This window comes from Sulfurimonas sp. (assembly GCF_014859695.1).
GTDB lineage: Bacteria > Campylobacterota > Campylobacteria > Campylobacterales > Sulfurimonadaceae > Sulfurimonas.
The window spans coordinates 1-56,850 of record NZ_JACUTS010000001.1; the positions used below are offsets into that span (position 1 = coordinate 1).

Consider the following 56,850-nt stretch of genomic DNA (forward strand, 5'->3'; position numbering starts at 1 on the left):
AAAGATTTTTGGAGAAGATGGCACATCACGCTTAGTAGATTTCTAAGAGATTATGTTTACATTCCTCTTGGCGGAAACAGACATGGAGAGTATAGAACGCATGTAAACCTAATGGCAACATTCATTCTCGGTGGAATTTGGCACGGAGCAGGATGGACATTTGTCTTTTGGGGATTTTTACATGGATTGGCTTTAGTATTTCACAGAGTTTGGAGCAAATTTAATTTCCACATACCAAGAGTACTGGCATGGTTTATCACTTTTAACTTTATCAATATCACATGGGTCTTTTTTAGAGCTAAAGAGTGGGAGGATGCAGTGAAGGTTTTAGGTGGGATGGTTGGACTTGGCGGATTTACACTCCATCCAATTTTTGAAAGATTTGCGTTTTTACATCAATTTAACATCAAATTTCAACCTTATGATACGATAACTTTACCTTTGGCAGAAACACTCTGGTTTCCGTTTGCCTTTATCATTATTTTATTTTTTAAAAACTCAATGCAAAAAATAAAATCTTTCACTCCAAATAAAAAAGTAGCGATTTTTACTGCGTTTTTGCTCTCATTTGGCATCTTATCACTTACAAAAATAAGTGAATTTTTATATTTTAATTTTTAAGGTTTTTAATGAGTAGTAAAAAATTTATAGCTTTTGTTGGACTGTTTGCGTTTTTGATTGTTGGATTTGTTGGCGGTGTGAATTATGTGGTTGACCCATTTAACATTTTTCATACAAAGTTTTTAAAAGAACAATTTCAAAGGAATGAAAGATTTATGAAAATAGAATACCTAGAAGAAAATCATTCTAAATTTAATTCATACATGTTTGGTTCATCAAGAATTGGCACAACTCCACCAAGTGTAATTGATAGGTATGTAAAGGATGCAAAATTTTATAACTTTACAATTTCAAGCGCTAATTTATATGATTATTTAATGCATTTAAAATATTTTATAAAAAGAGGTTATCCTTTGCATAATTTATATATTCAAATAGATATTGATAATATGAATAACTTTGGAAGAATTGATACAGATTATTTAAGAAAATTTCATCCTTTTGTAAAAAATGAAAAACTATATAATTTTTATATTGCTTATTTAACTGGCTTTTTTCCTTTTAATATTAAAGGTAAAGTGCAAGTTAATATCAAACAAGACGATCTAGTTGGCTATTTTATTGAAACAGGCATATGGACGAGACCAAAGAAAGAAGAAAACATAAAAATAAATCCTCTAAATTTTATAAAAAATGAGCCATCCTTCAACACAAAGAATTTACGAAACGTTAAGAACACTCAAAGCAAAAATAATTTAGAAGCTTTGAAAGAAATTGCTAGTCTCTCTAAAAAGCATGGTGTAAACTTAATTATTTTTACTACACCACATAATAAAAATATGATGGATACATTTATTATTGATGACTATTTAGAATTTTTAAAAACAATTTCAAGGGTTGGTGAATTCTATGATTTTTCAGGATATAACTCAATTACAATAAATAATATGAACTATTATGAAAGTAGCCATTATAGGGAAAATGTTGGTAGACTAATCGCTGCTAAAATTTTCAACGACCAAACAGTTGATGTTCCAAAAGATTTCGGAGTCCTCGTCACCAAAGAGAACATCGAGGAGCATCTTCAAAACCTAAAAGAGCAAATCAAAGCTTACGACTTAAATTAACCCTTTCCTCATTCCCAACTTGTAGCTGGGAATGCATGCATGAAACTTGTAGCTGAAATATGCATTCCTACGCTGGAACGATAGGAACGAGAGCTTCCTAGCCCTTAATCCCGTCTGCTCTTGGAGCCGTCAAAAAACCAAAAAAGACCTTAGCGTAAAGCATAAAAGGTACACTCCATAAGATAGCCGAGTAGAGATAGAGTTCGCTTGAATACTCTGGATAGAAGGCTATCGCACTTCTCATAAGCGTTGCAACAACTATTAGTCCGACCATAAGATGCGTGTAGATGTTTGAGGTCAGATGGCGTCCTGTGTGAATCCAGCCGATGATTATCATGACCATAAGATAGGCAAGACCGTAGCCGCCGCTTGTTATGAAGTGTCTGAAATGAGTGATATTTTCAACTTCATTTGCAAGGATGCTATAGCCCATCATGGCGTAACCGAGCCCCAAAAGTACATATATAAGACTTAGATAGATAACGTAGGGTTGATTGAGAATAAACTTATCTTTTAGTTTATAGTCAGACGTTATGGCAAGAATCGCTGCACCGGCTGAGAGTCCAAGCCAGCCGAGTGCTGAGTTCTCAGGGTATAAAAACTCCACTACGCTAAAGAGTCCGATTGTAAATAGCGCCAAGTTGGTAAGAGGCGGGCGTGATACATAGACATCGTCTATGCCTTTGTCTTCCATAAGCTCATTTACCGCTTCCATATTGACGCGTCTAAGTGCTAGAAGTATCAAAATGACATGTGCGCCGAGTGCTAGTTTTAAGATATCCATCGGGTCTGTTTGCGCAAGTCCCGCCATGGAAGCAAAAAACCATGTTTCAAGGATGAAAATAGCTACCATTGTATAGCCTAAAGAGGCATGTCTTTGGAGTTTATCAAGCACGGCAGCTCTTGCAAACCAGATAAGGTAGCCAAGCATCGCAAGGTTAAAAAATGCAGCGATATATACGCCCGTAATATCAATAAACCAAAAACTAACTCTTCCTAAAATCCATAAAATGACGACGTTTCTTAGTTTTTTACCCACAAGCGGCACAAATCCGGGAAAGAGTTCGGGAAGTCCGGTCGATAAAAATGCCAAAATCCCCGCCGTAAGTATGCCAAAAAGCATTTCATAGACATGCCAGATAAGGATATTGTCCATAAACGGGATGTTTAAAACTCCGCTCCAAACAAATCCCCATAAAATCATCGAGATTACTAAGTAGGGTGCGAGAAGCAAAAAGATAGGTCTAAATCCGTATGCCAAATATGGAGGAACACCTTTTTCATCGGGGTAGTAAAGATAGTGGTTCGTTGCATGTAAAACTTGCGGTTTCTCTTCTTCGTGCTTCATTATTTTAGTTCCAATTCAAACGTACTTATAATCTCTTCGTCTTGTAGTATCTCCACGCTTTTAGAGAAAACATACCTATCTTCTCTTTGGTTTTGGATAAGGTCAAACCTGAATTTTTTTACAATATGCCCCAGATCGGCTTTTAGAAGCAGCATCTCATCGCTTAGGCGAATCGCCTCCATAAGGTCATGCGTGATGAAAAGTATGCTTATCTCTTTTTTGCTTATCATATCAATGAGCACGCTCTGAAGCTCTTTTTTAAGCCCTATGTCAAGTGCGGAAAATGGCTCATCCAAAAAAAGCAGGGAGGGTTTGAGAACAAGCGCTCTTGCAAAACTAACTCTCTGCTTCATTCCACCGCTTAAATCTTTTGGAAATTTCTCAAAATCATCCTCTTCAAGCCCGAAACGAAGCGCTATCTCTTGCGATTTTTTTATTGCGCTCTCTCTCTTTTCGCCCTTTGCCAAGAGTCCTAGAGAGATGTTATCTATAACGTTTTTCCATGGAAGAAGTCTTGCCTCCTGAAAAGCAAATGCGCTACTCTCAAAGGTGTTTGTAACGCTTCCTTCCTGAACATCAAGGAGGTCGGCGCAGAGATGCAGAAGTGTTGTTTTACCGCCGCCGCTTGGACCTACTATGGAGAGAACTTCCCCTTTGTCGAGCGTAAAGTTTATATCTTTTAAAATCTCTGTAAAACCGAAGTGATGGTTTAGTTTTTTAACCTCTAATCTCTCCATAACTCGACCTCTCTCTTAATTGGCTCTAATATTATGTACTCAATAAACATGAGCGAAGCTATCATGATGACAACGATTGAGAGAGCCGTAGGAGTATCTAGCTGACTTCTTGCAACAGCCAAAGATGCGCCGATACCGTTGCTTGTCGCCAAAAGTTCCGCCATGATTACTATCTTCCATGCCATGCCCAGACCGCTGACCCACGCAGGAAAAACGTAGGAGAAGATATGCGGAAAGTAGACATCAAAAAAGCGCATGTGCCATGGAAAGTTGAAACTCTCCGCCATCTCTTTTAGTTCACCATCAAGCGTACGAGTTCCTTGAAGCGCTCCGACAAAGATGATAGGAAACGAGGCGACAATAACCGTAAAAATTACGGTTTCATCACCCATACCGAACCAAATCATCGCCAAAACTATCCATGCAATCGGTGGCATACCCACTAAAATGGTAACAATAGGGCGGCTCATCATGGAAGCTGTTGCGAAAAATCCAGCCAAAAGCCCAAGAGCAGTTCCCAAAATAAGCGAGAAGCCAAAACCCATAGAAGCGCGGTAAAGCGTCGTCTCTATCTCTGCTATAACTGCATCGTCATGAAGCATCAAGCCCAGTGTTTTGAAGGTCTCAAGCGGAGAGGGAAGAACCAAATCGCCGTAAACCTGATTGCCTACATCCCAGAGCGCTACAAAAAGAAGTATGGAAGCAACTGCTCCCCATCCGCTCCACAAATATGCCGGAAAATCTTTGAGAATTTTTAAAGCAAATTTCATATATTAAAGTCCATAGTAAAAACTATCATCGGGGAGTCTGCCGCCGATGCTTTTAGGATCTTCATCTTTTAGGATGTTGAAGAAAAATTCCAAATCTTTTTTTGCTTCTACTGCACTTACGTTTTTAAATCTTATTTGCGAGATTGAATCGCTCACGCCCTCTTCACTTAACATCTCAATGTTTTTTGCAACCAGTTTGCCCGCTTCTTTTGGATTTGCTTTATACCACTCTAACGATTTTGCATACTCTTCTTGAAATCTTTTTATGAGATGTTCATCTTTGACATGCCCCATAACTGCAATACCCGCTTCGGGAAGATCGCCGTTTGTGTTAAAAACCTTACCCCACTCCTCCTGAAGATCTACGCTTCTGTATAAATCAGGTGCGACTATGCTGATAGGAAAAGATTTTGTTTTTCTAAGTGCCATAGAGATTGCGGGTTCAGCTAAAAGCGAGTGGTCTATTCTTCTCATGATAAGCATCTGCATAGCATCTATCGGACTTGCCACATAGACGAGTTCAAAATCTTTTTGCGGGTCCAGCCCCTCTTTTTTGAGCAGCTGTTTAAAGACGATATCGGGCATATCTGCGCGAAAGGGAACAGCTATCTTTTTGCCTTTAAAGTCTTTAAGGGTTTTTAGTGAATTATCACGGCTTATCATCCCTAAAATCCCCCAAACGGAGACATTGAGAAGTTTTATATCTACGCCTTTGTTGTTCAAAATCGCCGCGGTGTTTGTCGGAACAGCCACAAAATCTACATTGCCTCTAATTGTCATAGCTCGAAGCTCATCGGGATTTTTCCAGAGTTTAAACTCTATTTTATCCGCTACGTCGCTTAGAGCATTTGTCTCAATCATATGTAAAATAGGATGCGAGACGGATGCAAAAGGACCCGATACGACAATCTTTTGTAGTTTTTCAGCACCGAAAAGAGCGGTTGATGCAAGTGTCAGTGATAAAAAAGCAGTGATAAGACGTTTCATTTTTTAGCCTTTATAATTAATTTTTTGTATCATAGCAATAATGATATTTATTATCATTGATTAAAATCAATTTCAAAAGAGATAGCCGACTCTAAAGATAAATTTCTCTTTCTCAAGCGGCTGATACTCTTTTAAATCATAATGCGCCAAAAACGAGACTCCAAAACCAAAATGAATCTTCGGTTTACCAAAAGGCAAAAACTCGATTTGCGGCGTTATATAACCCGCACTTCCGCTAAATGCTTTAAATGGAAGCATGGCGCGAAGCTGTGCGTTTGTGTCATCTCCCATATTCGTTTTTGTATTATACTTAATGTTATACTCAATACCAATATTTAGTTTGTTTGTGACTGCTTTTGTCGTTGAGAGGTTCAGAGCAATCTCATCACCGAAATCGTAGTCGTTGTGCGCTTTTGGTCTGTACGTGTACATAGCGTGCGCATCCGCTTCCCAGCTCTCGCTTATCATCTTTGTCGCTCCAAGCCCGAGCATATACTCAAACTCTCCAGTTCCCATCTGTGTCGGCATTGGAGTATTTACGCCGTTTGCAACTGCCGGAGCAGTCTTAAATGAGCCGTTTGTTGCACCTGTCGGGAGTTTTATGCCTGCATCAAGAGAGAGCTGATAGTTCGCATCACTCATGGGCACCAAAATATGTCTTGCCGCCAAAACGATGTCACCCAAGCCTTTGTTATCTATGGCGACATCGTTTAAGCCGAGTCTTGCTGTTGCCTCGATATTTTTGTAAGGGATGATTGCGCTTACGGTCGTTTTGTTTGAGAGACCGTAGCTTAAAGCAACCATGGTTATGTTTGCCGTTGCATCAAGATTCTCTCTGTTTTGCACCTCGCTTGAGCCGTCAAACATGCTGTTTCTCTCAAAATTAATGTGCGTAATCCCCATCTTTAGCTTGCCTTCGGGTAGAACCAAAGCACCGCCTTTAGAGTTAATCGCAGGCATAACATCCGCACTTAAAAGCATAGGAGCTATTAAAAGCGATTTTATAAATAGATTTTTCATTGTTTGTTTTCCTTTTTATATAATGATATTCATTCTCAACTATAACTTTACAACAATATTTCTTAATTAAATATAAATATTGATAACTATTATCAAGTTAATTATTTTAAGAAGATTTTGATAAAATTTTGCCCATGAATAAAGAACAATATATAAAAGCGGTAGAGCTTCTTAATCTCTACTCATACCATTACTATGTACTTGATGACCCGATAACAACCGATGAGGTTTATGACAAGCTTTACCATGAAGTTTTGGAGTATGAAGAGCGCCATGTGGAGGATATTTTGCCCTCTTCACCCACGCAAAGAGTAGGCGACACAGTCTCGGAGGGATTTTCAAAAGCTCCTCATCTTAGCCGTATGTGGAGTTTGGAAGATGTTTTTGACAGTGATGGACTGCAAAAGTGGCTTATAAAAACTTACAAACTAGATAAAAACATAACATTTTACTGCGAACCGAAGTATGACGGAGCAAGTCTGAACCTTATCTATGAAGAGGGCAAACTTACTCAAGGCATAACCCGCGGAGACGGAAGTGTGGGCGAACTGATAACGCAAAACGTAAAAACCATCCGCTCAATCCCGCTAACCATAGAGCATAAAGAGCGCATCGAAATTCGCGGCGAGGTCGTGCTTTACAAAGATGAGTTTGAGCGCATCAACCAAGAGAGAGCCGCAAAGGGCGAGGCGGTTTTTGCAAACCCGAGAAATGCCGCAGCAGGAAGCCTAAGACAGCTTGATTCAAGCATTACCGCTTCAAGAAATCTTGTCTTTTTGACTTACGGTGTCGGAGAAAACAGACTGGAACACAAACTGTTGAGCCAAAGAATGGAGTATATCTACTCTTTGGGCTTTAAAAAACCGCCGCTTCGAGCTACATGTAAAGATTTTGACGAGATTCAAGCCGTATATGAAGAGATGAACAAAAACCGAGACAGCTATGCGATGATGCTTGATGGTATGGTTATAAAAGTAAACGAGATAGCCGCACAGATAGATATGGGTTATACGGTTAAAAACCCGCGTTTTTCGGTTGCCTATAAATTTCCCGCAGTTGAGAAGATAACGACTTTAAAAGAGATAGTGCTTCAGGTTGGACGCACGGGTGCGGTTACTCCCGTTGCCATTGTCGAGCCGACAAATATCGACGGCGTTATAGTCGAGCGGGCAACTCTGCACAATTTTGATGAGATAGATAGAAAAGATATCCGCATAAATGATAAGGTTATCATCCTTAGAAGCGGCGATGTTATACCAAAAATCATAAAAGTTTTAACTCATGATAGAGACGGAAGCGAGATGAAATATGAACGACCGACGACTTGCCCGGTTTGCGGCAGCGAGCTTTTGGATGAGGGCGTGCTTCTAAAGTGTCAAAACCTTACATGTGAGGCAAGAGTTATAAACTCCATCATCTATTTTGCCTCAAAACCGTGTCTAAATATCGACGGTTTGGGTTCTAAAATAGTAGAGGCACTTTTTGAATCAGGTTTGGTAAAGAGTGTTATTGATTTGTTTGATCTGACTTTGGAGAAGCTCTTAACATTAGATGGTTTCAAAGAGAAAAAGGCGCAAAATCTGCTTGATTCGCTTGAGGCCGCAAAGGGGTGTGACTACCGGCGGTTTGTAAACTCTTTGGGTATCGAGCACATAGGAGAGGTGGCATCTAAAACTATGAGTGCTCGTTTTGGAAGCTCATTTGTGGATGCTTCTAAAGATGAACTGGTCGCGCTTGACGGCTTTGGAGAAGAGATGGCGGAGTCCGTTTTGGAGTTTGTCAGAGTAAACAGAGAGACGATTTTAAAACTCCAAGAGATTTTGCGTCCGCTTGAACCGCTTCAAAGAGAAGAGCCAAAAGAGAACCCGTTTAAGAGCAAGAACGTTGTTCTTACCGGAAGCATGAGCGAGTCAAGAGACGTTATAAAAGAGATGCTGGAAGCTTTAGGTGCAAAGGTGGTGAGTTCCGTTTCCAAAAAGACGGACTTTGTCATCTACGGTGAAGATGCGGGAAGCAAATATGACAAAGCCGTTGATTTGGGCGTTGCTGTTCTTAGTGAGCAAGAGATGAGGGAAAAAATTGAGCAGGCTTGATAACTATCTGGTAGAAAATGGTCTGTGCGAGAGCAGAAACAAAGCGCAGACACTTATAAAAGAGGGATTTGTGAGCGTAAACGGCGAACAGATTATAAAGACATCGCATAAGCTAAAAGAGAGTGACAAAGTAGCGGTTAAAGAGCATAAAGAGTATGTCTCCCGCGCAGCTTTTAAACTGAGCGCTTTTTTAGATGAACTCTCTCTTGATGTAAAAGGGATGAGTGCGCTTGACATCGGCTCTTCAACCGGCGGTTTTACGCAGGTTTTGCTAGAGGGCGGAGCAAAAGAAGTAACGGCGGTAGATGTCGGGCGCGAACAACTACATGTAAGCTTGAAAAACGATGAGAGAGTTCACTCATACGAGGGTTGCGACATAAGAGAGTTTGAGAGCGACGAAAAGTTTGACATAGTTGTAAGCGATGTCGCTTTTATATCTCTGCTTTATATCTTGGATGCCGTCGATAGATTCGCAAAAGACAAAATCATCCTCCTTTTCAAGCCGCAGTTTGAAGTCGGGCGAGAGGCAAAAAGAGACAGAAACGGCGTCGTGACTGATGAAAAAGTTATACTCGGCGCCATGATAAAGTTTGAGGATGCTTGTGCTTTGCTGGGGTGGAAGTTGGTTTTAAAATCGCCTTCAAAACTCACGGGCAAAGAGGGCAATTTGGAGTATTGCTATTTTTTTGAGAAATAGATTTTAGATAAAATATAACAAATTGCAATATTTTTTGAGTTGGCTTATCACAAAAGCTATAATGTTTGAAATGATTATAAAAGGCAAAACTGATGAAACCGCATGAATCTATCAAACTTTTTGAAGAGAAAAAAGTAAGAACTCTCTGGGATGATGAGCAAGAGAAATGGTACATCTCTGTCGTTGATGTCGTAGAGATACTTACGGAAAGTGTAAATCCTAGAAAATATTGGAGCGTTTTAAAAACACGACTAAAAGCTGAGGGAAGTGAGTTGGCTACAAATTGTAGTCAACTGAAAATGAAATCACCTGATGGGAAATATTATAAAACGGATGTAGCCGATACTGAGCAGCTTTTTAGGCTTATTCAGTCTATCCCCTCACCAAAAGCAGAGCCTTTTAAGCTTTGGCTGGCTCGTGTCGGAAGTGAGCGTATTGATGAGATGAGTGACCCTGAACTTACCATAGATAGAGCATTGAAACAGTATTTGGAACTCGGATATAGCCAAAACTGGATAAATCAAAGGCTAAAAAGCATCGAAATACGAAAAGAGCTGACAGATGAGTGGAATAGAGTAGGAGTGCGAGAGGGAACAGGGTTCGCGACACTTACGGATATTATCACAAAAACTTGGGCAGATAAAACAACAAAAGAGTACAAAGTCTTAAAAGGTCTCAAAAAAGAGAACCTGCGCGACAATATGACAAATACGGAGCTGATTTTGAATATGTTGGCAGAAGCATCTACTAAAGATATCTCAGAAGCGATAAACCCTAAAAGCTTTGAAGAGAGCAAAGATGTAGCCAAACAAGGCGGCAACGTGGCAAAAGTCGCACGAGCCGAACTTGAAGCTAAAACAGGTAAAAAGGTAGTGACAAGCAAAAACGCAAAAAATCTACTTGAAGATAATGAAAAAAAGAAATGATAAAGAAACAGGATGCAGCATGATGCCTTTTAACAATCTAGGATTTGTCTTTAAACACTTCGGCTCCATTATATATTCCAAACCTATTTTAGAAGATCTATGTCTGTTTTTGCATGGCTTTACCGACAAAGAGAGCGTCTTGGATATCGGTGCCGGAACCGGAGTGATGAGCGAGTTCGCCTACAGATGCAACGAAAACTTGAAGTATGTGGCAGTTGACCCCGCAGAGGGGATGCTCAAATACGCTCTGCCGTATCTGGAAACTCACATAGGAGCAGCAGAGGCGCTGCCGTTTGAAGATAACAGTTTTGATGCCGTATTTATGGGGGAGTCGCTGCATCACTTTGAAGATATAGACGCCGCGTTTAGCGAGGTAGTGTGTGTGCTCAAAGATGGCGGAAGACTTTTTATATACGATTTTGATTTAGGCACGTTTTTGGGAAAAAGCATATACATGATGGAAAAACTATTCGGAGAACCCGCCAATTTTTATGAGCCGAGTGCACTAAAAGAGATACTTGAGAGTTACGGTTTTAGCGTAACTGTAATGAAACACGGATGGCGGTATACTGTAAGTGCTTCGCTCTAGCAACGTCAAGTTCTTTTCTTGTTTAAATGAACAATATCTAAATTAAATACAGAGAAGTAAGATAAAATTAGTGTATCATTAAAGAATTTCAATTTTAGGAGTAAAAAATATGAATCAAATAAAATATTATGTTATTACTTTTTTTATTTTTGCTTTAATTAGCCCAGTTGCAGCACTAGATATAAAAATAGGGGACAAGTTTCATATTACGGGTTGTGAAAATGGAACATTAGTAGTGCCAGTTGTTAATATGTGGAATAAGCCAGGCAATGCTGCTAATGTTATTGGTAGATTGTCTGGTGAGGGTAGAGAAGACCGAGGTTTAAAATGTCAAGGCGCAAGAGTAAAACTTTTGGAAGTTAAAAATGTAAATGGTAGAATTTTTTTAAAAATTAAATCATTGGTTAATTTAAAAGAGGGCTGGATAACAGATAGTTTTGTTGGTAAAAAAATACAGTAAAATAAAAATATAAGTGTTTGGCTATTCAATTTCTTTTTACTCTTTAGATGCAAGTGAGCTAACAAACAAACCACGGAGAGAATAAATGAACAGTTTCACAGTAGATGTCGTCGGTATCGTAGGTGTGGCAATGGTTCTGGCAACATATTTTTTACTCCAAAGTGAAAAGATAGACGCCAAAGGTTTTTTATACTCGTTTCTTAACTTCTTAGGGGCGCTACTTATTGTCTATTCACTCTTGTATAACTGGAATCTTGCCTCTTTTATCATAGAGATTGTTTGGGTTTTGATAAGTCTTTACGGGCTTAAAAAGTGGTATAGAAATAAAAAGCAAAACGCTTTTAATGATAATATATAGACCATTTAGATAAAATTTCGCATAAAAAAAAGAAGCTATTTTAGTAAAGAGGAAAAAGATTTGAGAAACAGTACATCCATCGCAATTGGCGGCTTTGACGGGATGCACATCGGACATCAGCAGCTTTTTGGAGCGTTGGATGAGAATAGCACTATTGTCGTTATCGAGACTGGTTATGCAAACCTTACTCCAAAAAAGGAGCGCGAGCACTTTTCGCACTTTCCTTTTCTCTATCTTAAACTTGATGATATCCGTCATCTTAGCGGGGAAGAGTTTATAGCTTTTTTAAAAGAGAAGTTCCCAAAACTCCAAAAGATAGTAGTCGGGTATGATTTTCACTTTGGAAAAAACAGAAAATACTCCTTTAATGACCTGAAAACTCTATTTGATGGAGAGGTAGATGTGATTGAGGAGGTCTCGCTTCACGGCGATTCCGTGCACTCCCACAAGATAAGAGCAAAGCTTCAAATCGGAGATATAGAGGGAGCTAACGCTTTTTTAGGGCATAATTACACTATCAAAGGGCATGTCGTCTCAGGTCAGGGCATAGGCAAAAAAGAGCTGGTCGCTACTATAAACGTAGAGGCAAAAGAGTTTTTGATGCCAAAAGAGGGTGTTTACGTTACGCTTACGCGCATTGATGATGAGGAACATTTTCATCCATCGGTCTCTTTTGTCGGGCACAGAGTAACAACAGATGGAAGTTTCGCGCTAGAGAGCCATATACTTGATGGAGAAGTGTCATGCAAAGAGAGCGCAAGCATTAGTTTTGTCAACTTTATCAGAGAAAACAAAAAATTTGACTCGCTAGATGAGTTAAGAAAAGCTATAAAAAAAGATATAGCAATCGCTTCAAAGGAGCTAAAATTTCTACAATTATAAAAGAGCTGGACAGAGAGTATCTACACAGCATACAGGATATTGATCTAAAATTTTACCAAAATGAAAAAGATTTCGTGGTCGATGAAATTCCTATGGAAGAGTTTTTAGGCAGAGGAAATTACCTCATTTTAAAAGTGCAAAAAGTTGAACTTACAACTTGGGACATGATTGCCATCTTTGCGGAATACTTGGCTATTCCCGCTCAAAAGATAGGTTACGCCGGGCTTAAAGACAAACATGCAACGACTACGCAGTACCTCTCTGTGGAGACAAAACATGAGTATATGCTTAAAAAATTTCAACATAAACAGATTAAAATCTTAAGTACGACAAGACATTCGCACTCCATTAGAATGGGAGATTTGGCAGGAAACAGATTTAGCATAAATCTTTACGAGCTTGATGCAATAGACGCAGGCAAAATAGAAAAAGTTGCTAGAAAAATAGCAAAAAACGGGCTTCCAAACTACTTCGGTTACCAAAGATTCGGGCGCGATGCAGACAGTATTGAGCAATCTAGAGAGATGATAAAGGGCGAACTCTTTATTGAAGACGCGAAACTTAAAAGCTTTTTGATCTCTGTTTATCAGAGCTACTACTTTAACGAGTGGCTAAGAGAGAGGATAATGCTTTCCAAGGAGAGCGGCTCTTTGGAATTTACGCTTCTTAGCGGCGATGTTTACATGTCAAAAGATGGCAAACTCTCAACTCTAAAGCTGATACCCTCAAAAGAGTTTGCGGCTAAAAAATTGGTACCGACCGGACTTCTTTGCGGTCGAGATGTCTTTCGTGCAAAATATGATGCGGCGGAGATAGAAGCAAAGTACGATGATGAGTTTTTGCAGGAGAAGGGTCAAAGACGTGAAGCCCTAGTTTATCCTACCGATATTGACTGTAAATACGTTAAAAAAGAGACAATGCTAAATATCTCTTTTACGATGCCAAAAGGCGCTTACGCAACTGTTTTTCTAGAGAGTATTGCGGGGAAAAATTACAGCGCAAAAGATGTAAAAAGAGACAAAAGTAAAAAAAAGAGATAAATTTTTTCTCGTATTATAAAAGTTTAATTAAATTTTTACTATAATCACAAAATATTTATGAGACAGGGAGTACACCATATGGGTGAATTGTTCACATTTTTCGGTCTGATTTCTCACGATAAGACTTTTATCTACATGACGCACATGCTGCTTTCAGCCGGCATTGCTTTGATGCTTGTTAAAATGGCTATGTCAAACTTAAAAATGGTTCCAACCGGAACTCAAAACGTAATGGAAGCGTACATCTCAGGCGTTCTTAAAATGGGAACGGATGTAATGGGTCAAGAGAATGCTCGTCGTTATCTTCCGCTTGTTGCGACTATCGGACTGTTTGTAGGTATTGCTAATATAGTCGGTGTCATTCCAGGTTTTGAGGCTCCAACCGGATTTTTGGAGATGCCTCTTACTTTGGCACTTGCCGTATTTGTTTACTACAACTATGAAGGTATCCGCCGTCAAGGTGTTATCAAATACTTCAAGCACTTCCTTGGACCTGTTTGGTGGTTATACTGGTTGATGTTCCCAATCGAGATAGTTTCTCACATCTCTCGTTTGGTATCTCTTAGTTTCCGTCTTTTCGGTAACGTTAAGGGTGACGATATGTTCTTAATGGTAATCTTGATGCTTGCTCCATGGGTTCTTCCGTTGATCCCTTTTGCTCTTCTTACATTTATGGCATTCTTGCAGGCGTTCATCTTTATGATGCTTACGTATGTTTACCTTGGTGGAGCTATAGCTGTTGACGAACACTAACGGCTAAACACTATGCAAAAAGAGAAATTCGATAGAATTATTAGCTTTTTGCTTGGAGCATCGTGGGCAATCGTCATCTTCGGTGCTCTTATAACTTTTCAGATCTTCTCTTTTTTAGGCTTTTCACTCGCTCTTTTTACTACTATAACTTTTATAGTTATCTCTTTCTTCCTGATTTTAGCGCTTGACGCTTTTGTTATAAACAGACTAAGGCTTGAAGAGGCAAAAAAACATACACAACTCTTAGAAAAAATCTACTCAAAACATACCAAGTAAATCCACAATTATTTGCGCTTTATGAAACATAAAAGCATTAATTGGGTAAAATCCAACACAATATTATAATTTTTTATCAAGGAAAACTATGTTTGAAATAGTTATCGGTCTAGAAGTCCACGTTCAGCTAAACACAAAAACTAAACTTTTTTGCTCATGTCCTACGAGCTTTAACCACAAACAAAATACAAACACATGCCCGACCTGTCTGGCACTTCCTGGAGCTCTTCCAGTACTGAACAAAGAGGTGCTTCATAAGTCTGTAATGCTTGGAACAGCAATAGATGCAACTATAAATAAAACATCATATTTTGATAGAAAGAGTTACTTTTATCCTGATAGCCCATCCGCTTATCAGATTACGCAGCTCTATACTCCAGTAGTTGAACATGGAAAACTGCGTATTGATTTTGAGAACGGAACCCATAAGATTATTCGTATAAATCGTGCACATATTGAAGCTGATGCGGGAAAAAACATACATGACGGTGCTATTTCAAAAGTTGATTTAAACCGTGCCGGAACACCGCTTTTAGAGATAGTGAGCGAGCCTGACATGAGAAGTGCCGAAGAGGTTACTCTTTATCTTAAAAAACTCCACTCGATTATTCGCTACTTAGATATCGGCGATGCAAACATGCAAGAGGGTTCATTTCGTGTGGATGTAAACGTCTCTATTCGCCCAAAAGGTGACGAGAAACTCTATACGCGTGTTGAGATAAAAAACATAAACAGCTTTAGGTTTATCCAAAGAGCCATAGAGCTTGAAGTTGCTCGCCAGAGTGAAGCTTGGGAAGATGGTGTTTATGATAAAGAGATTCTTCAGGAGACAAGACTTTTTGATCAGGTAAAACAAGAGACCCGTTCAATGCGCGGTAAAGAGGAAGCGGCTGACTATCGTTACTTTCCAGAGCCTGACTTGCTAAAAGTGGTTGTAACCGATGATATGATGGAGGAATTTAGCAAAATTCCTGAACTTCCAGATGAGAAGATGGAGCGTTTCGTAAAAGATTACGGCATGAGCGAGTATAACGCTATGGTTGTTACATCTTCGCTTGAGATGGCGCACTTCTTTGAGAGAATGATGGAGGAGGGCATAAGCGCTAAAAATGCTCTTACATGGCTGACTGTTGAGCTTCAGGGCAGATTCAAAGGAGAGGTTAATATCTCAAACTCTCCTATTGATGCTAATAAACTCGGTTTTTTGGTAAAGAGAATAGAAGATGGCACCATAAGCGGAAAAGCTGCTAAAGAGGTTCTTGACTATCTTTTAGAAAAAGGCGGCGAGGTAGATGCGGCTATAGATGCACTTGGACTAAAACAGGTAAGCGATACGGGTGCGATAGAAGCTATTTGTGATGCTATTATAAATGCGAACCAAGACAAAGTAGCAGAGTATCAAGGCGGTAAAGAGAAGCTTTTTGGCTTCTTTGTCGGGCAGGTTATGAAAGAGTCCAAAGGAAGCGCAAATCCGCAGAGCGTAAACGAGATATTAAAAGCAAAGTTGGGATAATATTTTGTTAAAACGTTTGATAGTAGACGGCGCCTATGCGATTAGTACGTCAAAACGTTATGCCAAGATAAAGCATTTTTTTTACAATTTTTTAGAAAACGACTCCAACAAATACAAAAAGATATTTGACCTCTTTATGATAGCGCTTATCTTCTCAAGTGTTGCCATACTCATTAGAGAGGTAAAGTCTCATGTAGACGACTCCCTTCTTTTTTTTAACAACTACATCATCTCAATCATTTTTCTTATAGAGTATCTGCTTAGGTTTTGGGTAACCAGCAGTGTAAGCGAGATAATCATCAAGCATAGTGAATATGACGTTATGCTAAAGAGAGAGTTTAGTCTTCTAAAAGCTTTTAGAGAGATTATTGCTATAAAGATGCGGTATGTTTTTTCTATAAAGGCTATTATAGACCTCTTTGCCATACTTCCATTTTTCCATGAGTTAAGACTTCTGAGGCTTTTTGTACTATTTAGGGTATTTAAACTCTTTAGATACGCCAAAAGCATACAGACATTCGGCTCAGTTATAGCAACAAAGAAGTTTGAGTTTTTAACGCTCTTTATTTTTGCATCTATAGTTATTTTTGTCTCATCCGTTCTTATATACGTTATGGAGGCAAATAATCCGACTTCGCCTGTAAACACTCTGTTTGAAGCTATATACTGGGCAGTCGTGACAATCTCTACGGTTGGCTACGGCGATATTGCTCCTGTGACCGAAGAGGGGAGGATTGTGGCTATGTTTGTTATCGTAGCCGGAATTGCGGTCTTCTCATTTACAACCTCTTTGATAGTGACCGCATTTACGGAGAAGCTCGATGAGATAAAAGATGATAAGTTAATCAACGACATAGCTAAGATGAAAAGCTTTTACCTTATATGCGGCTATGAGGGGATATCGAAAGAGGTTGCAAAAAAATTATCCCACAACAGCGATATTATTGTTTTGGAGGAGAATGACAAAAAAGCCAGACAAGCAAAAAAAGATGGTTTTTTCGCTCTTAATTATGACCCGGGAAGTATAGATAGCTACAGAAAACTTCGCATAAATATACAAGACCAGGTAAAAGCGATACTCTGCCTTGGGCACAGCGATGTTGAGAATGTTTATACCGCTTTGACCGTTCGCTCTTTTAACAAAGATGTATATATACTCTCTATTTTAAAAAATAAAATGAATAAAAATAAGCTGATGTTTGCAGGCGTAAATGAGGTTTTTTACGAAAAAGAGCTTGTAGGAATGATTGCAAAGGGTCTAGCAGGACAAAAAATCGCATTTGAGGCTATTCATGCTCTTCGTTCTAGCTATAACGGTGTTGATATGCAAGAGATTGTTATAAACGAGAGAATAGCAGGCAACTACAGAAGTGTTGGTAAGCTTCAGAGCAAAAAGTTTAGGATACTTCTTTTGGGTCTTCACAAAAGCGACTCAAAAGAGTTTTTGTTCAATCCAAAAGATGATACAACTGTTGAGGCAGGGGACTATCTGCTTCTTATAGGAAATATACAGTTTATAAAAGAGTTTAATAGCTTTTTATACAAAAAGGATGGCAGATGAGAAAGAGTACCGCACTGCTTTTTGGATATAACGACTATACGCTTGAGATTGTAAAAAATATCTCTCTTTATTATGAAAATATAGAGATATTCAGACTTGATGAGAGTAGTGATAAAAATATACAAAACAGCAAGTATAAAATATCTAGATTTGATCTAAGCGATGATTGGGATGAGCTAAAGGATAGCGTCAATATAGACGAATGTACAGCTTTTTGCGTATTAGAGGATACCGCGGAGAATATTTTTCTTACAATCTCTTTGAGAGAGGCTTTTGAGGAGCTTACCATTGTGGCATTGGCAGAGGATAAGGAGAGTGCAGACAAACTCTCTCTTGCGGGAGCTTCAAAGGTTATACCTACTATTCAAACAACGGCAAATATGATAGTAGAGATGCTTGAAAAGCCGATAATCACACAAGTGCTTCACAATATTTTATATGAAAAAAGCGATTTAAAGATTGCTCAGATAAGAGTAGATAATGCTCATAAATTTGAAGGAGTCTACCCATATGATATAGATTGGGGAGCGGAGTATAATGTACTGGTTTTGTCGGTTTTAAGAGAAGATTTGGAGACTGAGTTTATATATTCATCAAAAGCAAAACATCACCAAATAAAAGAAGGCGATGTGTTTGTAGTGGTCGGGTATGAGAAAGATTTAGGTGAATTTGAAAGAATTATGGGGAGCAGATATGACTAAAGTAGGAGTAATAGGAGCCGGAAAATGGGGAAGTGCTTTGGCTTTTGCACTAAGTGAGAAGTGCGAAGTTTATATAACCTCAAGGACTCCCAGAGATATGAAAAATTTTGTCTCTTTGGATGAGATTTTAAAGTTGGAGTACATAGTTATTGCTATTCCTGCGCAACAGGTTTCGTCTTGGCTAAGAGAGAATTTTAAATACAACAATCAAAAAATATTGGTTGCCGCAAAAGGTATAGAGGCTACGACAGGAAAGTTTTTAAATGAGATATATGAGGAGTATGTTCCCGATAATAACATTGCTTTTCTCTCAGGTCCATCATTCGCCACTGAGGTTATGAAGTCGCTCCCTACCGCACTTGTAGTCAACTCTAAAAATGAGGAGCTTAGCAAAAAGTTTGCCTCCTTTTTTCCATCATTTATAAAAACATACACCTCTACGGACGTTGCCGGAGCAGAGGTTGCGGGTGCTTATAAAAATGTTATAGCTATAGCGGCAGGCATTTGCGAAGGTTTGGGTCTTGGGAAAAATGCAGCCGCTTCGCTAATATCCAGAGGTCTTGTAGAGATGCAGAGATTTGGCAAAGAGTATGGCGCAAAAGAGGAGAGTTTTGTAGGACTTAGCGGCGCAGGAGACCTGTTTTTAACAGCATCCTCAATCATGAGCAGAAATTTTCGTGTCGGGTTAGGGGTTGCTCAAGGCAAATCTAAAGAGCAGATAGTAGAGGAGCTCGGAGAGGTGGCAGAGGGCATCGGAACAACATATGCGCTCTATAAAATAGCCCAAGAGAAAGATCTCTATCTTCCCATAGCAAGAGAGGTCTATAATATGTTAGAGGGTTTAGACCCGCATGTGAGTTTGAGTAATTTCCTTGCAAATTAATAAAAAAGTTGCTTAATAGCTAAAATATATGTATAATTATTCATACGATTATATGAATAGGAGTGTATGATGCACAAAATAAGAAGCACATTTACAGTCTCTGACTTTATCATTGATGAGTTAAATAGTGTATCGCAAGAGCTAAATGAGAAGAAAAGTCATATTGTTGAAAAAGCTCTTAGTATGTACTTTGATGCAATAGATGAAAAACTCTCAGACCAAAGACTTAAAAATCTTGAAAACAAAAAAGAGAAGCTTATCCCCACAAGTGAAGTTTTTAAAGAGTTAGGTTTATAGCTACATGTACGAACTTAACTTTTTAAGCAGTGCAAAAAAAGAGTTCGTTAGACTTGACACTGTAGCTCAAAAAATTATCAAAGAAAAACTCCTCCTCTTAGTCACAAATCCCGATATTTTAAAAAACAACATCAAAGCACTCAAGGGCGAATACAAAGGTAAATTTAGACTTCGCATAAACCAATACAGAGTCGTCTTTCAAGTAAAAGAAGAAATTCTAGTAATAGTTATTATTCGCATTAGGCATAGGAAAGAGGTTTACTAGATGGCTACATGTAGCGTAGAAAATTGTAAAAATGAGTGTTTTGAGCAAGAAAATAACTGACCTTGCGCACTTTTGTAAAAAAGTTTGTAAAACACCTTGTAATTCTCGAAAAAGATACTTTTTCTAAAGAAACATTTTCACTTCGTGAAAACCGCATTAGCTTGTTTTCGTAGCTTTTAGGTATGCTAACCAATGGCATACTCCATGACAATGGGGTTGTAGGGACGTCTGTCCCTGCCACTAGAACGGACGAGTTCGTTTTAGTGCGTAACATCAGAAGATAAGTGTATTTTGCATTGTGAGAAAAATGATTGGTATACAGTTAGACAAAACACAAGGAGAAAGTAAGTGAGCAGAGATAAAGAACAGTTTAAAAAAATAACGGTAGCTATTGTCATCGGTCTATTTTTCTTCGCACTCTCATTTACTGTTTTTAATGCTACACAGGCTTCACTTCTTGGGCTTATAGCATTTCTTGTAACTCTTTGGACAAATGAGGGCTTACCTCTTGGAGTCGTCTCTCTGCTGCCGATCGTTCTTTTCCCGTCCTTCTCAATTCTCTCGACGACTCAGACGACTGCAAACTATGCAAACCCAATCATATTTCTCTTTTTCGGCGGCTTTTTGCTAGCTATAGCAGTTGAGAAAACAGAGCTTCATAGATGGGTCACAGATAAGATGTTTGCCATCTTTCCATCAACTCCAAAAGGCATAATCTTTTCGCTCACAATAGCGTCTGGACTGCTTAGCTCGCTTCTCTCAAACACCACAACGACACTGCTTTTAATCTCAATCGCTCTTTTTATAACCGAAGATGTCAGGCTTAAGATGAGATTTGCCCTTGCAATAGCTTACGGTGCTAGCGTAGGAGGGATTTTAACTCCAATAGGGACGCCGCCAAACCTTATTTTGCTCGGTTTTATGCAGAAGAGCGACATGGAGGTTATCTCCTTTTTGCAGTGGATGGTAATGGTCGCTCCGCTTGTTTTTGTGATGTTTTTTGTGGTTGCATCTCTGCTTAGCATTGGCGTAAAAGATATAGAGATATCCATAAAGAGTGAAAAAAAAGCCCTTGATGCCCAGCAAAAAAAAGTTCTTTTTTTAATCGGTGGAGTTATTTTGCTCCTTCTGCTAAATGCTCCTCTTAAGCCATACTGGAGCGGGTTAGGGCTCAATGAAAACGGCATTTTGTTAGGTGCGGGACTTCTGCTTTTTGCTCCGCCATTTAGTACTCTTGAGTGGACAGAGGACAAAGCAAAGATCCCGCTTAGGATTATGTTTTTATTTGGCGCAGGTTTTTCGATTGCAGCCGCCTTTAGCGCAACGGGTCTTGCCGATGAGGTCGCCTCTTACCTAATTGTCATAACGCAGCTTCACCCTATTTTAATCATTCTAAGCGTGGCTATGCTTATAACATTTACAACGGAGATAACCTCAAATACGGCGCTTATATCGGTCATGCTTCCCGTTATATATGCAGTCTCGCAGCAGAGCGGGCTTGATGCGACTCTCTTTATGATGGTAGCCACGGTGTGCGCAAGCTACGCCTTTATGCTCCCAATTGCTACGCCTCCAAATGCCGTAGCCATGAGCAGCGGAGCCGTGAGTGTGAAAGATATGGCAAGATATGGGGTTGTTTTTAACTTTATAGGGATCTTTTTAATAGCGATGATCGCGGAGTTTTTCTGGAAGGGATTTCTTTAGGAATCCCTGTTTTTGTACATCGTATAAAAATCTTTTAAAATAAGCCCCGCCGTAAAAAACCATAAAATATTTAAAATGTAGTTGCCATCAAGTCCGTTATCGTAAAGATATGGAAAAAAGAGGAAGTAGGGCCACTTAAAGAAGTAGAAAAACAGTATTGCCGACCCGTAGAGCTCTCTTAAAATTCTTTTCATAAGGCTATTTTACCCTTTTTTACTGATGTTACACAACAAAGCGAACACGTCCGTTTTATTGGCAGGGACTAAAGTCCCTACAACCCCCTTACCATGGAGTATGCCATTGGTTAGCATACCTAGAAGCTACAAAAAACAAAGTTTTTTGAGAATTATAAAGTTGTTTGTGCACTTTTTTGTTAGAATTTCACAAAAAAAGCAGGGGTTTCGTATGATAGTTCATATAGTGATGTTTAAATTCAAAGAAGAAAACAAAGAGTCAAATATTAAAGAGGTAGTGAGCAGGCTTAATGCCCTAGTCGGGCTGATTCCTGAGCTAAACTCAATGGAGGTAGGCGTGAACTTTACCGACTCCGAGCGGGCGTTTGACCTTTCTTTATACTCTACGTTTGAAACAAAAGAGGATTTGGCTTCTTACGCAATCCATCCAGAGCATTTAAAAGCAGTCGAACTTATAAAGTCCGTGACGTCGGAGTCAAAAGTAGTTGATTATATTTTATAGTAGAGGATTCTCGGCATGTTAAAGAAATAACACGCCGAATCTATATCTATCTTCTTCTTCTGGTTTGATGATCTTCAAACTCTTTTTTGTTTACAAGACCATCTTCGTTAGCATCCATTCTTGAGAACTCGTAATGCTCTTTGACATTTCTTAGCATTCTGCCGTCATCTCTTCTCTCTTGGACTCTTTTCTCTCTAGCCTCATGAAGCTCACTCTCGGTAAGAGTTCCATCACTGTTTAAATCAAAACTTTCAAAAGTAGGCATATCGCGCCCACCGTTTTGTGCCAGAACTCCAATCGGTGCGACCAACAACAGGCTTAATGCAACAAGAGACAATCTTACATGTTTAGAAAACATTTTCATAACAGACTCCTTAAGTTTGGTATTGCAAATATTGTAGCACATTAATAGTTAAGCGTAAATCTCAGCCAGATAAAATCCTCTACATGCTTTTTTCCAAACTCGCTTAAAGTCCCTCCGCTGTTGATGTTATAGGAGATATCGACCTCGGTGTTATTTTTAAAAGCGTAGAGAGCACCGACTCTGTTCTGTTGTGAGTAGTCTTGAAGATTTGTCATATTTTTATAGTAAATCGAGAAGACTCCTTTTTAAAGCTCTTTTAGTATTCTCTTTGTCTCTTTATACCCAAGATTAATCAGCTCTTTCATTTGAGACATATCGACTGCATTATACTCCGAGAGGTCCGGTTTTATGGTTAGGTCCGCCTCTTTTGTTTGAGCTTTTTTATTTAATTTGACCAAAAAGTTAAAACTGTTATATAGAACTTCAATAACATTCTCAGGCTTTTTGTAAGAGCGCTCAGGAACAAGGTCTACTCCTATTAAAAAATCAACATCCTTATCTTTTAGACAGCTAAGAGGAACATTTTCAACAATCCCGCCATCAACCAAAAGTCTCTCTTCAATCTCAACTGGAATAAAAATTCCAGGGATACATGTGCTTGCAACAACTGCGTCCGCAACGCTTCCTTTGTTCAAGATGACCTTTTCTCCGGTTGTAATATCAGTAGCTATCATGCCAAGCGGGATGTTTGCATCTTCAAAATTTTTATTACCTATGTTGTGTTTAATAATCTCGCCTATTTTTTCATTTGAGAGTAGTCCATATTTTGAAAGAGTAAGCGAAGAGATCTTTTTCCACTCAAACTCAACGACTATCTTCTCTATCTCTTGGGGAGTTTTTCCAAAAGCATAGAGTGCTGCTACAATTGCGCCCGCACTTGTTCCGCAAATGGCACTTATTTCGATCTTTTTCTCTTCAAGCGCTTTTAAAACACCCACATGAGCAGCGCCTAAAACCGCCCCTCCGCCTAGAGCTAGCCCGACTTTTTTATCTTTGAGGCTGCTCATTTGCCCTCACCTTTTTTACTGCTTGAAATTCCGGCAGTCATAATAAATCCTAGAGCCTCTTCAGTTTTCATATTGATTGGAGTTATATTTTTTTTAGGGATAAAAAGGGAGTAACCGCCTATTTGATAACTAAGTTGAAAATAGACCATAACTGGTTCTTCCATATCCAAGAAATCAAACCTTTGTAAATCCTCAGAAGTTATAAAACCCATTATCTTAGAATCCATCCAGTGCGTATCTACAAGAACAACAATGTCGTTCTCTTTATTTTTTAGGTTTGAGAAGAAGTTGAAAAAATCTTTTACGGCGCTGTAGAGAGTGTTTACGAGAGGCATTTTATCGACAAGTGACTCAAAAAAATCTCTTAATTTTTGAACAATCCAAAGTTTTAGAAGCAGTCCCACAAAAAAGACGATGGCAATTCCGGCAATAAGGCCCAAACCGGTGAAATAGTACTCTTTTGGCAGCACATATAAAATAAGATTGCCAAAGAAGTTCTCCGTCATTTTTAAAACCCATACGAGAATATATAAAACCAGAGCAGTAGGGAGAATAAGGCTAAGACCGTTTATAAAAGTTTTCACAGATGTTCCTTGAGTGTTTTAAGATTTAAAAGATTGTATCGAAAATAATGTTAGAATTTCGAAAAATTTAAGGTAGAGAGATGTTAATGACAATAGTAGGAATCTATACTCTTTTTGTGCTTGTCTCCATATATACAAGCGTTATGCAGATAGGTTATGTAAATAAGGCGAAAAAAGGCAAAGCAGTTCTTCTCTTGGACAATGATTTTATAAAAGCGGGAAATTACAGCGTTGCAAAAGAGAGGATGAGTATCGCAAGTATCTTTATAGAGTATATTGTCTTTATTTTGTGGATAGATTTTGGAATCAAGTTTTTAGAACAAAATATATCTTATGAGAATGAAGCTCTTTTGAATATTGCCATCGTCATGAGCTTTTTGGTTATAAACTCGCTTATCTCTCTGCCGTTTTCATACTACGAAAAATTTGTTCTGGATCAGAAGTTTGGTTTTAACAAATCAACTCTTGGGCAGTGGATAAAAGATATCTTTATCTCCTTTGTTATGACGCTTCTCTTTGGCTCTTTAGTAGTTTGGGGAGTTTATGAGATAATTTCAAGTTTTGAACTTTGGTGGATGTGGAGTTTTGTATTTATCTTTGCGGTCGTTATTCTTATCAATATGTTGTACCCGACTTTTAGGGCGCTCTTCTTTGACAAACTTACTCCGCTTCAAAATGAAGAACTAGATGTTCAGATAAAAGATTTGATGGATAGAACCGGCTTTGTAAGTTCGGGTGTTTTCATAAGTGACGCCAGTAAGAGAGATGCAAGATTAAACGCATACTTCGGAGGAATCGGTAAATCCAAAAGAGTCGTTCTTTTTGACACGCTTATAGAGAAGCTCACGACCAGAGAGCTTTTGGCGGTTTTAGGTCATGAACTTGGGCACTTTGCACATGGAGACATATATAAAAATATCGCTCTTATGGGCGCAATTTTGCTTGGTATGTTTGCAATATTCGGTAATCTGCCGCTCTCTTTTTATACAGAGCTTGAAATATCGCAAGCGCCTTATGCAGTTATGATCTTGCTGATGCTTTTTATGCCTGTTTTGGGCTTTTTTATGATGCCGATAATGGGAATCGTAAGCAGACACAACGAGTATGAGGCAGACAAAACAGCAAGTGAGCTTAGCGGTCCAGGCGGTTCAATAGAGCTTGCTAACGCCTTGAAAAAACTGGTAAATGAGAACAAAAGTTTTCCGCTCTCGCATCCGCTCTATATCTTCTTTCACTATACGCACCCGCCTGTTTTAGAGAGACTAAAAGAGCTTGGCGTTGATGTAGGGGAGATTGATAAAAAGGCTTTGGGAGAAGCATGTCAAGCGGAAATCTAGTAAAAGATATTTTAAAAGAGATAACTTCAAAGCTTGCTCCTCATGTAGAGAGGGCCTCAAGAGAGGCGCAACTTCTTTTAATGTACCATCTTGAGGTGGATGAGCTTTGGCTTATAACAAACCAAGAGGCAGATGTAAAAGAGAGTGATAAACTTTTAAAACTGGCAGAGCGAAGAGCCAAGAGTGAGCCTCTTGAGTATATAACCGGAAGGGTCAGTTTTTACAGCGAGGAGTTTTTTATAGCAGAGGGAGCGCTTATTCCGCGTCCTGAAACTGAACTTCTTATTGATGAGGTGCTCAAAAACATAGCCGATAAAAATGCAAATATTACCATTGCAGAGGTGGGTGTGGGAAGCGGAATCATATCGATTATGCTTGCAAAATTTCTTCCAAATGCAAATATTATAGCGGTAGATATTTCAGAGGTGGCGCTGGGTATTGCAAAGAAAAATATAGAGCTGTTTGGAGTAGAAAATAGAGTTGCGCTAAGACTCGGCTCACTTCTAGAACCCGTAGATGAGCAGATTGATTATTTGGTCTCAAACCCTCCCTATATTGCGCAGAGTGCAGAGCTTGAGCCAAACCTCTCTTATGAGCCACAGAATGCTCTTTTTGGCGGAGAGATAGGCGATGAGATAATTAAAAAACTTCTTGATGAAGTCTTAAGCAGAAAGATTAACTTTTTTACATGTGAGATGGGTTATGACCAAAAAGATAAAATATCGGCATATTTAAAAGACAAAAGCTTTGCAAAATTAGAGTTTTATAAAGACTATAGCGGTTTTGACAGAGGTTTTACGCTGAGGTTATAGTATTTGAAAAGAAATATTTTTATAGATTTTGCATATTTTACTCTTTTGTGCGCTACATTTGGAGCTGTTTTAGTTTTGGGTGCTGTCGTCGCCCCTATAGTTTTTCATACAGATAAGATTTTATATTCAGTTTTGCTTGACAACTACAACGCAGGAATTATTATGGGTGAAGTTTTTCGCCGTTTTAGCTACTGGATATACTTTTTAGCTTTTTTTGTCACTGTATACGAACTTGCGATGTATAAAAGAGGGCAGAGAGATGTGATAATATTCACAAGTGCAGTTACCGTTGTCTTCTCTGCACTTATGTTTAGTGCGGTCTACTCTCCAAAGATACTCTCTATGCAGGTTCTTGGAGTAGAAGCTACACAAAGTGACACTTTTAGAAACATCCATATGGCAAGTGAATTGGATTTTAAAATCTTAGCTGCGGCTCTGCTTGTACTTTTTATCAGAAGGCTGATGCTTCTTAGGCTCCAATAAGGGCGCTTTTTAAAAAGCTACGCCCAATTTTTATTCTCCTTCATAGTATAACTTTTTCTTTTAATCATTGATTTCAATCAAGATGATTGAGCGACAAATTTAATATCATTTTAGCTAATACTACTTTTTGGGGAGGCTATTGTGAAAGGTATATTAAGTAAATTTATAGTTAGCGGGTTGACATTATTAGCAGTTTCTCAGACTGCTTCTGCAAGTTCTTCTTCGGGAGATGGCAGCGGATTTTATATTGTTCCAAAAGTGGTAGTTGTATTGGGAGATACAATTATGCATCATGGACATAAACTTAACGGAGAGACCGGAGTCGGCGCAGGTATAGATCTGGGTTACTCTTTTACTCCAAACTATGCGCTGGAGTTGTCTGCTACACATGCGGAAGCTGATGTTGTAGAAGATGACCATGTTAAAGATACTGCAGAGTATACGACATATGGTTTTAACTTTGCATATACAAGAATTCTTGTAGGTCATTTTGCAATACTCGCAAAACTAGGCTATGCATGGGAGTATGAGAAGATGGACAAACTTCATATAAAAGAGACTCTTGACGGCGTTACTTATGCGTTGGGATTTGAGTATGGAGTGGCAGAGAATATGGAACTTGTGTTTGAAGTAGAGGGTGCAAATGTTACAAGTTCTAGAGGCGAGAGTCTTCTTTTTGGTCTAAAATACAAATTTTAAATATTTTTACCTAAGTTTTTAACTTAGGTAATCTCTTCATATAAAGAATCATCTAAACTACTTTTTATTACTTTAGGATAGAATAATACAATTATTATTTAAGGAAATTCTATGTTTATAAAAGTACTCCTCTTTTTTAGTTTCATTTTATCAGCAGCAGCTTTAGATGCGAACGGTTTTACAAAAGCAGCAACAACAAAACCTCAGTTAGTCCAAACAGGTTCTCAAAAAGAGTGGTGTCCGGTATGCGGCATGAGCATAGAGGCTTACTATAAAACTTCACACTCTTCAATAATCAACAATCATAAAAACAGACAATACTGCTCCATGAGATGTCTTGCGATAGATATGCAGGAGTATGAGATAGACCTTGATAATATTAAGGTCGTTGATGTTTCAACCGAAAAGCTAATAGGTGCCAAAAATGCCTACTATGTCGTCGGTTCCGATATCAGAGGCACTATGGCAAAGGTGAGTAAGCTTGCTTTTGAAGATAAAGAGGCTGCGGAAGATTTCAGTATTGAAAAGGGCGGGGAGATAGTTGATTTTAAAACAGCGCTCAAGATAGCACAGGATTCACTGAAGTCAGATATTGCAATGGTTGAGAATAAAAAAGAGAAGCAGGTCTACTCTATTGGCAAAAAAATATTTGAGAAGAGATGCGAAAAGGAGATAGACTTGAAGAGCTATCTTGAGATCAATGAACTCAAAGCACACATAAAAGATGAAAATGTTTGCGGCGAACTAAAAGAGAGTGAGATACAGCCGCTCTCTCTCTACCTTTGGGAAGTAAAAAGGTTTGGCGACCTTGAAAATATTGGCGAGACAATAAGTGTTGATAAAAATGAAAAGTGCCCGATTTGCGGTATGTTTGTCTACAAATATCCAAAATGGGCGGCGCAGATATTTTACGGAGACAGACACTTCTCATTTGATGGCGTAAAAGATATGATGAAGTATTTTTTTATGCACAAAGAGGAGGTCTCAAAAATAGTTGTGAGCGATTACTACTCCCAAAAAGCGCTCAATGCCAAAGAGGCTTACTATGTAGTAGGAAGTGATGTTTATGGTCCGATGGGAGAGGAGCTTATACCTTTTGCAAAAGAGAGTGAGGCAAAAACTTTCTACATGGACCACAAAGGCTCTAAGATACTAAGGTTTGATGAGATAACAGAGATGGAGATTAAGAAGCTAGATGAATAGAAAAAGCACTATTCTTATCTACTCTTTTTTTGCTCTAAGTGCTCTTTTGTTTGCAGAGATTGGCTATCTTTCTCTAGCAAAAGGCATAGATGAAGCAGCACTGAAAAACAAAAGAGAGTTTGTAGAAACCGTGCAGCTTCCAGACCTTTGTATCGCAACAGAGGCTTCATATATCAGACATAGAAGCTTAAGCGATTTTTTCTCAATCTATAGAGATGACGGTACCTTAAGAGAGTACTTTGCATCTACCTATGTTTATAGCAGTTTCGATATTTTAAAAGAGGAAAAATGAGAAGCAAGTTTAACCTCTACATAACCGAGTATGCCATAAACTCCCTGCTTCGCCAGAAATATAAAACATTTTTTATCTTCTTGGTTTTGAGCGCTCTTATATTTTTGCTAAGCTCGCTCTTTTTTATAACAAACTCTATAAAGCATGAGCTCTACTCCACCCTCGACTCACTTCCCGAGATAACTATTCAAAAGATTAAAGCTGGACGTCAAGATGAGATAGATATAGCGGTTGTAGATGATATTTTGCAGATGAGCGGTGTGCAGAGCGCAGTTGCAAGAGTGTGGGGCTACTACTACTTTGAAAATGCAGGGGTAAACTTCACTCTCGTTGGAATTGAGGAGTATGAAGAGCAGCATAAAGAGTCGCTTAAGGGTGTTGCAGAATTGCTTGATTTTGATGGCTCTTCCATGATGGTAGGCGAGGGCGTTAAGAGAGTTATGGATGAGAGCTACTACAAAGAGTACTTCAACTTTATAAAGCCTGAGGGAACTCTAAAAAGAGTTCATATAGGCGGCACATTTGAGGGCGATACCGAGCTTGAGTCAAACGACGTCATAGTTATGAGCAAAAAAAACATTAGAGAGATTTTTGGGATTGATGAGACAAAAGCGACGGACATAGTGGCAAAAGTCGCAAATCCAAACGAGATAGCGACCATTGCTTCAAAGATAAAGCTTATGTACCCAGATGCAAGAGTGGTTACAAAAGATGATCTAAAGATAAGTTATCAAAATATTTTTGACTATAAAAGCGGGGTTTTTCTAGCACTCTTTATTGTCTCTCTCTTTACGTTTTTTATAATTATCTACGACAAAGCAAGCGGGCTCAGCAGCGAAGAGAAGAGGGAGATAGGGATACTCAAAGCTCTTGGCTGGAGGGTTGACGATGTTTTAAAGGAGAAATTTTACGAGGGGTTTGTGGTCTCGTTTTTCTCCTACATGACGGGTACCATTTTAGCTCTGTTTTTTGTTTATGTCCTAAGGGCTCCTCTTATGCAAAACATCTTTGTGGGCTATTCGCAGCTAAAGACATCCTTTAATCTCCCTTTTGTTCTTGATGTGCAGACCATGGCGCTCATATTTTTTCTAAGTGTACCAATCTATATAGCGGCTACTATTATCCCTGCATGGAGAAGCGCTACACTCGAAGCTGATGAGGTTATAAGATAGTGATAAAACTAAAAGATGTAGTCAAAGAGTATACGGCGAACAATGCAGATACTGTAACCGCTTTAAAAAAGATAAGTCTAGAGATAAAAGAGGGGGAGTTTGTAGTGCTTAGAGGTGCAAGCGGGAGCGGAAAGAGCACCGTTCTCTCACTTATTGCCGCACTTAGCAAGCCGACAAGCGGAGAGGTGGAGGTTGATGGAGATAAAATCTCCAAGCTTGCGGACAACTTTGCATCCGAGTATAGACGCCATAACATAGGGTTTGTTTTTCAAAAATACAATCTTATTTCTACTCTTAGCGTCAAAGAGAATATTATTTTGCCGCTTGTTCCCATGAATCTTAGCCAAAAAGAGATAGAGGAGAGACTCTTGAGAGTTTTAAAAATGTTTCATATTGAGCATAAAGCCAATCAGCTTGTCAAAAATCTCTCAGGCGGAGAGCAGCAAAGAGTGGCAATTGCCAGAGCAAATATAAACAATCCCAAGATTATTTTAGCGGATGAGCCTACGGCAAATCTGGATGAAAAGTTGTCGCTGCATCTTATAGAGATGTTAAAGGAGTTAAAAGCCGAGGGAAAAACAATCGTAGTCGCAACGCATGACCCTCTCTTTTTCGGGCTCTCTTTTGCAGACAAAGAGATAGAGCTGCATCATGGGAGTATGCTTTAGATGTTTTTAACTCCCGAAGTTCTTGCAATATTTATCTTAAATGCAGTATTTGCGCTCTTCGCCTCCATTGCATTTTTTCTTAGTGTTAGAATCTATCTAAAGTGGAACATGAACTCATCCTCTGCCTCTCAGTATGAGCTTGAGAAGCAGAGTTTTTTGGGCGCTACGATTATAAAGTATATTTTAATAACCAAAACAGCTCTTTTTCTCTTTTTTATATTTACGCTTGATAAGATTTCCAATGTTATAACCGGAGCCATGTGTGCGGCAGGCGTGGTCGATGCGACGCAGACGGGAGCTTCTCTGATTGTTTTAAAAATCCTAAATATCTATCTTTTTGCTCTGTGGCTAAAACTTCATGCACAAGACTTGAGCGATAAGCAGCAGCCCTATACAAGGATGAAATTTGGATTTTTCATACCTCTGTTTTTTCTCTTTGCGGCAGAGGTGATTTTAGAGACAGTTATGTTTAGCTCCATTGAGATTGACAAGATGGTAAGCTGCTGCGGAAGCATATATTCAAGTACTTCTACCTCTGTGATATCTTCGCTTTTTTTACTGGATACCTCTGTTTTGGTTGCTCTGTTTTATGGTAGTTACCTCTTGATTGTTCTATTTTATTTTGTAAAAAACAGATATATTTTCTCATTTTTAAATTTTCTTTTTATACCTATCTCGCTTATTTCTCTGATACTTTTTTTCGGCACATATATCTACGAGCTTCCATCACACCACTGCCCGTTCTGCTTTTTGCAGAGTGACTACTATTATGTGGGGTATCTAGTATATACTCTTCTTTTTTTGGGAACATTTCATGGGATATCTGTTAGTTTTTCAAAAGAGAGGGAGAGAAGCTACAAAGCCTCACTTTTATTTAATTCTCTTTATGTTATATTGTTGTCTATGTATGTAGTTGTATACTACATGAAAAATGGTGTTTTTCTATAGGGATATATATGGTAAAGTTCAAGATTATTCTATTTTCGTTGCTGGTGTTTATGTTTTTAGGTTGTGAGAAAGGAGATAGTAACGGTCCTGCAAAAATAAACTGGGACAGAGATATGTGTGACAGATGTGTTATGGTCATAAGTGACAGAAAGCATGCATTGCAGCTCAAAGACCCAAATACAAGAAGAGTCTATAAGTTTGATGATATAGGCTGTATGGCATTATGGTTTATTGAAGAAAACATTGAGTATAAAGAGAGTGCTGCTATCTGGATTACAGATGCTTACACGGGAGAGTGGATAAATGCAAGAGAGGCGTTTTACACAACTAACAATATAACTCCTATGGCATTTGGATTTAGTGCTTATGAATCAAAAGAGTATATAAAAGCGGGCGAAGAAGTCATCGCCTATGATGAGGTATTAAAAAGAATAAAATGAGAGTACATTTAGAAAATATAGTTCTTTTTAAAAATATTGATGAAGAGACAATTAACAAGATAGAAAATTTTACTACAGAGCACAGAGTTAGCAAAGACAATATTGTATTTTATGAGGGCGATGAGCCTAAATACCTATATCTTTTGGTTAAGGGCGTGATTAAGCTTTATAAAACATCATCAAATCATAAAGAGGTAGTGCTTAAATACTTTCATGACAATGAGCTTATAGGCGAAGTTGCAAATTTTGAAGGTATGCCATACCCTGCGACCGCAAAAGCATACAGCGATGTGGAGTTTTTGAAGATAGATTTTGAGAAGCTAAAAGAGGTCATCTTTTCAAATCCCAATATGGCATTTAATATTCAAACCTCTCTTATAAAAAAGATTAAAAACCTCGAAAATATCATATCTACCAACTTGGTTCTAGACTCAAAAGAGAGAGTCGCTAAATATATCTACAACCATTCGGAAGATTTTTTTGAGACTAAAAACATAGAGATAGCAGAAGTTCTCGGCGTCTCGCCTGAAACACTCTCTAGAATACTTAAGTTTTTCAAAGACAAAGAGATAATCAATGTCAAAACCAAATTTGCAGACAAAGAGGCTCTAAGAGAGTTTTTTTAAAAATAGAGATAGAACTGACCTATATCAACGCCAAGAGCTCTTCGCTTAGTTAAAATACTTCAATTTTAATCCACGGAGGGAAGAATGCGTTATTTTTTTTTATTGCTAGGTGCAATTCTATTTGCAGCTCACTTAGAGGCAAGCGAGAGCAAGGTGTGCCAGGCTTGCCACCCGATAATCTATGATGAGTATTACGAATCTTCTCACCGCAACGCATCTATTTATAACAATCCAATCCATAAAGCTATGTGGGAGAAACACCCAAAAGACGAGAAGGGGTACACTTGCGCAAAGTGCCACTCTCCAAGTGATTTAGAGGTTCTTCAAAGCGGAATCGTTACAAAAAATGAGACTCAGGTAGAAGAGCCGATCTCTTGTATCTACTGTCACAGCATAAAAGATGTTCAAGTGGGTGAGAGTTCAAACAGCAATATTTTAGTCGATAAAAAACGCGAATTCTATACAGCTCAAGAGGGTAAAAAGGGCAGTGCAGAGTATGAGATGGAGTCCTCATGGTTTGGATTAAAAAAGGAGCCAAAGAGCTCTCCCTATCACAAGATTGACTATGACAACGAAAACTACTATAGCGGAAATGCCTGTATGGGATGTCACTCTCATGCAAATAACGATCACGGTTTTGATATAACGATGCTTGACGCACTAATAAGCAAAGATGACAAAAATAGCTGTGTTACATGCCATATGCCGCAGGTTATCGGCTCAAAAGTCACAATACATGAGACAAAAACACATGCGTATCACGGTATCGCGGGGATTTACCACAAAAGCACGAACATGGGAGAATATATTGACTTTAATCTCTCAAAAAAGAGTGATAGCTTTAGTGTAAACGTCATAAACAGATCAAATCATGCTCTTTTTGGACAGGCATTTAGACAGGGAATTTTAAAAGCAGAAATAAAGAGGGGCGATAAGACAATTACGCTTGAGCCTTTTATATTTGAGAGAATATTGGCTCGTGATGGCGTAGAGGTTATGCCGTGGGAAGCGAATGAGGCTATAAAAGATACCCTTATTTATGCAAAAAGAGAGGTTTTATTTAATGAGACTCTTCTTGGTGGAGATAAGCTTACCCTAACTCTGGGAGTTCAAAGAATATCTCAAGAGGGTGCTAAAAAGCTTGGCTTAGAGCTTGACAAAGAGTTTACAAAATTTAGAGTTTTAAAAAGTGAGACATTTGGTTTTTAAGTAACAATTTTTTATATTTGTGTAAAATACCTTAATAAATAAAATATATATTACGGGTAGCATAAATGGTACAAGAAGATGTACGAGTATTAATGGTGGAAGATGATGAGATACTAGCAGAGCTTATATCTGATTATCTTCACAATTGCGGAATAACAGTTGAAGTAAACTCTGACCCTACAACCGTAATAGAGCATCTTAAAAAAACAAACTTTGATCTTATTATCCTTGATCTGACGCTTCCAAAGATGGACGGGTTATTTCTTTGTGAAAAGATCTCCGCCGCTTTTGATATTCCCATCATCATCTCATCTGCAAGAGACGAGGTAAGCGACAAAGTTTTGGGTCTTGAGAAGGGTGCGGATGATTATCTCCCTAAGCCTTATGACCCTAGAGAGCTTGTTGCTAGAATACATGCAATGCTAAGGCGTAAAAAATCATCTTCATCCGCACCTCTTAAGGAAGAGATATTTGGAGATTTTAAAATTGACAAATCAAAGATGGTTATACACCACAAAGATATTGCCCTTGATTTAACCGTAGCAGAGTACGGCGTTTTGTCCTTTTTTATCAATCAAAGAGGCATAGTGCTTAGCAGAGGAACGATTCTAGATGCAGTTGAGGGTTTGAGCTGGGAGAGTGATGAGAGAAGTATAGATGTCATCATTAGTCGTTTGCGCTCAAAACTACTCGACAATCCAAGAGCTCCTACATATATAGAGTCTGTTCGCGGCATCGGTTACAGGATGAAGAGTTGAGTAGACACTCTATTTTATTTAAGATAGGGATCTTTTTCTCTATAGCATTTGTCATAATCACAATTCTTTTTAAATTTATGTATGACTATGAGTTCTTATCGGTCAAAGAGAAGCTAAAGGGTCACTATCACAAAGTGGCAAGATACGTTATGCAGCACCACACGGGCATAGACTCCAACGAGGAGTTCTTGAAAAATCTGGAGAAAAAGCACATAAAAATAGTAGGGGATGATAAAGAAAAATTAGTGAAATTGCCAAAAAGCGATTCCATATCGTGCGGAATGCTCTACTTTGATCTTTACGAGAGGGATGGATACAGGTATCTTGTAACGCCGGATGTAACCGGAGGACTTATTTTAAAAGATATGAATACCAAACCGATAAACGTATACTATATGTGGTGGCTTTATGGCGCTTTTGTATTCGTATTTTTGGCTCTCTTTCTCTCCATTGCAATAAGCATGTACCCACTAAAACATCTACAGACGCAGATTCGGCGTTTTGGAGAGGGAGATATGGATATTGATCTTGCATCTAAGGGAAAAGATGAGATTGCAGAGGTCTCAAACGAGTTTGACAAAGCAGTTAAAAAGATAAAAGCGATGATAAACTCAAGAGCAATATTTATACGAAATATAACACATGAGTTGAAAACACCCATAACAAAAGGGAGACTCTCCTTGGAGTTCTTGGAGGAGTCTCGTACAAAAGATATTCTTACAAATGTTTTTTTGCGCCTAAACCTACTTACCAGAGAGATTGTGCAGATTGAGAACATAACCGCGTGTGACTGCAATATAGACAAAAAGAGCTACCATCTGACAGATATTTTAGACAATGCTGCAGATCTGCTCTTTTTGGAACCTGAGAGCATAAAAAACAATCTTGATAACAGAGTTGTTGAGGTTGATTTTGATCTTATGAGCATAGCGTTTAAAAATCTTATTGATAATGGCATAAAGTACTCAATAGATTCTGAAGTTTACCTTGATCTTCAAGGCAATGAACTTGCATTTTGCAGCAAAGGCGATAAGCTACAATATCCTCTTGAGTACTATACGCAACCTTTTACAAAGTGCGATACAAACTTGAGTGAGAGTTTCGGGCTGGGTCTTTACATAGTAAACTACATTTTAGAAAAACATGACTACTCTCTATTATACAGCTACAAAGATGGCATCAACTCTTTTACTATAACGCTTTGTTAACAATTCATTAACAAAAAGTTAACACCCAATTTATAAAGCTCTCTTATACTACATTTATGCAGTTTGAACTCAAAGTAGTTTTAAACTACAGATAAAATTCTAAAAAAAAGGGTTATGGATGAAAAAAGCTATAAAATTGTCCTTAGCGGCAGCTTTGGCAGGCGGAGCAATGCTTCAGGCGGCAGATGTTGATATTAATGGTTACAGAGGTGGAAGTATTGATTTAATGCTAAAGGCGATGACCGTAATAGATGATGAGAAAAATGGTTTTGCACCGAGCAACGGAAGTGGTTATTTGGTAAAGCTTAAGTATGAAACCCCTGATGTTTGGCTAGATGGTCTAAAAGTCGGTGTTGGTATGTATGTCAATGGTGATGCTGGTTTAACAGAATGGGATGAAAAAGGTGCTCCAACTTATGATAAAGGCGCATACGGGATGGTTGTTGATGTGGATGGTGAATCAAAAGCACTTATGGGTGAGTTTTATCTCTCATACAAACATCAGTATTTTGATGCAAAATTTGGACGTCAAACACTTGACACTCCGCTTACAAAGATAAATACATCTCTTATGCCAAACTTCTATGAGGCGTATATGTTAGGTACAAACGTAATAGAGGGTCTTCGTTTAACTGCAGGTCAGATCACAAAAATGTCTCTTGGTTCCCGTGCAGCACCGGATTGGGGAATAATAGGTGAAAATACAGGAACGGCAGGCGTTGCTGTTAACATTGAACAGTTAGGCGGAGACATTGAGCAAGCTAAGTTTTACAATATGGGAACAATAGCTGGTAAAGACAGCACGGCAGGGCGTACTGTGATTGGTGCTACATATACGGGTATAAAAAATCTTAAAGCTGATTTTTGGGTTTATCACTCTGATGATATAGCAAATGACATATATGCAGAGGTAGGCTATAAAATCCCAGTCTCTGAAGGTATGGCAGTAAACTTAAATGCTCAGTACTTAATGCAAAAAGATACTGGCGATAGTTTGGCAGGCGAGAGAGACTTTAATATGTTCGGTGCAAAAGTCGCACTTGGTACTAAAAAGTGGGGAGTTTTTGCTGCATACAATCAGTCTGGAAAAAAAGATGATCTTGGAGCTAACCAAGAGGGGCAATACTTTAATGCTTGGGGAGCAGACCCTGCATATACAAGCTCTATCTTCTCTCGTAACGCATACCGTGAAGATGTAGATGCATATAAAGTAGGTGCTCACTACGTTATTATGAAAGGCTTGAGAGTAAGTGTTGACTATGCTAACTACGGTAAATCTGCATCATCTGCAGGTAATGTTGCAGCGCTAACAAAATTAGCTATGGATGATGCGTACGAGGTTGATATAGGTGTTAACTATAGAGCAAATGAAAACTGGTTTTTCAGAGTATTTAATGCAAGACGTGTAAGTGAGTTTAACGGTACTACTCCAAGTGCATTTGACGATCATGAAAGACGTCAAAACCACTACCGTGCTGTAGCGGTATACAACTTCTAACACTTAATTTTCTCCTACAAGATTGCCGGACTAGTCTGGCAATAAACTCTCCTGTTTTAATTTTTATAGGCTCTCTTCTCAAGAGCCTATATTCCCAATAATATTTCTTGTTTAAATAAATATTTATAGTTCAATCTTCTCTCTTTTGCAGCTGTCTAACATATAAATAGTGCATACACTTTAGCTATAACTATCTATGCATATTTGGCTATGCTTTGAACTGTTTTGTATGCTGTATTAGTAGTTTTAAGATGTGAGGGTTTTACTTTTTAACTGTTTATAATTAAGTATTTTTTGGGGAATTATATAGTTTATAAGAGGTATCAAACTCTCGCAAAAGCGGGAGTTTGAAGGGAGTTTTAGTTACTCCATTTCCATTGAATCTTCAATAGCCTTAGTAACTTTTTTCTCTAATTTTACAAGAGATTGGTACGCTTTAGAGTCTCTAGGAGCCGATGAAGGACGAACGTATAAAACTGTAGTTACACCATCTTTTTCAGTAAGTGTGATACGAATTGGGCAGTAAGCCATCATATCTGAATCTTGGTTGATAATGTCGTTACCGAATTTACCGTTACATGCAACAAGCGTTCTAACTGCAGTTAAACCTGCTTTGTTAAACTCAGCGCCAAACTTCTTATCTAGACCTTTTTGTTTAAACTCCTCTAAAATATCCAGCTGCCAAACAACAACAAGCATCTCTTGCTTGAACTTTGCAAGCATATTCTCTAGAACCTTATCAACAGGAGCTTTGTAGCTTACCTTATAAACGTTACTCTCTGCAGCCCATACCGACACAGTCAATAAACACGCCAATAGAATCTTTCTCATTTTACACATCCTTTGAATTTTACCCTATAGCGGGCTTTAATACTAAATCTCTTGTTAAAGAGATTTATTGTTACAAGTATATGTGGTTTGTATGAATTAGATGTTAACTTTTTGTTAATAGAGTGTTAATGTGCACTCTATTAGAGCCTTCCGTTGAGCAGTCTGATGAGAGCGTCCGATATTTGGTTGAAAGCAAATACTCTTTTACCGTTGTGTTTAGAAGCAAATTTATTGGCTGCTTCATATGTTGCAAACGGTACCAAATCATCGCCCGCAGGTGAAATCACATTACTTCCGTATACAAAAAAGGCGCCTTTTGCATTTATGGGCTTGAGTGTGTCAAAATCGGTAACTAAAATTTCTTTAAAATCTTCCTCTTCTTTGACACCGATATCAAACCATCTGCCGGGCTGTAGATAAAACTCCATCATTGACTTTGGAGATGAAAAGAAGAGTTTTTTGCCGTTTGTCAGCTCTATTTTACAAGCCCACATGGGCGCTTCATATACCTTTATTTTCCTTACTACACACGTGCTCTCTTTATCAAAATCCATCTTGTAAGAGTCGTTTGCGCTCAAGCTTGAAATAGGCAAGAGAGATAGAGCAATTACCAGTGATGCGAATATTTTTTTGTACATAAAAACTCCTTTTAAACCAAATCTTTTTTTTCAAATATTTTAAAACCGCCGTAAGCAAAAGCCAGCCCCAAAAGAAGAGGATAGCCGATGGACACAAGAACAAACACGCTTTGACTCATAAGGTCAAGTATATAAAAGGCAACAGGTCCCATAACTGTAAGTTCAGGATCAAAAAGAGATATAGCGGCCACCCTGAAGAGTTCCATGGGGTTAATCATAGCTATAAATATAATCAACTCCTCGTTTATTCTTTGCTGCATCATAAGCGAGATAAGCGCTATATCTATAAAAGCGAGCAGAAATATCCAGACAAAGAACGAGATTCCAAGAGCAACTTCGGATGATTTTACAAACGAAGAGATGAAAAATGCTATACCTAAAAAAGCGCTAGAGAGTGAGAAGAGAAGCCCAGTATATAAAAAAAAGATACTCCACGGAATTGCCGCACCTTTTATAAAACCAAAAATTATAGCAATAATCATGGCAAAAAGAACGGGAAGATATACCGTGATAAACCTTCCTATGATCTTGCCCCAGTAATACTGCCTGAGCGATATAGGAAACGAGAGCATATACTCAAGTATATGGTTGTCTCTGTCACCGGAGATGGAGCGAACCGTGGTTATGAGTATAAATATAGGAAGTATAACTATCGTGATTTGGATATACATAAGCAGAAGTCTGCTGAGTCCGCTAAACCCCATGACCTGAGATTCCGTCACTCCTGCTATAAAAAAGAGGGCAATTAACCCTCCAAATACAAGAGAGTAGACCAAAAACCATTTGGCTCTTATAGACTCTTTGAGATCTAGATATGCGATTAAATATAAATTTTTCAAATCAATCCTTTAGTGTTCGAGTATCTGTTTTCTAATTTTTGGATTTCCCATATGTTCGCCTCTGAGTATTCTGAGTTTAACCTCGTCTATTTTTACAGTGTTCTCTTTTTTGAGTTCATACGCACCGAATCCATAGTTCATTGGGGTCTTCTCATTGAAACTAAAGTATGCTTTTGACGCATCTATGTATTTTTGCGTATCGTTCGTAAAAACCTCTGCTTTGTAGATGTTTATGTTTTTTTCTTGGCTCCAAAGAACAAGACATCCAACATCGTCAAAACCGTAGTTTCTATTTTGTACTTGAAGCTTTGCCGTATAAATATTTGATGCAGGAAGCTCCATCTTGCATTTTGGGCAGACCTCATTGTGTTTGCCGCCACTATCTTCAGAAGAGAGAGAGTTTGATGAATTGCAGCCTGATATAAAAAACAGAAGCATAAAATTTAAGATAAAAAATAAAGATTTAAAGTCTTTCATCTGCAACTACTTTTCCCATGTCCATATATATTTGCCTGTTTACCAATCCTTGAACCTCTTCTACCCTGTGTGTGACAAAAAGAAGAATTTTTTCATCTTCATTTTCTTGTAAAAGTCTATAGAAGTCATCTCTTGCCTTTGGATCAAGATTTGCAGTAGGCTCGTCATATATAATGATGCTGCTTTTTTTGGCTAAACTGATTGAAATAAGCAGTTTTTGCTTCATTCCACCGCTTAGTTTAAAAAATGACTTGTAAAGGTTTCCTTTGATGTCAAGCTTCATCTCGTTTGAGTAGTGCTCAATAAGCTCTTTGTCTATATCGGTGCTCATGCAGACATACTGCATCAGTTCTTGGATATTTAATTTTATGGGAGGGGGAAGCTGCGGTACAAAACTGACATTTTGCAGCACCTTTACCCTCTCTTTAATCGGGCAAAAACCATCTACAAGAACTCTTCCCGAATCAGGATGGTAGTACCCCAGAATTGCGCGGATAAGGGTTGTTTTTCCCGCACCGTTAGCACCCATTAGTGCTATAGAATCATTTTTATTGAACTCGCAACTCACACTGTCAAGAGATATATGCTCGCCGAATTTTTTTGTAAGGTTTGAAATAGTTATCATTTTTTACACCAGGCTCTTAAGTCTAAAATCAAAGTTTAGCGCATCTGTATGGCAAACATCAATACATCTTCCGCAAAGCGTACAGTCTGCACCTGTAATATACTCTCTTGTTATACCTTTTTCTTCTCTTTGTTTGTCATATTTTGCTTTTGTAATCTCTAAAACCTGATTTTCAAAACATACATCATGGCAAACCATACAGTGGTCGCAGTTGTCATTCCACTCGACTCTGAGTGCCGAGATTTTCCCCAGGTAACCGTATGTCGTACCGATTGGACAAATATATGTACACCAAGCTCTTCGGGAGTAAAAAACCTCAAAAGCCAAAACCACTACAACCCAAAGAAGCGCCAAGCTCCATCCATACGCAATAGTGCGGCTTAAAATTCCAACAACGTTAAATGTCTCAAACACCAAATAGCCGCTAACTAAAGAGAGACTCAAAAATATGACCCAAAAAATATGTCTGACTCTGTGATCAAACTTTCTCTCTTTGATAATTTTTTTATTCACAAGAGTGTCATGCCATTTTTCGCCGATTTCGCTTAGTATGCCATATGGACAAACCCATGCGCAGTAGCTTCTTCCGCCGACAAGAAGATAAAAAGCAGCAATTGTCGCAGTGCCTATTATCATATTTACAGGCAGCTCGAACGTAGCTAGAAAAAGCTCTATGGTAGTAAAAATATCTATAAGATGAAAACCTAGAAATCTTGAACCGCTCAGCGTTCCCTCGAGCATCTGAATATCGACGTGAAAAGATAGAAAAAAGAGCAGGTGAATGGAAATGATTAAAATCCATCTCTTCATCCTGTAACTAAACTTTTTTTTACCGTCTTTTGTTTTGTCAAAAAATGTTGACCAAAACGAAGAGTGTTTAATCGTCTCTCTACTATTATATTTATCCATTTAAAGCTCCATTTTTCGGCTGGTTGTTAGACACTATTTATTGCTCTCAGCTGCGCGTGAGGGAAATTCTCCGATTTCATCTGCAAACTTTCTTAGTTCCTCTTCGCTGGTGTTAATGAGCAACCCTCTCATAATCACGTTCTCTTTTCTGTTGGCTTTAAAATCAGTTAAATCTTTGTATATCTTATCAGCACTTTGTCCATAAAGTTTTGGTCCCATAAGCTTTCTTCCGTCTTGCTCTCCAGAGCCGTTTGCTCCATGACATGCGGCACATTTACTTTTGTACTCCATACTTACTTTTATGGCTCCTATATTTCCGGCTTTGTCTTTAAGTGCCCTTAGCTGATCCGTCTCTTTTTCTTCATCACTTTTTTCTGCCGGTGCTGCTTGTGTTGTGGTAGTAGCATCTGCAAAGCTTCCTATACCTTTGGCATGTTCGCCGCCATGGTAAGCTCCTCCTTTTGAGAGAGTCCATGCCATTAGAGCAAATACTAAGATTGTTGCTATTGCCGCTATCGTATTTTTCATGCTCATCTCCTCATCTCTTTTATCATCTTGTTAAATTCGTATATTTCATCGGAGAGCCTTCTTATCTCTTCATCATCCATTTGGCTGATAAGACCGTTCATCAATACATTTTTAGATGAGTCTTTTTTAAACTCTGCAATCTTATTAAAAATATACTCAGAGTCTTTTCCAAGAAGAGAGGGACCTATAACACCGTTTGCATAGTCATTATGACATGCAGAGCATTTGACGATAAACTCTTTGCTTAACTGTTTTACAAGCATTGAAACTTGTATGCTTTCATAAGGGCTTCTAACATATATGTTTGCGTCTACGGCACTTCTTGGTTTTGTCCTCACAGAGGCATCTTCATTTGCAGGCATTGCATTTAGATCATATTCACTCTGTATGTTGTAGTCATAGTAGTAGGATTTACTCTGGTTTTTATCATGTTCTTTTTCTTCAACTTTAACAGCGAGAGCATTTTTGTTTTCAACAACTTCAATACTCTGCAAAGCAGCTGTTTTTGGAGATTGTGCATTTGCACTCTCTTTTTTATCGCTCTCTTGGCTGCAACCTGTAAAAAGGGCAAGGAACAAAACACCGCCGATATAGAATAAACTTTTAGATTTTGATTTTAAATTACAATTTTTCATTTTATGGCCTTATTTTTTGTTTAAGTAGTACTCTTCATAAGTCACTCTTGGTTTGACTACAATTGATGCAATTGTTGTTGGGCAAACTTCTTGACACGCACCGCATCCTATACATCCGTCATAGATTTCAGGTCTGTTGCCTCCGCCGCTGTCACTCACCATAGCTATGGCACTCATAGGATTTGGAATAGGGCACATGTCGGCGCATAGAGTACACTCCTTGTCTTCAAAAGAGTCAAATTTTTCAAGAAGTTCTACTTCAAGTTCGTGAATATTTACAACAGAGTTTGTAAATTTATGCATTTGCTTATTGTACCCCTTTGGTATAGGAGTATTTGTCATAGCAAGACAGGTGTCTGGAAACTCTAACACGGCAATTCCCATCTTGATATCTTCTGGTTTTTCAGTATGATGATCAAGCGCTCCGCTTGGGCATGCAAGAACACAAGGCACCGCGCTACAAGCATAGCAACCTCTCTCATCTGCATCAATATATGGTGTTCCAACACCATGCCCGCTTAGAAAATCGGCAAGTTTTATAGAGTGGTAAGGACATACCTGAAGACACTGACCGCACTTTATACAGAGCGCTAGAAATTTTTTTTCATCTACGGCTCCCGGCGGTCTCAACCTATTTTCTGCCCTTAAGACATAGGGGCTAAATACCATGCCCCCGCCTAAAACAAGTCCTAGTACTCCTAAAGTAGAGTATTTTATAAATTCTCTTTTATCTGTCTTAACTTTTTCCAAAATTTATCCTTCTATCTTAACTATGGGTTCTGCATCTTCAAATAAAAAAAGCGGCTTTGTAAATGGTGCCAGTTTTGCTAAAAAATTTAGCAAAGATATAACGGGCGAGCCGTAGAAAAACTTAACATCCGGGTTGTGAATCCAGAGCTGATCCGCATATCTATAGACTTTATGCGGGGTATCGCCTATGTTATCACCATTCTTATCAAAGCCCTCGTAGTTATCCCAGTAATTCTGGCTAATCTCATTATTGTAAGTTCTGCTTGATCTTCCATCATTTATAACATCTTCAATATTTCCCATTATTATGTTGTTTTTGATAATGTTGTCTTCACTTAAAGAGTGGAAATGAAGTGCTTGTGAGTTGTACAATATTTTGTTGTTCTCTATCCAGTTATTTGTATCAGGCTCAAATGGGGATCTGTCAATATAGATTCCCTGAGCACAGTATAGAATCGTATTGTCTTTTATGGTAAAGTTGGTTACCTCTTTTAAGCCTATGCCCATTCCGGTAGTGCCCAAAGAGCTTTTTATGAAATTGCCCGTTGCTACGGTATCTTTTGAGTACATAAAAAATATTCCTACCGAGTTGTATTTGTAGCTATTATTTTTCACATAATTTTTGCCGGCATACATAAAGTGCAGCGAATATCTGCAATACTCCCCGATATTCTCCTCTATAAGATTTCCGTGACTATACCAGACAACCATGTCGCGAGAGCGGATAAGCGAGTTTTTTCTTATGATGTTGTCGTGGCTGTACCATAGTCTTAAACCGTCTCCTTTTAATCCTAGGTCAAAATCTTTTGATGTTATGGTGTTGTTGGAGATGATAGAGTTGCTAACCATCTGCATGTCAATTCCAAAAAGGCAATCATCTATGGTGCAGTTGCTGACTTCACACTGTTTTGCTTCAGAGATAGTGATGGCAGCATCAACGTTTTCATGCCTATCCCCACTTCCCGTAATCCTTAAATTTTTAAGTGTCACATAAGAACTTTTTATGGTTATTACAGTTCCTTTGCCTTCACCGTCAATGACTACGCCATCTTCTTTTCCTATAATTGTCAAAGGTTTATTTATGACAATACTGCCTTTGTAGACCCCCTCAGGAAGCTTTAAGATAGAACCGACAGGTGCATCATCAATTGCTTTTTGCAGTACATTTGCGCTTAACAATGGCAAAAATAGAGTTAATAAAACAAAAAAAAGTTTAAGCATGTTGGTTATTTATTCCCTTAAGAGCCTTTTGTTTTGCAAAAAATGCAAGTAAGCTCAGCAGACCGATTGCCAAAATAAGATAAAAACCGATTGACGGATAAGAGTGTGTAACAAATTGTGCAATCTTTCCGTCTCCAAAAACAGTAGGCATAAAAGGTTTTATTTTAAACATCCCCCAGTCATGCAGATTATGCCCAAACCAATAGAGCCAAAATGAATAATCAGCAATAAAGAGGAGTGGAAGGGATGCCGGAATCAGCATAAAATAAATTAAAATCTTAGAGTTGTAAAGTATAAAATATATTATTCCCAAAGATAGTGCTAAAAGAGCATATATGCCTATCTCCCTCTCAATAGTTCCGCCAACCCACATAGGATCCATTCCTACATAGTGGTTGATAGTATTCATTTCATGAACTTCTCCGCTGTAGCCGTCAAAATGAAAAAATACGGGAATACCTTCTGGAAAAGCATCTTTAGGATAGTTTGGCGCTTCAAGCGAAACTGCCCAAATAGGCATAGAAGCAGGACCTATTTCCGCTGTAGTCGATATCATTTTTTCTAAGTCATTGTGCGCTTCTTGTGGCGTACTAACACTTTTGTATCGTCCTTGATTATAAAAATTCCAAACTGTTTTACTAAAAGATGAGATCTCACTCTCTTTGGAGTTTTCTATTTGATTTAACACCCCATGAAATGCCAGCATTGGAAGTGTAAAAGAGAAGGTTAGGATTAATAAAGCTAAAGTAGCAAACACTCTTGCTTTTGTCAAACTTTTATTCATTATGAAAGTCCTTTGTATATAAAAAATAAAACTTGAAAATTAATAACAATCCTCAAGTTTTATTTTATAATGTATTATATTACAATATTATTCTTATAAGCTTAAATAATAAAGGATTGATATAAATGCAAAAAGGGAGAAGAATAAAATTCCTCCCCCTTTTTTTAATTGTTTCTAAAAAATGTATCTTTAGAAAAGATTTGCGTTCTCATCTACCCATTTAAGATATTCAATGATATCTTTAGTCTCTTTTTCATTCATGTGCTGATTAGGCATTTTAAGGTTAAAGTAATCAATCATCCCTTTAACATATGGATCATCATACATGTGTTCAGGACTCATAATAAAATCTTTTACCCATTTTTGACTATCTTTACCATGTCTCTCAAGTACACCTGTTAAGTCTGGACCGGAAGAGACTTTACCGATAACGTGACAGCCGCCACATCCGCCTTCGCCAAAAGCTTTTTCGCCGGCTGCTGCTGCAGCTGACTGTTTTGTAGCAATGATTCTAACAAGGGCATCTTTTGCTCTGATTCCAACATCGGCTGTTTTAACCATAAGCTGCCAAATCATATTTTCAAATAGGATGGCTTTTTCCAAATCACCGGCTTTAACAGCTTCATCAGCCAGTTTTTTCTGTGCCGGAATTTGACCATATTGATCAAATGCATCTGTAACAAGCTCTGCAACAATCTTATGCTTATCAAAGTTATTGTCTTTTAAGAACTTCACCACTGACTGGATAACAGCATCGGTTGCGGCATTTGTTGCGACAGTTTTCTCATACTCAGCTTGTAGCTCTGCAGGAGACATTGTCTGCATCTTCATTTTTTGCGCACTTTCGTACTTTTTGTTTGGGTCTTTTACCATTAGGTAACCCATCATCTCTAAGTGAAGTGCAGAACAAAATTCAGTACAGTAGTAAGGAAAAACACCCTCTATATCAGCGATAAATTTAATACTTGCAGTCTTGCCCGGCTCAAGTGAAGCATGAATATTATAATGGCCAATCGTAAAACCGTGTGCCTCATCTTGAGCACGCTCAAGGTTTGTTAGGTACATAGTTACCTCATCGCCCTTGTTTACAGTAATTCTCTCGGGATTGATGTGTGAACGAACAACAGTCGCATAAATTTTGACTTTGTTTCCATCTCTTTCAATTCTCTCTTGACCTGCAAGTGTTTTACCCTCGTGGATTGAGTCAGTTCTAGAGTTTGTACCCATTGGATATCTTACATGCCCGTGAAGTTTTTCAGCTCTAATAGCAACTGCTTGGTGTGGCTCTCCAAGAGGAAGAGGCATGTCTACAAGAAGGTCCATCTTTTTACCACTAATATCAATTAGCTGGTGATTTTGTGGATGAAGTGGTCCAACATTTTGAAATCTATCAATTGCTAATTTGTTGAGTGAAATAATATATTTTCCTTGAGGATCAGCAGATTTACCCTCCATCCCACAAAGGTGTCCTACATTGTAGTGAACATTTACTTTATCTAGTACTTTAAGAGTTTTATAGTTCCATTTTACGATTTGACTATCAACGTAAAGTGAAGTATAAATTTCACCGTCTACAGGAGAGTATTGGTTATGTAATGGCCCAAGACCCAGTTCTGCTTGACCATGCAGAGATTTCTTCATATCTAAGATAGGAATACCGTATGGGTCTTTTCCTACATACTCTTTGCTGTCAATAAGTTTTTTGATTTTGCTCCATTTAAAAACAGAAGCGTGCGTATCTAGTTTACCACAAACCGTGATGTATTCACCATCAGGAGAGACGTCGACACCGTGTGGAGATTTTGGTTCAGGAATTAAGAATAGTGCATTGTTTTTAACTGCAATATCCATAGGAATAACTTTGTGATCATTAATGATTTTTACATTTTTTGGATCTTTTGCAAGTTCTCCCAGTTTTCTCCAGTTATATACATGTAAGAAGTCAGTGTCGTTTCTACTCATACCCGCTTCGTTTGGCGGCATACCGACTTCGATTCCGCCTGTATACATTTCAGTATTTACAGAGTTTGTGAATCCCCAGCCGTCAGAAACACCTTTTCCAGCATCACTTAAATCTTGCATATATGGAGGCATCTCAATTGTAAAAGACTCTTTCTCTTGAATCTTCCCTTTTTTGTGATCAAACTTCCACATTGTAACACCGCCGCGGTATGCTTCTTTGTAAGCTTCGATTGGATGGTAGTTGTTGTCAAATGGAGCTGCATATTGGCATGCTTCAATGATATAGTCACTGTTTTGGGTAAAGAAAGCCCCACCGTGAGCAGATTTGAAAACAGGGTTAACAACAATCTGTTTAGTTTCAAAATCTGCTAAGTCGATGATTGCGATACGAGGATTTGCCTTGTCATTTATAGCAAGCCATTTACCGTCATATTTTCCATCTATTTCTGAGAGAGCAGGGTGGTGAGTATCTCCCCAGTTTATCTCTCTTCCTCTGATATTTCCTTGTCTTAGAACCTTTTTAGACTCTTCGTCAAATCCGTATCCCTGCCAAGGCTCAGGAGTAAAGACTCCGATATATTTTAAAATTCTCATAGAGGGAACGCCGTATACTATTACCTGACCGGCTTGACCAGCTGAACTAAAAACAACAAACTCATCTTTTACCCCCGAAGGGTTGTAGGTTTTTGCAGCACGGACCACATCAACTTCGCTTAGACCTCTTTTCTTCATAACTTCCGCAAGCTCACCGCTACTAGCAACCAAACCAGTTGCTGCCACCGAAGCGCTCAGTATGACTGAAGAAAACTTGGTAAAATGTCTTTTCATGATATTCTCCTTAAATTCCATTAATAACAAAATGGTAGTTTAATTTGAGGAGTAATAATTTGACTATGGTCAAATTATTTAATTAATTTTATTTTTTAAGTTTAGAATATAAAATGAGAGCGTCTAAATCTTTTTTTAAATTTTTTAACTTTATAGCTGTTGAACCTAGCTCTTCAAGAGATTGTATGACGGAATCCTCTTTTTTTCTCAACTCTTTATCTCTTGTTTTTTCGTTCATAGCATATATCAACTCTACTAAATCCTCTATATGCTTCTCTGTACTCTCCAGTGATTTATATGTATATTCTATGGAGTTTGCTGAGTACTCTATGGAGTCATTTATCTTTTTTACCAGTGAATTAAAATTGTCTTTTGCCTGCGTTATTTCTGTACCGGCATTCTCTATTTCAATAGGCTTTAGTTCTTTGATTGATGCATTTGAAATAATCTCTTTTGAGGCAGATAGAAATTTTTGTACAAAAGCGATAACTGTTTTTAACTCGGTAAATAAGTATAGAAGAAGTAGTACTAAAAAAATAAAAAGTAGATACTGAATATATTTGTAGAACTGCTGTTTTTCTTCAAAACTATCTTTTTCTTTTTGAATGATATGGTTGAACTCTAAAATAAGTTTTAAGTTAGTGTTATAAATCTCTTTTAGACTTTTTTCAAATAAAATAGTTGAGTAGATGGATCTGTTTTTGAACTGATCTCTGAAATTTTGTACATTAAGATAAAAATTGTTCCATAGTTTTGCAATATTTTCATTTGTTGCAATATTTTGTTCTCTGTAATTCATAACAGCTAAAAATTTTCTTATGGAGTCGTCGAGTGTTTGTGAGGAGCTATTTGGATTTTTATATATATAGAAAATATTTTTTGATATCTCTTGGGTGAAATCTTTTTGTTCATTCATTGCATCTATAAAATCATTATGTTGTGAGATGCTTTTTGACGTGTAGCTAAAAAGAGTTGCAAGCGTAATTGAGAGAACAAATATTAGTGCGCCTACAATTTTAATTTTTTTCAAATTTTACTCCTCATAGATAGAGATTAGAGCTTCTTTGTCTAAAACTACTATATTTCCATTTTTAGAATCTATAATATTGTCTCTTTTTAGTATGTTCAAAACTCTTGAGAGTGTCTCCGGCTGTATATGAAGTATAAGAGATATCTCTGCTCTTTTTAAATTGTTAAATATATCCAGATCATCATATAGCATCATAGCGACTTTTGCGGTAGAGTTAAAGATAAACTCTCTATTTATAAGAGATTGCAGCTGCTGGGAATTTAAAATAACTTCATTGATGAACTCAGAACAAAGAAAGCCTTTGTCTAGAAACTCTTCTTTAAATTTTTTGTAATCTATTTGAAGTATTTGAGAATCTTTTAGAAGTGCTACATTTGCAAAAGAGTTGAGAGTCTCTTGTTTTATGTTTGATATTTCAGTTATTAGAGAGTTTTCATATATATAGTATAAAAATATTTCGTTATTATACTTGTCTATTTTATATGCTTTTGCCAACCCTTTTAAAAGATATAAAAGAGAGTTGTTCTGTTTTTTCTCATAATATACAACATACTCTTTAGAGTAGTTGTGTATGACTGAGATAGATGACAAAAGTTCTATTTGCTCTTTATCGAGAGATGAAAAAAAATCTAAAGAGGAGATAAGCTCCTTGGAAGAGATGTTTTTATTCATTGCAGGGTATTAAAACATATCTCTTTGTTTATATCGAACTTAAATAGTTCTGCCTTGCTGTGGGCACTGTTATATATATACTGGATTGAAATATCTGCGTCTAAAAAGCGTTTTGAGTTTCTGCAAACACCTAGAGTTACAGCCTCTTTCATTCTGCTATGATCCTCTTTTTTTACACTTTCATCACTTTTTGGGGAGATATCAATTTCAAATATATAAACAAGCGTGCTGTTATCTGCTTTGATGCTTCTGAGTTTTGTATATTTATCGATTGTTGAGGGCAGTGCCTTTGATAACTCTTGGGCAGCTAATTTAGCAATCTCTCTGTTTTGCTTTTTCATATTTTGTGATGAAAGTTCTCCGCTTTGTAGCTGCATTTCTGAGGCAAAAGCAGAAAACATTATAAATAGTATCGTAAATAAAAATTTCATTTCTTCTCTTTCTTTGTAAAAAATAGTGCGCAACAGCAACCCTTAATCACTTAAGCGTTGCAAAAAAAACTAAAAAGTTTTAATCTTGTTGCTGTCTCATATATGAGGGAATATCTAAGTGACTGCCGTCTAGATCACCGCCTACAACCAGTCTTGGGCGGATTTTTGTCACAGGAGTCGGAGCCTCGTTTACAAAGTTCTCGTTATTTGAACCTGCATGCAAGTCTTTCTCAAAACCTGTTGCAATTATTGTGATTTTTACATAGTTTTCAGGAAGAGAGTCATCTGTGGAAGTTCCAAAGATAACATCTGCATCTTCATGCGCACTCTCTTGAACCACAATCATAGCTTCGGATGTCTCTATCATAGGAAAGTTAGGATGCATATGGAAATGAACCAAAACACCCATCGCTCCGTTTATAGAGACATTATCAAGAAGAGGAGACTCTATAGCCGCTTTAATAGCCTCGTATGCCGCATTTTCTCCTTCATGCTCGCCAACGCCCATAAGCGCCATGCCTTTGTGGCTCATAACCGTTTTCAAGTCGGCGAAGTCAAGGTTGATGTCATTTGAACCTGTAGAGAGAATGACGCCTGCTGTTCCGCTTACAGCCTGAGCCAATACGCTGTCGACGATTTTAAAACTGTCTTTAATTCCCAGTTTTCTATCAATAATAGAGAGAAGCTTGTCATTTGGAATGACTACGATAGAGTCACTCTCTTTTTTAAGCTCTTCAAGTCCCGCTTTTGCAAGTTTGAGTCTTTTTGGAGCTTCAAACATAAAAGGCTTCGTGACGATTGAAATGGTTAGTGCATCTACCTCTTTGGCAATCTTTGCAATTACCGGAGCAGCTCCGGTTCCGGTTCCGCCGCCAAGACCCGCAGAGATAAATACTATGTCAGCTCCCTCAAGAGCTTTTTTTATCTCGTCGTAGTTCTCTAGCGCAGACTCTTTGCCGATTTCAGGTTTCATACCTGCACCAAGACCCTTTGTAAGCTTCACGCCTATTTGGATTGTTGTTGCACCGACAGTCTCTTTTAATGCTTGAGCGTCTGTGTTTATCATAATCATCTCAATGCCAGTAACACCCTCTTTGATCATGTGTCCTATCATGTTGCCGCCGCCGCCGCCTACGCCTACAGCCACAATCCTTGCTCCATTTATGCCACATGCTTCTTCAATTAAAAACGGTTCCATACTCTCTCCTTAAAATAACTGTGTTGCCCAGTTCCAAAATTTACTAAAGGCTCCAGCCTCGTCCTCTTTTTTGTTCTTTTTCATAGAAATTGAAACAATACCCTCTTTTTTATGACTCTCTTGGAGGTGTGGTGTTGAGATATCAGGTTCTTCGGTTAGGTTTATGCTGCTGTGACCTGTAAGAACTTCGTTTGAGTGTCTAACTCTTTTGTTTACGTCTATTTCGTACTGTGTGTAGGCAGATGCTGCATACATAACAAGACCGATTGCGCTTGAGTACTCCGGTGAGCGAAGGTTCTCAAAAAGACCATTCATCTCTTTTGGCTTTGCGAGACGCACAGGCACGGAGCCGAATGTTGCAACCGCAAGCTCTCTCATCCCTTCCATTTGGGAGAATCCGCCTGTAAGAACTATGCCTGCTCCTATTTTATCTTTTAGTCCGCTGTTTTCGATAAACTGAGCCAAAATCATAAGAGTCTCTTCAACTCTTGCATAGATTACATTATGCACGACTTCAAGAGAGACTTCATGTGTTGTATTTTCATCGCCTATAATCGGGAGTTCTATTAAGTCGCTGCTTGGATTTAGAAGTGAGCCGTAGTTTAGTTTTACGCTCTCTGCAATATTGAGCGGAGTGTGCAGCGCCATGGAGAGATCACTTGTCACATGGTTGGAACCAACTCCTAAAAAGTCGTTATATCTGATGGAGTTGCCTGCGTGAATTGTGATATTGCTGGTGTTTCCGCCCATATCAATAACGGCAATACCAAGCTCTTTTTCATCTTCATTAAGTGTTGCTATTGAAGATGCATACCCTGTAAGGACAATGTTTTCAACTTCGACACCAGCGCCGCGAACAGCTTTTCTGAGGTTATTTAGGTTTGATTTTTGCGTTGTGATAATGTGCGTCTCAACCTCAAGTCTCGAAGCATTCATCCCAAGAGGGTCTTCTATATAGTCTTGATCGTCCGCTTTAAAGTTGTAAGGAAGAGCGTGAAGCACTTCGTACTCGTTTGGAATGTTAGCATTATAAAGAGAGGTCTGCATGACTCGCTCTATCTCTTTAAAACTAACCTCTTTGTTTTGAATATTTACGATACCGCTGGAGTTCAAGCTTTTTGTGTAAGCGCCTGAAATGGAGACTATTGCAGTTTTTACTTCGCTGCCAGAGACTCTTTTTGCATCATTGAGAGCAGTTCTTATAGATCTTGAAGCAAGTTCTATGTTTGTTATGCTTCCTTTTTTTAGACCTTGTGCCTTGCAAGTTCCCGCTCCTGTTATAGCTATGGAGTTATCGTCAGCTATCTCTGCGATAATTGCACATATTTTTGTCGAACCAATATCTATGGCTAAAACAGTTCTGCTCAACTTATAGTCCTTCGATAAATATCTCAGTTTTGTACTTGTTTTGCAGGATTTTAATCAACCCTTCGTTAAACATAGCACTTTTCAATCTAGCGATAACATCGTTTTGATTGCTGTTATCGTTCTCAAGCAGCTTTTGTTCCAAGATGTTATACATAACAACGTTTCCGCTCTCAAGAGCAATGTAGCCTCTCTTTGAGTTTTTAGTAACAAGAGTGTTTAAGAACTCGTTTGCATCACTTTCGCTTAGATCTGTTAGCTTGTTATAATCATTAACCGTTATAAAATCGGTTGTTTTGCCTTTAAATGTAGCGAATGAGTTTTTTGCCAGCTCTGAGACTCTTATTTTTCTCTCTTGATCAATATACATAGCAGTAACTTCACTCTTGGCATCTTCATAGCTTTTTGGTTGTGAAGGGTTAACTTTTACAAGTTCAAATGTAAAATAGTCATCACCGACCATTATAGGTTTAGAAAAGGGCGAGAGAGGAGTTAAGCCAGATACTACATCAATAGCGTCTTTGCCAAAAGGGTTGTTTGAGAGAGAGATGGTCGCACTTTTTATCTCTTGCTCGCTTACCTCTCCCTTTTTGTGTGCTATATAGCCTCTTAATGCCTCTTTTTTAGTCTCTTTTGCATTAAGTTCACTAACAACCATGCTTCTTGCATCTTCTAAAGAGAGTATTTTTCCCTCGCTATCTTTGAAGTTCAGTTTGTTCTCATCATAGTACTGAGCGATTGTAGCATCATCATATTCAAGTGAGAGTTTTGGCTGTTTGATGAACTTCAGATCATAACGTACCTCACTCATAAAGCTGTTTTTCATCTTCTCCCAAAAAGGTTTTAGGGAAGCATCAGATGTATCGACATTTATTTGGCTTACATCTAAGAGTTTATACTCTATCTTGTCTGCGATATTCATTGCAGTGTTTAAGATTTTATTTTCACTCTCCTGCACCTCTACAGGTAGAAGCTTCAATGTTTTTTTGATAAGAAGCTCTTTTTTTACGTCAGCCTCATACTCTTTGATGCTTAGGTTGTTTCTTAATAGAGCCTGTTTGTATATCTCTTTGTCAAAAACACCATCTTTGTGGAAAAAATCCTGCTTTTTGATCTCATCTAAAAGTTCTGTGTCGCTGATTTGCAAATCATAAGATTTAGCCAGGTTGAGGACGAGTGCTTGCTGCGTTAAGTATTGAAGAGCCTGTGATTTTAGACCAAAACTTTTTGCTTTTTCTTCATCAAACTCTCCTTGGAACATCTGTGAGTATTGATTGTAAAGATTTGAATAACTTTTTTGAAGCTCTCCCATTGTTATCTCAACACTACCTACTTTTGCTACTGCTCCGGCCTTATCTCCATAGTTGTATTGACCCCATCCGACAAAGCCGGCACCGACAAAAGCGATAGTAGAAATCCAGATAGTTATTATGAGATATTTTTTATGTCTTTGCATCCATGTGATCATCGGTTTCAAGCCTTGTTTATGATATTTTTGTAATTTTAGGTAAATTCGTATTAAACCTTGATAAAGAGAGCTTATGGTGATAGTAACTAAATATGAGTGTTAATTAAAAGGTGGTAAAATTTATCAACAAAGAGTTAAGAAAGGATTTTTAATGAGCACTATCGAAAAATACTCAAATATTAAAGAAGAGTTGCCAAAACTGCCAGAGGTATTGCTAAATACGATTCAATCGGATGTCTTAGAGATAAAGAGCATAAATAAAGAGTGCGAGAAATATATTCAAAACTGTGCAAAGATGCCTGAATTTAAAGAGGCATTTTATGTTGTTTACTCAAAATATATTGATAGAGACAATCATCAATATGAGAAGTTTATTTTTTTAGGCAAAGATGGCGAAGAGCTCTTTGATGTAAGTGGAGCAGAGATGGAGCTTCACGGACTTTTGGCATGTACGAACCTTGAGCTTACTCCAGAGTATGAAGCTGTGGAGTTAAAAAAATAGTATATGAATAATTTAGAGTTAAAAAAGAGAGACTTGGAGGTTTTGTGGCACCCATGTACGCAGATGAAAGACCATGAAACACTCCCATTAATCCCAATAAAAAAGGCTCATGGAGTATACCTGGAAGATTTTGAGGGCAACTCTTATATAGATGCTGTTAGCAGCTGGTGGGTCAATCTTTTCGGACATACCAACAGTTATATCAACGAAAAAATCAAAGAGCAGCTAGATACTCTAGAGCATGTGATTTTGGCAGGATTTACGCATGAGCAGGTAGTGAGACTCTCTGAGCGGTTGGTAAAACTAACACCAAAGGGACTTAGTAAATGCTTCTATGCCGACAACGGCTCAAGTGCCGTTGAAGTAGCGCTAAAGATGAGCTTTCATGCTCATAAAAATAGCGCCAAAGAGAGAAAACTTTTTGTTTCTCTGAGTAACTCATACCACGGCGAGACAATAGGTGCACTTAGCGTAGGCGATGTGAAACTATATAAAGATACTTACGAGCCGCTTCTTATCCGAACCGTTCAGACTCCTGTTCCAAAAGATATGAGTATAGAGGCGGCTAGAGAGGCGGCTTTGGCATTTGGAGAGTTGTGTGAAGAGAGGGCTGATGAGATAAGCGCTATTATACTTGAGCCGCTTGTTCAGGGTGCAGGATATATGCATATGTACAATAAAGAGTTTTTGGTTTTGGTGCGTGACATTTGCAACAGTTACGACATTCACATGATAGCCGATGAAGTGATGGTCGGTTTTGGAAGAACGGGCGAGATGTTTGCATGCCAGAGCGCTAACATAACACCTGATTTTATAGTTTTGTCAAAAGGGCTTACAGGTGGCTATCTGCCTCTCTCAGTCGTACTAACAACAGATGAGATATATGCCAAGTTTTATTGTGACTATAACGAGCATAAAGCATTTTTGCACTCCCACAGTTATACCGGAAATGCTCTTGCCTGCGCCGCTGCAAATGCAACTCTTGATATTTTCCAGAGAGATAACGTTATAGAAGAAAATAGAAAAACCGCTGAGTATATGGCAGAAAAACTCTTAAAGTTTCAAGAGCTTGAAAATGTCGCTTCCATTAGGCAGACCGGCATGATTTGCGCAGTGGAGTTAAAAGGGTACACACCAGAGGAGCGAATAGGGCTTAGAGTATATCAATACGGGCTTGATAACGGTGTTCTGTTACGTCCGCTTGGTCATGTAGTCTACTTTATGCCGCCCTATATTATCACAAAAGATGAGTGCGACAAGATGATGGACACTGCTTACTCAGCTATAAAGAGTCTTCTTAAATAGAAGTTTAATCAAAAGCAGAGTCGTTTTTAGTGTTATCCAGCAGAAGAAGTCTGCAGCTCTTCTCTAAAATGGCAATTTTTTTTGCCATCTCGTGAACATCTCTGTTAAAAGTGTAGACTCCATAACCTCTAATAACCATGATGTCTGTTTTTTTACTCTGAAAATAGTAGGCAATCTCACTGCTTGCTCTCTCATACCAGTCATCAAAGCTTCTAGGGTCAACTATCTCAATGGAACCCAACTCTTTGTATCCGAAATAATCTTTTGGGGTAATGATATTGTGGTCTAGCGAATATGCCG

General features: G+C 38.2%; 66 protein-coding genes (1 of these 66 only partly in view). 37 read left to right on the plus strand and 29 right to left on the minus strand.

Going from position 1 to position 56,850, the window contains the following annotated elements:
• Together IBX42_RS00005 and IBX42_RS00010 are read left to right on the plus strand one after the other, a co-directional pair.
• A partial coding sequence (locus tag IBX42_RS00005; protein WP_294926866.1) for an MBOAT family O-acyltransferase occupies positions 1-621 on the plus strand: 621 nt, incomplete at its 5' end.
• Between the two features lie 8 nt (positions 622-629).
• A complete protein-coding gene (locus tag IBX42_RS00010) occupies positions 630-1,688 on the plus strand; it encodes a hypothetical protein (protein WP_294926869.1) in 1,059 nt (352 codons plus the stop codon).
• A gap of 97 nt (positions 1,689-1,785) precedes the next feature.
• Here IBX42_RS00010 and IBX42_RS00015 read toward each other — a convergent pair whose 3' ends face one another.
• The 5 genes from IBX42_RS00015 to IBX42_RS00035 all read right to left on the minus strand — a co-directional run bounded on the left by IBX42_RS00015 (position 1,786) and on the right by IBX42_RS00035 (position 6,550).
• Positions 1,786-3,036 (minus strand): NnrS family protein, encoded by a 1,251-nt coding sequence (locus IBX42_RS00015; protein ID WP_294926872.1) that lies wholly within the window; start codon positions 3,034-3,036, stop codon positions 1,786-1,788.
• Positions 3,036-3,773 carry an ATP-binding cassette domain-containing protein gene (locus tag IBX42_RS00020; protein WP_294926875.1) on the minus strand — a complete coding sequence of 246 codons (738 nt, stop codon included), beginning with the start codon at positions 3,771-3,773 and terminating at the stop codon, positions 3,036-3,038. Before IBX42_RS00020 ends, IBX42_RS00015 begins: the two co-directional genes overlap by 1 nt.
• On the minus strand, positions 3,761-4,543 hold the full coding sequence (locus IBX42_RS00025) for an ABC transporter permease subunit (protein ID WP_294926879.1): 783 nt from the start codon (positions 4,541-4,543) through the stop codon (positions 3,761-3,763). Before IBX42_RS00025 ends, IBX42_RS00020 begins: the two co-directional genes overlap by 13 nt.
• Before the next feature lie 3 nt (positions 4,544-4,546).
• Positions 4,547-5,530, minus strand: a complete 984-nt coding sequence (locus tag IBX42_RS00030; RefSeq protein WP_294926883.1) for an ABC transporter substrate-binding protein — start codon at positions 5,528-5,530, stop codon at positions 4,547-4,549.
• A 72-nt stretch (positions 5,531-5,602) separates the two neighbouring features.
• The gene (locus tag IBX42_RS00035; RefSeq protein WP_294926886.1) at positions 5,603-6,550 is read right to left on the minus strand and encodes a transporter; all 948 of its coding nucleotides are present in this window, start codon (positions 6,548-6,550) and stop codon (positions 5,603-5,605) included.
• Between the two features lie 134 nt (positions 6,551-6,684).
• Here IBX42_RS00035 and ligA point away from each other — a divergent pair, with 134 nt between their 5' ends.
• The 17 genes from ligA (at position 6,685) to IBX42_RS00120 (ending at position 21,548) form a co-directional block, all read left to right on the plus strand.
• The gene (gene ligA / locus IBX42_RS00040; protein WP_294926889.1) at positions 6,685-8,643 is read left to right on the plus strand and encodes an NAD-dependent DNA ligase LigA; all 1,959 of its coding nucleotides are present in this window, start codon (positions 6,685-6,687) and stop codon (positions 8,641-8,643) included.
• Positions 8,630-9,340 carry a TlyA family RNA methyltransferase gene (locus IBX42_RS00045; RefSeq protein ID WP_294926892.1) on the plus strand — a complete coding sequence of 237 codons (711 nt, stop codon included), beginning with the start codon at positions 8,630-8,632 and terminating at the stop codon, positions 9,338-9,340. The genes ligA and IBX42_RS00045 overlap by 14 nt, the downstream gene beginning before the upstream one ends.
• Positions 9,341-9,432: 92 nt before the next feature.
• Entirely contained in the window at positions 9,433-10,266 is an 834-nt protein-coding gene (locus tag IBX42_RS00050; protein WP_294926895.1) for a Bro-N domain-containing protein, read from the plus strand.
• Entirely contained in the window at positions 10,250-10,855 is a 606-nt protein-coding gene (locus tag IBX42_RS00055; RefSeq protein ID WP_294926898.1) for a class I SAM-dependent methyltransferase, read from the plus strand. Before IBX42_RS00050 ends, IBX42_RS00055 begins: the two co-directional genes overlap by 17 nt.
• A gap of 109 nt (positions 10,856-10,964) precedes the next feature.
• The gene (locus IBX42_RS00060; RefSeq protein ID WP_294926902.1) at positions 10,965-11,315 is read left to right on the plus strand and encodes a hypothetical protein; all 351 of its coding nucleotides are present in this window, start codon (positions 10,965-10,967) and stop codon (positions 11,313-11,315) included.
• A gap of 85 nt (positions 11,316-11,400) precedes the next feature.
• On the plus strand, positions 11,401-11,673 hold the full coding sequence (locus IBX42_RS00065) for a hypothetical protein (RefSeq protein WP_294926905.1): 273 nt from the start codon (positions 11,401-11,403) through the stop codon (positions 11,671-11,673).
• 60 nt (positions 11,674-11,733) lie between these two features.
• A complete protein-coding gene (locus IBX42_RS00070; RefSeq protein WP_294926908.1) occupies positions 11,734-12,555 on the plus strand; it encodes a bifunctional riboflavin kinase/FAD synthetase in 822 nt (273 codons plus the stop codon).
• Between the two features lie 5 nt (positions 12,556-12,560).
• Positions 12,561-13,595: a tRNA pseudouridine(13) synthase TruD gene (locus IBX42_RS00075; RefSeq protein WP_365943134.1), complete on the plus strand. Its 1,035-nt coding sequence runs from the start codon at positions 12,561-12,563 to the stop codon at positions 13,593-13,595.
• A 78-nt stretch (positions 13,596-13,673) separates the two neighbouring features.
• The gene (locus IBX42_RS00080) at positions 13,674-14,348 is read left to right on the plus strand and encodes a F0F1 ATP synthase subunit A (protein ID WP_294926911.1); all 675 of its coding nucleotides are present in this window, start codon (positions 13,674-13,676) and stop codon (positions 14,346-14,348) included.
• A gap of 12 nt (positions 14,349-14,360) precedes the next feature.
• The gene (locus tag IBX42_RS00085) at positions 14,361-14,624 is read left to right on the plus strand and encodes a hypothetical protein (protein WP_294926914.1); all 264 of its coding nucleotides are present in this window, start codon (positions 14,361-14,363) and stop codon (positions 14,622-14,624) included.
• A gap of 88 nt (positions 14,625-14,712) precedes the next feature.
• Entirely contained in the window at positions 14,713-16,137 is a 1,425-nt protein-coding gene (gatB, locus tag IBX42_RS00090; RefSeq protein WP_294926917.1) for an Asp-tRNA(Asn)/Glu-tRNA(Gln) amidotransferase subunit GatB, read from the plus strand.
• A gap of 4 nt (positions 16,138-16,141) precedes the next feature.
• On the plus strand, positions 16,142-17,698 hold the full coding sequence (locus IBX42_RS00095; protein ID WP_294926920.1) for an ion transporter: 1,557 nt from the start codon (positions 16,142-16,144) through the stop codon (positions 17,696-17,698).
• On the plus strand, positions 17,695-18,399 hold the full coding sequence (locus IBX42_RS00100; protein ID WP_294926922.1) for an NAD-binding protein: 705 nt from the start codon (positions 17,695-17,697) through the stop codon (positions 18,397-18,399). Before IBX42_RS00095 ends, IBX42_RS00100 begins: the two co-directional genes overlap by 4 nt.
• Positions 18,392-19,282: an NAD(P)H-dependent glycerol-3-phosphate dehydrogenase gene (locus tag IBX42_RS00105; protein ID WP_294926924.1), complete on the plus strand. Its 891-nt coding sequence runs from the start codon at positions 18,392-18,394 to the stop codon at positions 19,280-19,282. Before IBX42_RS00100 ends, IBX42_RS00105 begins: the two co-directional genes overlap by 8 nt.
• Positions 19,283-19,351: 69 nt before the next feature.
• Positions 19,352-19,579 carry a hypothetical protein gene (locus tag IBX42_RS00110; RefSeq protein WP_294926927.1) on the plus strand — a complete coding sequence of 76 codons (228 nt, stop codon included), beginning with the start codon at positions 19,352-19,354 and terminating at the stop codon, positions 19,577-19,579.
• 4 nt (positions 19,580-19,583) lie between these two features.
• On the plus strand, positions 19,584-19,844 hold the full coding sequence (locus tag IBX42_RS00115; protein WP_294926930.1) for a type II toxin-antitoxin system RelE/ParE family toxin: 261 nt from the start codon (positions 19,584-19,586) through the stop codon (positions 19,842-19,844).
• Positions 19,845-20,192: 348 nt separating this feature from the next.
• Positions 20,193-21,548: an SLC13 family permease gene (locus IBX42_RS00120; protein ID WP_294926933.1), complete on the plus strand. Its 1,356-nt coding sequence runs from the start codon at positions 20,193-20,195 to the stop codon at positions 21,546-21,548.
• On the opposite strand, the gene IBX42_RS00125 is transcribed toward IBX42_RS00120, so the two are convergent.
• Positions 21,545-21,742: a hypothetical protein gene (locus IBX42_RS00125; protein WP_294926936.1), complete on the minus strand. Its 198-nt coding sequence runs from the start codon at positions 21,740-21,742 to the stop codon at positions 21,545-21,547. The two genes, IBX42_RS00120 and IBX42_RS00125, sit on opposite strands and share 4 nt — an antisense overlap.
• 211 nt (positions 21,743-21,953) lie before the next feature.
• Here IBX42_RS00125 and IBX42_RS00130 point away from each other — a divergent pair, with 211 nt between their 5' ends.
• Positions 21,954-22,244: a Dabb family protein gene (locus tag IBX42_RS00130; protein ID WP_294926939.1), complete on the plus strand. Its 291-nt coding sequence runs from the start codon at positions 21,954-21,956 to the stop codon at positions 22,242-22,244.
• Positions 22,245-22,290: 46 nt separating this feature from the next.
• Here IBX42_RS00130 and IBX42_RS00135 read toward each other — a convergent pair whose 3' ends face one another.
• Genes IBX42_RS00135 through IBX42_RS00150 form a run of 4 tightly spaced genes read right to left on the minus strand, consistent with a single transcriptional unit; the run spans position 22,291 to position 24,199 of the window.
• A complete protein-coding gene (locus IBX42_RS00135; protein WP_294926942.1) occupies positions 22,291-22,608 on the minus strand; it encodes a hypothetical protein in 318 nt (105 codons plus the stop codon).
• Between the two features lie 41 nt (positions 22,609-22,649).
• On the minus strand, positions 22,650-22,823 hold the full coding sequence (locus IBX42_RS00140; RefSeq protein WP_294926945.1) for a hypothetical protein: 174 nt from the start codon (positions 22,821-22,823) through the stop codon (positions 22,650-22,652).
• 30 nt (positions 22,824-22,853) lie between these two features.
• Entirely contained in the window at positions 22,854-23,615 is a 762-nt protein-coding gene (locus IBX42_RS00145; RefSeq protein ID WP_294926948.1) for a patatin-like phospholipase family protein, read from the minus strand.
• Positions 23,612-24,199: a DUF502 domain-containing protein gene (locus tag IBX42_RS00150; RefSeq protein WP_294926950.1), complete on the minus strand. Its 588-nt coding sequence runs from the start codon at positions 24,197-24,199 to the stop codon at positions 23,612-23,614. The genes IBX42_RS00145 and IBX42_RS00150 overlap by 4 nt, the downstream gene beginning before the upstream one ends.
• 80 nt (positions 24,200-24,279) lie before the next feature.
• Between IBX42_RS00150 and IBX42_RS00155 the strand changes: the two genes are divergently transcribed.
• The 15 genes from IBX42_RS00155 (at position 24,280) to IBX42_RS00225 (ending at position 37,552) form a co-directional block, all read left to right on the plus strand.
• The gene (locus tag IBX42_RS00155; protein ID WP_294926953.1) at positions 24,280-25,536 is read left to right on the plus strand and encodes a M48 family metallopeptidase; all 1,257 of its coding nucleotides are present in this window, start codon (positions 24,280-24,282) and stop codon (positions 25,534-25,536) included.
• Positions 25,518-26,348 carry a peptide chain release factor N(5)-glutamine methyltransferase gene (gene prmC / locus IBX42_RS00160; protein ID WP_294926956.1) on the plus strand — a complete coding sequence of 277 codons (831 nt, stop codon included), beginning with the start codon at positions 25,518-25,520 and terminating at the stop codon, positions 26,346-26,348. The genes IBX42_RS00155 and prmC overlap by 19 nt, the downstream gene beginning before the upstream one ends.
• Before the next feature lie 3 nt (positions 26,349-26,351).
• Positions 26,352-26,831: a DUF4149 domain-containing protein gene (locus tag IBX42_RS00165; RefSeq protein WP_294926960.1), complete on the plus strand. Its 480-nt coding sequence runs from the start codon at positions 26,352-26,354 to the stop codon at positions 26,829-26,831.
• A 141-nt stretch (positions 26,832-26,972) separates the two neighbouring features.
• On the plus strand, positions 26,973-27,530 hold the full coding sequence (locus IBX42_RS00170) for an outer membrane beta-barrel protein (protein ID WP_294926962.1): 558 nt from the start codon (positions 26,973-26,975) through the stop codon (positions 27,528-27,530).
• Positions 27,531-27,641: 111 nt separating this feature from the next.
• Positions 27,642-28,733, plus strand: a complete 1,092-nt coding sequence (locus tag IBX42_RS00175; protein ID WP_294926965.1) for a nitrous oxide reductase accessory protein NosL — start codon at positions 27,642-27,644, stop codon at positions 28,731-28,733.
• Positions 28,726-29,025, plus strand: coding sequence for a hypothetical protein (locus tag IBX42_RS00180; RefSeq protein ID WP_294926968.1), 300 nt, complete (start codon positions 28,726-28,728; stop codon positions 29,023-29,025). The genes IBX42_RS00175 and IBX42_RS00180 overlap by 8 nt, the downstream gene beginning before the upstream one ends.
• Complete coding sequence (locus IBX42_RS00185) at positions 29,022-30,197, plus strand: FtsX-like permease family protein (protein ID WP_294926970.1); 1,176 nt, start codon at positions 29,022-29,024, stop codon at positions 30,195-30,197. Before IBX42_RS00180 ends, IBX42_RS00185 begins: the two co-directional genes overlap by 4 nt.
• The gene (locus tag IBX42_RS00190; RefSeq protein ID WP_294926973.1) at positions 30,197-30,865 is read left to right on the plus strand and encodes an ABC transporter ATP-binding protein; all 669 of its coding nucleotides are present in this window, start codon (positions 30,197-30,199) and stop codon (positions 30,863-30,865) included. The genes IBX42_RS00185 and IBX42_RS00190 overlap by 1 nt, the downstream gene beginning before the upstream one ends.
• Complete coding sequence (locus IBX42_RS00195; protein WP_294926977.1) at positions 30,866-31,813, plus strand: hypothetical protein; 948 nt, start codon at positions 30,866-30,868, stop codon at positions 31,811-31,813.
• A gap of 8 nt (positions 31,814-31,821) precedes the next feature.
• Complete coding sequence (locus IBX42_RS00200) at positions 31,822-32,253, plus strand: hypothetical protein (RefSeq protein ID WP_294926980.1); 432 nt, start codon at positions 31,822-31,824, stop codon at positions 32,251-32,253.
• Positions 32,250-32,879, plus strand: a complete 630-nt coding sequence (locus tag IBX42_RS00205; protein WP_294926983.1) for a Crp/Fnr family transcriptional regulator — start codon at positions 32,250-32,252, stop codon at positions 32,877-32,879. Before IBX42_RS00200 ends, IBX42_RS00205 begins: the two co-directional genes overlap by 4 nt.
• An 84-nt stretch (positions 32,880-32,963) precedes the next feature.
• Positions 32,964-34,088, plus strand: a complete 1,125-nt coding sequence (locus IBX42_RS00210; RefSeq protein WP_294926986.1) for a multiheme c-type cytochrome — start codon at positions 32,964-32,966, stop codon at positions 34,086-34,088.
• A 65-nt stretch (positions 34,089-34,153) separates the two neighbouring features.
• Complete coding sequence (locus IBX42_RS00215) at positions 34,154-34,846, plus strand: response regulator transcription factor (RefSeq protein WP_294926989.1); 693 nt, start codon at positions 34,154-34,156, stop codon at positions 34,844-34,846.
• A complete protein-coding gene (locus tag IBX42_RS00220) occupies positions 34,843-36,054 on the plus strand; it encodes an ArsS family sensor histidine kinase (protein WP_294926992.1) in 1,212 nt (403 codons plus the stop codon). The genes IBX42_RS00215 and IBX42_RS00220 overlap by 4 nt, the downstream gene beginning before the upstream one ends.
• Before the next feature lie 118 nt (positions 36,055-36,172).
• A complete protein-coding gene (locus IBX42_RS00225; protein ID WP_294926994.1) occupies positions 36,173-37,552 on the plus strand; it encodes an OprD family outer membrane porin in 1,380 nt (459 codons plus the stop codon).
• A 363-nt stretch (positions 37,553-37,915) separates the two neighbouring features.
• On the opposite strand, the gene IBX42_RS00230 is transcribed toward IBX42_RS00225, so the two are convergent.
• The 18 genes from IBX42_RS00230 to IBX42_RS00315 form a co-directional block, all read right to left on the minus strand.
• Positions 37,916-38,383, minus strand: coding sequence for a DUF302 domain-containing protein (locus tag IBX42_RS00230; protein ID WP_294926997.1), 468 nt, complete (start codon positions 38,381-38,383; stop codon positions 37,916-37,918).
• Between the two features lie 140 nt (positions 38,384-38,523).
• A complete protein-coding gene (locus IBX42_RS00235) occupies positions 38,524-39,021 on the minus strand; it encodes a nitrous oxide reductase accessory protein NosL (RefSeq protein WP_294927000.1) in 498 nt (165 codons plus the stop codon).
• An 11-nt stretch (positions 39,022-39,032) separates the two neighbouring features.
• The gene (locus IBX42_RS00240; RefSeq protein WP_294927004.1) at positions 39,033-39,860 is read right to left on the minus strand and encodes an ABC transporter permease subunit; all 828 of its coding nucleotides are present in this window, start codon (positions 39,858-39,860) and stop codon (positions 39,033-39,035) included.
• A 9-nt stretch (positions 39,861-39,869) separates the two neighbouring features.
• On the minus strand, positions 39,870-40,337 hold the full coding sequence (locus IBX42_RS00245) for a hypothetical protein (protein ID WP_294927007.1): 468 nt from the start codon (positions 40,335-40,337) through the stop codon (positions 39,870-39,872).
• Complete coding sequence (locus IBX42_RS00250; RefSeq protein ID WP_294927011.1) at positions 40,324-40,962, minus strand: ABC transporter ATP-binding protein; 639 nt, start codon at positions 40,960-40,962, stop codon at positions 40,324-40,326. The genes IBX42_RS00245 and IBX42_RS00250 overlap by 14 nt, the downstream gene beginning before the upstream one ends.
• Before the next feature lie 3 nt (positions 40,963-40,965).
• Positions 40,966-41,871, minus strand: a complete 906-nt coding sequence (locus IBX42_RS00255; RefSeq protein WP_294927014.1) for a NapH/MauN family ferredoxin-type protein — start codon at positions 41,869-41,871, stop codon at positions 40,966-40,968.
• A 33-nt stretch (positions 41,872-41,904) separates the two neighbouring features.
• On the minus strand, positions 41,905-42,399 hold the full coding sequence (locus IBX42_RS00260) for a c-type cytochrome (RefSeq protein ID WP_294927017.1): 495 nt from the start codon (positions 42,397-42,399) through the stop codon (positions 41,905-41,907).
• A gap of 2 nt (positions 42,400-42,401) precedes the next feature.
• Positions 42,402-43,034 (minus strand): hypothetical protein, encoded by a 633-nt coding sequence (locus IBX42_RS00265; RefSeq protein WP_294927020.1) that lies wholly within the window; start codon positions 43,032-43,034, stop codon positions 42,402-42,404.
• Between the two features lie 9 nt (positions 43,035-43,043).
• Complete coding sequence (locus IBX42_RS00270) at positions 43,044-43,784, minus strand: 4Fe-4S dicluster domain-containing protein (protein WP_294927023.1); 741 nt, start codon at positions 43,782-43,784, stop codon at positions 43,044-43,046.
• Between the two features lie 3 nt (positions 43,785-43,787).
• On the minus strand, positions 43,788-45,005 hold the full coding sequence (locus IBX42_RS00275; RefSeq protein ID WP_294927026.1) for a nitrous oxide reductase family maturation protein NosD: 1,218 nt from the start codon (positions 45,003-45,005) through the stop codon (positions 43,788-43,790).
• Positions 44,998-45,789: a cytochrome C gene (locus IBX42_RS00280; protein ID WP_294927028.1), complete on the minus strand. Its 792-nt coding sequence runs from the start codon at positions 45,787-45,789 to the stop codon at positions 44,998-45,000. Before IBX42_RS00280 ends, IBX42_RS00275 begins: the two co-directional genes overlap by 8 nt.
• Positions 45,790-45,978: 189 nt before the next feature.
• A complete protein-coding gene (gene nosZ / locus IBX42_RS00285; RefSeq protein WP_294927031.1) occupies positions 45,979-48,579 on the minus strand; it encodes a Sec-dependent nitrous-oxide reductase in 2,601 nt (866 codons plus the stop codon).
• Positions 48,580-48,667: 88 nt separating this feature from the next.
• Positions 48,668-49,609, minus strand: a complete 942-nt coding sequence (locus tag IBX42_RS00290) for a hypothetical protein (protein ID WP_294927034.1) — start codon at positions 49,607-49,609, stop codon at positions 48,668-48,670.
• A gap of 3 nt (positions 49,610-49,612) precedes the next feature.
• Positions 49,613-50,281, minus strand: coding sequence for a Crp/Fnr family transcriptional regulator (locus IBX42_RS00295; protein ID WP_294927037.1), 669 nt, complete (start codon positions 50,279-50,281; stop codon positions 49,613-49,615).
• Positions 50,278-50,712 (minus strand): hypothetical protein, encoded by a 435-nt coding sequence (locus IBX42_RS00300; protein ID WP_294927039.1) that lies wholly within the window; start codon positions 50,710-50,712, stop codon positions 50,278-50,280. The genes IBX42_RS00295 and IBX42_RS00300 overlap by 4 nt, the downstream gene beginning before the upstream one ends.
• Positions 50,713-50,791: 79 nt before the next feature.
• Entirely contained in the window at positions 50,792-51,910 is a 1,119-nt protein-coding gene (ftsZ, locus tag IBX42_RS00305; RefSeq protein ID WP_294927042.1) for a cell division protein FtsZ, read from the minus strand.
• Between the two features lie 9 nt (positions 51,911-51,919).
• Positions 51,920-53,278 carry a cell division protein FtsA gene (gene ftsA / locus IBX42_RS00310; RefSeq protein ID WP_294927045.1) on the minus strand — a complete coding sequence of 453 codons (1,359 nt, stop codon included), beginning with the start codon at positions 53,276-53,278 and terminating at the stop codon, positions 51,920-51,922.
• Between the two features lies 1 nt (position 53,279).
• On the minus strand, positions 53,280-54,743 hold the full coding sequence (locus tag IBX42_RS00315; protein WP_294927048.1) for a peptidylprolyl isomerase: 1,464 nt from the start codon (positions 54,741-54,743) through the stop codon (positions 53,280-53,282).
• Between the two features lie 151 nt (positions 54,744-54,894).
• Here IBX42_RS00315 and IBX42_RS00320 point away from each other — a divergent pair, with 151 nt between their 5' ends.
• Complete coding sequence (locus tag IBX42_RS00320; protein WP_294927050.1) at positions 54,895-55,245, plus strand: hypothetical protein; 351 nt, start codon at positions 54,895-54,897, stop codon at positions 55,243-55,245.
• Positions 55,246-55,248: 3 nt separating this feature from the next.
• Positions 55,249-56,550: an adenosylmethionine--8-amino-7-oxononanoate transaminase gene (locus tag IBX42_RS00325; protein WP_294927054.1), complete on the plus strand. Its 1,302-nt coding sequence runs from the start codon at positions 55,249-55,251 to the stop codon at positions 56,548-56,550.
• A 4-nt stretch (positions 56,551-56,554) separates the two neighbouring features.
• On the opposite strand, the gene IBX42_RS00330 is transcribed toward IBX42_RS00325, so the two are convergent.
• Positions 56,555-56,850, minus strand: partial view of a class II aldolase and adducin N-terminal domain-containing protein gene (locus IBX42_RS00330; protein WP_294927057.1) — the 3' portion only. 295 nt of this gene lie beyond the right edge of the window; the window shows 296 of its 591 coding nt (coding positions 296-591); its start codon lies off the right edge, out of view; the stop codon is at positions 56,555-56,557.

Bases quoted from the DNA above. Each gene is read 5' to 3' on its own strand.
- IBX42_RS00155 (WP_294926953.1), top strand. From the start codon at position 24,280: ATGTTAATGACAATAGTAGGAATCTATACTCTTTTTGTGCTTGTCTCC.
- IBX42_RS00100 (WP_294926922.1), top strand. From the start codon at position 17,695: ATGAGAAAGAGTACCGCACTGCTTTTTGGATATAACGACTATACGCTT.
- IBX42_RS00195 (WP_294926977.1), top strand. From the start codon at position 30,866: ATGTTTTTAACTCCCGAAGTTCTTGCAATATTTATCTTAAATGCAGTA.
- ligA (WP_294926889.1), top strand. From the start codon at position 6,685: ATGAATAAAGAACAATATATAAAAGCGGTAGAGCTTCTTAATCTCTAC.
- IBX42_RS00245 (WP_294927007.1), bottom strand. From the start codon at position 40,337: ATGAAAGACTTTAAATCTTTATTTTTTATCTTAAATTTTATGCTTCTG.
- IBX42_RS00320 (WP_294927050.1), top strand. From the start codon at position 54,895: ATGAGCACTATCGAAAAATACTCAAATATTAAAGAAGAGTTGCCAAAA.
- IBX42_RS00230 (WP_294926997.1), bottom strand. From the start codon at position 38,383: ATGAGAAAGATTCTATTGGCGTGTTTATTGACTGTGTCGGTATGGGCT.
- IBX42_RS00215 (WP_294926989.1), top strand. From the start codon at position 34,154: ATGGTACAAGAAGATGTACGAGTATTAATGGTGGAAGATGATGAGATA.
- IBX42_RS00060 (WP_294926902.1), top strand. From the start codon at position 10,965: ATGAATCAAATAAAATATTATGTTATTACTTTTTTTATTTTTGCTTTA.
- IBX42_RS00235 (WP_294927000.1), bottom strand. From the start codon at position 39,021: ATGTACAAAAAAATATTCGCATCACTGGTAATTGCTCTATCTCTCTTG.
- IBX42_RS00175 (WP_294926965.1), top strand. From the start codon at position 27,642: ATGTTTATAAAAGTACTCCTCTTTTTTAGTTTCATTTTATCAGCAGCA.
- IBX42_RS00085 (WP_294926914.1), top strand. From the start codon at position 14,361: ATGCAAAAAGAGAAATTCGATAGAATTATTAGCTTTTTGCTTGGAGCA.
- IBX42_RS00050 (WP_294926895.1), top strand. From the start codon at position 9,433: ATGAAACCGCATGAATCTATCAAACTTTTTGAAGAGAAAAAAGTAAGA.
- IBX42_RS00015 (WP_294926872.1), bottom strand. From the start codon at position 3,036: ATGAAGCACGAAGAAGAGAAACCGCAAGTTTTACATGCAACGAACCAC.
- IBX42_RS00185 (WP_294926970.1), top strand. From the start codon at position 29,022: ATGAGAAGCAAGTTTAACCTCTACATAACCGAGTATGCCATAAACTCC.
- IBX42_RS00105 (WP_294926924.1), top strand. From the start codon at position 18,392: ATGACTAAAGTAGGAGTAATAGGAGCCGGAAAATGGGGAAGTGCTTTG.
- IBX42_RS00210 (WP_294926986.1), top strand. From the start codon at position 32,964: ATGCGTTATTTTTTTTTATTGCTAGGTGCAATTCTATTTGCAGCTCAC.
- IBX42_RS00025 (WP_294926879.1), bottom strand. From the start codon at position 4,543: ATGAAATTTGCTTTAAAAATTCTCAAAGATTTTCCGGCATATTTGTGG.
- gatB (WP_294926917.1), top strand. From the start codon at position 14,713: ATGTTTGAAATAGTTATCGGTCTAGAAGTCCACGTTCAGCTAAACACA.
- IBX42_RS00115 (WP_294926930.1), top strand. From the start codon at position 19,584: ATGTACGAACTTAACTTTTTAAGCAGTGCAAAAAAAGAGTTCGTTAGA.
- IBX42_RS00010 (WP_294926869.1), top strand. From the start codon at position 630: ATGAGTAGTAAAAAATTTATAGCTTTTGTTGGACTGTTTGCGTTTTTG.
- IBX42_RS00260 (WP_294927017.1), bottom strand. From the start codon at position 42,399: ATGAAAAATACGATAGCGGCAATAGCAACAATCTTAGTATTTGCTCTA.
- IBX42_RS00300 (WP_294927039.1), bottom strand. From the start codon at position 50,712: ATGAAATTTTTATTTACGATACTATTTATAATGTTTTCTGCTTTTGCC.
- IBX42_RS00110 (WP_294926927.1), top strand. From the start codon at position 19,352: ATGCACAAAATAAGAAGCACATTTACAGTCTCTGACTTTATCATTGAT.
- IBX42_RS00200 (WP_294926980.1), top strand. From the start codon at position 31,822: ATGGTAAAGTTCAAGATTATTCTATTTTCGTTGCTGGTGTTTATGTTT.
- IBX42_RS00255 (WP_294927014.1), bottom strand. From the start codon at position 41,871: ATGGATAAATATAATAGTAGAGAGACGATTAAACACTCTTCGTTTTGG.
- IBX42_RS00125 (WP_294926936.1), bottom strand. From the start codon at position 21,742: ATGAAAAGAATTTTAAGAGAGCTCTACGGGTCGGCAATACTGTTTTTC.
- IBX42_RS00275 (WP_294927026.1), bottom strand. From the start codon at position 45,005: ATGCTTAAACTTTTTTTTGTTTTATTAACTCTATTTTTGCCATTGTTA.
- IBX42_RS00205 (WP_294926983.1), top strand. From the start codon at position 32,250: ATGAGAGTACATTTAGAAAATATAGTTCTTTTTAAAAATATTGATGAA.
- nosZ (WP_294927031.1), bottom strand. From the start codon at position 48,579: ATGAAAAGACATTTTACCAAGTTTTCTTCAGTCATACTGAGCGCTTCG.
- IBX42_RS00265 (WP_294927020.1), bottom strand. From the start codon at position 43,034: ATGAAAAATTGTAATTTAAAATCAAAATCTAAAAGTTTATTCTATATC.
- IBX42_RS00065 (WP_294926905.1), top strand. From the start codon at position 11,401: ATGAACAGTTTCACAGTAGATGTCGTCGGTATCGTAGGTGTGGCAATG.
- IBX42_RS00130 (WP_294926939.1), top strand. From the start codon at position 21,954: ATGATAGTTCATATAGTGATGTTTAAATTCAAAGAAGAAAACAAAGAG.
- IBX42_RS00180 (WP_294926968.1), top strand. From the start codon at position 28,726: ATGAATAGAAAAAGCACTATTCTTATCTACTCTTTTTTTGCTCTAAGT.
- IBX42_RS00280 (WP_294927028.1), bottom strand. From the start codon at position 45,789: ATGAATAAAAGTTTGACAAAAGCAAGAGTGTTTGCTACTTTAGCTTTA.
- IBX42_RS00325 (WP_294927054.1), top strand. From the start codon at position 55,249: ATGAATAATTTAGAGTTAAAAAAGAGAGACTTGGAGGTTTTGTGGCAC.
- IBX42_RS00140 (WP_294926945.1), bottom strand. From the start codon at position 22,823: ATGACAAATCTTCAAGACTACTCACAACAGAACAGAGTCGGTGCTCTC.
- IBX42_RS00295 (WP_294927037.1), bottom strand. From the start codon at position 50,281: ATGAATAAAAACATCTCTTCCAAGGAGCTTATCTCCTCTTTAGATTTT.
- IBX42_RS00225 (WP_294926994.1), top strand. From the start codon at position 36,173: ATGAAAAAAGCTATAAAATTGTCCTTAGCGGCAGCTTTGGCAGGCGGA.
- prmC (WP_294926956.1), top strand. From the start codon at position 25,518: ATGTCAAGCGGAAATCTAGTAAAAGATATTTTAAAAGAGATAACTTCA.
- IBX42_RS00020 (WP_294926875.1), bottom strand. From the start codon at position 3,773: ATGGAGAGATTAGAGGTTAAAAAACTAAACCATCACTTCGGTTTTACA.
- IBX42_RS00145 (WP_294926948.1), bottom strand. From the start codon at position 23,615: ATGAGCAGCCTCAAAGATAAAAAAGTCGGGCTAGCTCTAGGCGGAGGG.
- IBX42_RS00055 (WP_294926898.1), top strand. From the start codon at position 10,250: ATGAAAAAAAGAAATGATAAAGAAACAGGATGCAGCATGATGCCTTTT.
- IBX42_RS00250 (WP_294927011.1), bottom strand. From the start codon at position 40,962: ATGATAACTATTTCAAACCTTACAAAAAAATTCGGCGAGCATATATCT.
- ftsZ (WP_294927042.1), bottom strand. From the start codon at position 51,910: ATGGAACCGTTTTTAATTGAAGAAGCATGTGGCATAAATGGAGCAAGG.
- IBX42_RS00315 (WP_294927048.1), bottom strand. From the start codon at position 54,743: ATGATCACATGGATGCAAAGACATAAAAAATATCTCATAATAACTATC.
- IBX42_RS00035 (WP_294926886.1), bottom strand. From the start codon at position 6,550: ATGAAAAATCTATTTATAAAATCGCTTTTAATAGCTCCTATGCTTTTA.
- IBX42_RS00135 (WP_294926942.1), bottom strand. From the start codon at position 22,608: ATGAAAATGTTTTCTAAACATGTAAGATTGTCTCTTGTTGCATTAAGC.
- IBX42_RS00030 (WP_294926883.1), bottom strand. From the start codon at position 5,530: ATGAAACGTCTTATCACTGCTTTTTTATCACTGACACTTGCATCAACC.
- IBX42_RS00080 (WP_294926911.1), top strand. From the start codon at position 13,674: ATGGGTGAATTGTTCACATTTTTCGGTCTGATTTCTCACGATAAGACT.